The organism is Onishia niordana (genome assembly GCF_004798965.1).
Classification (GTDB): Bacteria; Pseudomonadota; Gammaproteobacteria; order Pseudomonadales; family Halomonadaceae; genus Onishia; species Onishia niordana.
The window spans coordinates 112247-167068 of record NZ_SDSD01000006.1; the positions used below are offsets into that span (position 1 = coordinate 112247).

The 54822-nt window shown below is 60.9% G+C and carries 59 protein-coding genes and 1 tRNA gene (2 of these 60 only partly in view); 33 read left to right on the forward strand and 27 right to left on the reverse strand.

Features of this window, described 5'->3' with window-relative positions; genetic code table 11:
• The 8 genes from ychF to ETC27_RS12375 form a co-directional block, all read right to left on the reverse strand.
• Nucleotides 1-851, reverse strand: partial view of a redox-regulated ATPase YchF gene (gene ychF, locus ETC27_RS12340; protein WP_136255307.1) — the 5' portion only. Its footprint begins 241 nt before the window's first position; only the first 851 of its 1092 coding nucleotides appear in the window; it begins with the start codon at nucleotides 849-851; its stop codon lies off the left edge, out of view.
• Nucleotides 852-992: 141 nt separating this feature from the next.
• Nucleotides 993-1577: an aminoacyl-tRNA hydrolase gene (gene pth, locus ETC27_RS12345; RefSeq protein WP_136255308.1), complete on the reverse strand. Its 585-nt coding sequence runs from the start codon at nucleotides 1575-1577 to the stop codon at nucleotides 993-995.
• Nucleotides 1578-1727: 150 nt separating this feature from the next.
• Nucleotides 1728-2420, reverse strand: coding sequence for a 50S ribosomal protein L25/general stress protein Ctc (locus ETC27_RS12350; RefSeq protein WP_136255309.1), 693 nt, complete (start codon nucleotides 2418-2420; stop codon nucleotides 1728-1730).
• Nucleotides 2421-2540: 120 nt separating this feature from the next.
• Nucleotides 2541-3482, reverse strand: a complete 942-nt coding sequence (locus ETC27_RS12355) for a ribose-phosphate pyrophosphokinase (RefSeq protein WP_205742737.1) — start codon at nucleotides 3480-3482, stop codon at nucleotides 2541-2543.
• Between the two features lie 69 nt (nucleotides 3483-3551).
• Nucleotides 3552-3626, reverse strand: a tRNA-Gln gene (locus ETC27_RS12360).
• Between the two features lie 97 nt (nucleotides 3627-3723).
• Nucleotides 3724-4560, reverse strand: coding sequence for a 4-(cytidine 5'-diphospho)-2-C-methyl-D-erythritol kinase (gene ispE / locus ETC27_RS12365; protein WP_276605700.1), 837 nt, complete (start codon nucleotides 4558-4560; stop codon nucleotides 3724-3726).
• A gap of 55 nt (nucleotides 4561-4615) precedes the next feature.
• Entirely contained in the window at nucleotides 4616-5221 is a 606-nt protein-coding gene (gene lolB / locus ETC27_RS12370) for a lipoprotein insertase outer membrane protein LolB (protein ID WP_136255310.1), read from the reverse strand.
• Nucleotides 5222-5282: 61 nt separating this feature from the next.
• Nucleotides 5283-7013 (reverse strand): tetratricopeptide repeat protein, encoded by a 1731-nt coding sequence (locus tag ETC27_RS12375; RefSeq protein WP_136255311.1) that lies wholly within the window; start codon nucleotides 7011-7013, stop codon nucleotides 5283-5285.
• Between the two features lie 234 nt (nucleotides 7014-7247).
• Between ETC27_RS12375 and hemA the strand changes: the two genes are divergently transcribed.
• From hemA to ETC27_RS12410, 7 genes are all read left to right on the forward strand, one after another.
• Nucleotides 7248-8552 (forward strand): glutamyl-tRNA reductase, encoded by a 1305-nt coding sequence (gene hemA, locus ETC27_RS12380; RefSeq protein ID WP_136255312.1) that lies wholly within the window; start codon nucleotides 7248-7250, stop codon nucleotides 8550-8552.
• Entirely contained in the window at nucleotides 8549-9637 is a 1089-nt protein-coding gene (gene prfA, locus ETC27_RS12385) for a peptide chain release factor 1 (RefSeq protein ID WP_136255313.1), read from the forward strand. Before hemA ends, prfA begins: the two co-directional genes overlap by 4 nt.
• A 19-nt stretch (nucleotides 9638-9656) precedes the next feature.
• Complete coding sequence (gene prmC / locus ETC27_RS12390; protein WP_136255314.1) at nucleotides 9657-10496, forward strand: peptide chain release factor N(5)-glutamine methyltransferase; 840 nt, start codon at nucleotides 9657-9659, stop codon at nucleotides 10494-10496.
• A 224-nt stretch (nucleotides 10497-10720) separates the two neighbouring features.
• On the forward strand, nucleotides 10721-11221 hold the full coding sequence (locus ETC27_RS12395; RefSeq protein WP_136255454.1) for an Lrp/AsnC ligand binding domain-containing protein: 501 nt from the start codon (nucleotides 10721-10723) through the stop codon (nucleotides 11219-11221).
• A gap of 173 nt (nucleotides 11222-11394) precedes the next feature.
• Complete coding sequence (locus ETC27_RS12400) at nucleotides 11395-12147, forward strand: HesA/MoeB/ThiF family protein (protein ID WP_136255455.1); 753 nt, start codon at nucleotides 11395-11397, stop codon at nucleotides 12145-12147.
• 288 nt (nucleotides 12148-12435) lie between these two features.
• Nucleotides 12436-13011, forward strand: a complete 576-nt coding sequence (locus ETC27_RS12405; RefSeq protein WP_136255315.1) for a glycine zipper 2TM domain-containing protein — start codon at nucleotides 12436-12438, stop codon at nucleotides 13009-13011.
• Between the two features lie 231 nt (nucleotides 13012-13242).
• Nucleotides 13243-13416: a DUF6435 family protein gene (locus ETC27_RS12410; protein WP_136255316.1), complete on the forward strand. Its 174-nt coding sequence runs from the start codon at nucleotides 13243-13245 to the stop codon at nucleotides 13414-13416.
• 118 nt (nucleotides 13417-13534) lie between these two features.
• Here the strand turns inward: ETC27_RS12410 and gatB are convergent, their stop codons facing one another.
• From gatB to gatC, 3 genes are read right to left on the reverse strand one after another with little or no spacing between them, the layout of a single operon-like run.
• Nucleotides 13535-14989, reverse strand: coding sequence for an Asp-tRNA(Asn)/Glu-tRNA(Gln) amidotransferase subunit GatB (gene gatB, locus ETC27_RS12415; RefSeq protein ID WP_136255317.1), 1455 nt, complete (start codon nucleotides 14987-14989; stop codon nucleotides 13535-13537).
• A complete protein-coding gene (gene gatA / locus ETC27_RS12420; RefSeq protein WP_136255318.1) occupies nucleotides 14989-16449 on the reverse strand; it encodes an Asp-tRNA(Asn)/Glu-tRNA(Gln) amidotransferase subunit GatA in 1461 nt (486 codons plus the stop codon). Before gatA ends, gatB begins: the two co-directional genes overlap by 1 nt.
• A 43-nt stretch (nucleotides 16450-16492) precedes the next feature.
• Nucleotides 16493-16780 carry an Asp-tRNA(Asn)/Glu-tRNA(Gln) amidotransferase subunit GatC gene (gene gatC, locus ETC27_RS12425; protein WP_136255319.1) on the reverse strand — a complete coding sequence of 96 codons (288 nt, stop codon included), beginning with the start codon at nucleotides 16778-16780 and terminating at the stop codon, nucleotides 16493-16495.
• A gap of 208 nt (nucleotides 16781-16988) precedes the next feature.
• Here gatC and ETC27_RS12430 point away from each other — a divergent pair, with 208 nt between their 5' ends.
• The 7 genes from ETC27_RS12430 (at nucleotide 16989) to tldD (ending at nucleotide 26957) form a co-directional block, all read left to right on the forward strand.
• Nucleotides 16989-18026: a rod shape-determining protein gene (locus ETC27_RS12430; RefSeq protein ID WP_136255320.1), complete on the forward strand. Its 1038-nt coding sequence runs from the start codon at nucleotides 16989-16991 to the stop codon at nucleotides 18024-18026.
• Nucleotides 18027-18102: 76 nt separating this feature from the next.
• Nucleotides 18103-18957, forward strand: a complete 855-nt coding sequence (gene mreC, locus ETC27_RS12435; protein WP_240724902.1) for a rod shape-determining protein MreC — start codon at nucleotides 18103-18105, stop codon at nucleotides 18955-18957.
• Nucleotides 18957-19445 carry a rod shape-determining protein MreD gene (mreD, locus tag ETC27_RS12440; RefSeq protein WP_439331809.1) on the forward strand — a complete coding sequence of 163 codons (489 nt, stop codon included), beginning with the start codon at nucleotides 18957-18959 and terminating at the stop codon, nucleotides 19443-19445. Before mreC ends, mreD begins: the two co-directional genes overlap by 1 nt.
• A gap of 27 nt (nucleotides 19446-19472) precedes the next feature.
• Complete coding sequence (locus tag ETC27_RS12445) at nucleotides 19473-20063, forward strand: Maf family protein (RefSeq protein WP_136255323.1); 591 nt, start codon at nucleotides 19473-19475, stop codon at nucleotides 20061-20063.
• A gap of 33 nt (nucleotides 20064-20096) precedes the next feature.
• A complete protein-coding gene (gene rng, locus ETC27_RS12450) occupies nucleotides 20097-21560 on the forward strand; it encodes a ribonuclease G (protein WP_136255324.1) in 1464 nt (487 codons plus the stop codon).
• Nucleotides 21561-21570: 10 nt separating this feature from the next.
• Nucleotides 21571-25494 carry a YhdP family phospholipid transporter gene (locus ETC27_RS12455; RefSeq protein WP_136255325.1) on the forward strand — a complete coding sequence of 1308 codons (3924 nt, stop codon included), beginning with the start codon at nucleotides 21571-21573 and terminating at the stop codon, nucleotides 25492-25494.
• Nucleotides 25494-26957, forward strand: coding sequence for a metalloprotease TldD (gene tldD, locus ETC27_RS12460; protein WP_205742741.1), 1464 nt, complete (start codon nucleotides 25494-25496; stop codon nucleotides 26955-26957). The genes ETC27_RS12455 and tldD overlap by 1 nt, the downstream gene beginning before the upstream one ends.
• Nucleotides 26958-27145: 188 nt before the next feature.
• Here tldD and yjgA read toward each other — a convergent pair whose 3' ends face one another.
• Entirely contained in the window at nucleotides 27146-27649 is a 504-nt protein-coding gene (gene yjgA, locus ETC27_RS12465; protein ID WP_136255326.1) for a ribosome biogenesis factor YjgA, read from the reverse strand.
• 66 nt (nucleotides 27650-27715) lie between these two features.
• On the opposite strand from yjgA, the gene pmbA reads away from it, so the two are divergent.
• Complete coding sequence (gene pmbA / locus ETC27_RS12470) at nucleotides 27716-29056, forward strand: metalloprotease PmbA (protein ID WP_136255327.1); 1341 nt, start codon at nucleotides 27716-27718, stop codon at nucleotides 29054-29056.
• A 121-nt stretch (nucleotides 29057-29177) separates the two neighbouring features.
• On the opposite strand, the gene ETC27_RS12475 is transcribed toward pmbA, so the two are convergent.
• The 11 genes from ETC27_RS12475 to ETC27_RS12525 all read right to left on the reverse strand — a co-directional run bounded on the left by ETC27_RS12475 (nucleotide 29178) and on the right by ETC27_RS12525 (nucleotide 37417).
• Complete coding sequence (locus ETC27_RS12475) at nucleotides 29178-29447, reverse strand: HPr family phosphocarrier protein (RefSeq protein WP_136255328.1); 270 nt, start codon at nucleotides 29445-29447, stop codon at nucleotides 29178-29180.
• Nucleotides 29434-30354, reverse strand: coding sequence for an RNase adapter RapZ (gene rapZ, locus ETC27_RS12480; protein ID WP_136255329.1), 921 nt, complete (start codon nucleotides 30352-30354; stop codon nucleotides 29434-29436). The genes ETC27_RS12475 and rapZ overlap by 14 nt, the downstream gene beginning before the upstream one ends.
• A gap of 93 nt (nucleotides 30355-30447) precedes the next feature.
• Complete coding sequence (gene ptsN, locus ETC27_RS12485; protein WP_136255330.1) at nucleotides 30448-30930, reverse strand: PTS IIA-like nitrogen regulatory protein PtsN; 483 nt, start codon at nucleotides 30928-30930, stop codon at nucleotides 30448-30450.
• A gap of 4 nt (nucleotides 30931-30934) precedes the next feature.
• Nucleotides 30935-31243 (reverse strand): ribosome hibernation-promoting factor, HPF/YfiA family, encoded by a 309-nt coding sequence (gene hpf / locus ETC27_RS12490; protein ID WP_136255331.1) that lies wholly within the window; start codon nucleotides 31241-31243, stop codon nucleotides 30935-30937.
• 157 nt (nucleotides 31244-31400) lie between these two features.
• Nucleotides 31401-32813 carry an RNA polymerase factor sigma-54 gene (locus ETC27_RS12495; protein ID WP_136255332.1) on the reverse strand — a complete coding sequence of 471 codons (1413 nt, stop codon included), beginning with the start codon at nucleotides 32811-32813 and terminating at the stop codon, nucleotides 31401-31403.
• 198 nt (nucleotides 32814-33011) lie between these two features.
• Nucleotides 33012-33737, reverse strand: coding sequence for an LPS export ABC transporter ATP-binding protein (gene lptB, locus ETC27_RS12500; protein ID WP_136255333.1), 726 nt, complete (start codon nucleotides 33735-33737; stop codon nucleotides 33012-33014).
• Between the two features lie 9 nt (nucleotides 33738-33746).
• Entirely contained in the window at nucleotides 33747-34274 is a 528-nt protein-coding gene (lptA, locus tag ETC27_RS12505; protein WP_136255334.1) for a lipopolysaccharide transport periplasmic protein LptA, read from the reverse strand.
• On the reverse strand, nucleotides 34271-34852 hold the full coding sequence (gene lptC, locus ETC27_RS12510; protein WP_136255335.1) for an LPS export ABC transporter periplasmic protein LptC: 582 nt from the start codon (nucleotides 34850-34852) through the stop codon (nucleotides 34271-34273). Before lptC ends, lptA begins: the two co-directional genes overlap by 4 nt.
• Complete coding sequence (locus tag ETC27_RS12515; protein ID WP_136255336.1) at nucleotides 34852-35436, reverse strand: KdsC family phosphatase; 585 nt, start codon at nucleotides 35434-35436, stop codon at nucleotides 34852-34854. The genes lptC and ETC27_RS12515 overlap by 1 nt, the downstream gene beginning before the upstream one ends.
• Nucleotides 35437-35445: 9 nt before the next feature.
• Nucleotides 35446-36426 (reverse strand): KpsF/GutQ family sugar-phosphate isomerase, encoded by a 981-nt coding sequence (locus tag ETC27_RS12520; protein ID WP_136255337.1) that lies wholly within the window; start codon nucleotides 36424-36426, stop codon nucleotides 35446-35448.
• Between the two features lie 31 nt (nucleotides 36427-36457).
• Complete coding sequence (locus tag ETC27_RS12525; protein ID WP_306462169.1) at nucleotides 36458-37417, reverse strand: calcium/sodium antiporter; 960 nt, start codon at nucleotides 37415-37417, stop codon at nucleotides 36458-36460.
• A gap of 159 nt (nucleotides 37418-37576) precedes the next feature.
• Between ETC27_RS12525 and ETC27_RS12530 the strand changes: the two genes are divergently transcribed.
• From ETC27_RS12530 to hisD, 9 genes are all read left to right on the forward strand, one after another.
• A complete protein-coding gene (locus ETC27_RS12530; protein WP_136255338.1) occupies nucleotides 37577-38389 on the forward strand; it encodes an ATP-binding cassette domain-containing protein in 813 nt (270 codons plus the stop codon).
• On the forward strand, nucleotides 38386-39168 hold the full coding sequence (mlaE, locus tag ETC27_RS12535; RefSeq protein ID WP_136255339.1) for a lipid asymmetry maintenance ABC transporter permease subunit MlaE: 783 nt from the start codon (nucleotides 38386-38388) through the stop codon (nucleotides 39166-39168). Before ETC27_RS12530 ends, mlaE begins: the two co-directional genes overlap by 4 nt.
• Nucleotides 39165-39629 carry an outer membrane lipid asymmetry maintenance protein MlaD gene (gene mlaD / locus ETC27_RS12540; protein ID WP_136255340.1) on the forward strand — a complete coding sequence of 155 codons (465 nt, stop codon included), beginning with the start codon at nucleotides 39165-39167 and terminating at the stop codon, nucleotides 39627-39629. The genes mlaE and mlaD overlap by 4 nt, the downstream gene beginning before the upstream one ends.
• A 26-nt stretch (nucleotides 39630-39655) precedes the next feature.
• Nucleotides 39656-40318, forward strand: coding sequence for an MlaC/ttg2D family ABC transporter substrate-binding protein (locus ETC27_RS12545; protein ID WP_136255341.1), 663 nt, complete (start codon nucleotides 39656-39658; stop codon nucleotides 40316-40318).
• Complete coding sequence (locus ETC27_RS12550; protein ID WP_136255342.1) at nucleotides 40315-40665, forward strand: STAS domain-containing protein; 351 nt, start codon at nucleotides 40315-40317, stop codon at nucleotides 40663-40665. The genes ETC27_RS12545 and ETC27_RS12550 overlap by 4 nt, the downstream gene beginning before the upstream one ends.
• A gap of 204 nt (nucleotides 40666-40869) precedes the next feature.
• A complete protein-coding gene (locus ETC27_RS12555) occupies nucleotides 40870-41124 on the forward strand; it encodes a BolA family protein (protein WP_136255343.1) in 255 nt (84 codons plus the stop codon).
• Nucleotides 41125-41137: 13 nt separating this feature from the next.
• Complete coding sequence (gene murA / locus ETC27_RS12560) at nucleotides 41138-42403, forward strand: UDP-N-acetylglucosamine 1-carboxyvinyltransferase (protein ID WP_136255344.1); 1266 nt, start codon at nucleotides 41138-41140, stop codon at nucleotides 42401-42403.
• Nucleotides 42404-42429: 26 nt separating this feature from the next.
• Nucleotides 42430-43071: an ATP phosphoribosyltransferase gene (gene hisG / locus ETC27_RS12565; RefSeq protein WP_136255345.1), complete on the forward strand. Its 642-nt coding sequence runs from the start codon at nucleotides 42430-42432 to the stop codon at nucleotides 43069-43071.
• Nucleotides 43072-43251: 180 nt separating this feature from the next.
• A complete protein-coding gene (gene hisD / locus ETC27_RS12570; protein WP_136255346.1) occupies nucleotides 43252-44574 on the forward strand; it encodes a histidinol dehydrogenase in 1323 nt (440 codons plus the stop codon).
• Nucleotides 44575-44765: 191 nt separating this feature from the next.
• Here the strand turns inward: hisD and ETC27_RS12575 are convergent, their stop codons facing one another.
• Nucleotides 44766-46004 (reverse strand): Do family serine endopeptidase, encoded by a 1239-nt coding sequence (locus ETC27_RS12575; RefSeq protein ID WP_136255347.1) that lies wholly within the window; start codon nucleotides 46002-46004, stop codon nucleotides 44766-44768.
• 99 nt (nucleotides 46005-46103) lie between these two features.
• Between ETC27_RS12575 and ETC27_RS12580 the strand changes: the two genes are divergently transcribed.
• Nucleotides 46104-46892 carry a Nif3-like dinuclear metal center hexameric protein gene (locus tag ETC27_RS12580; RefSeq protein WP_136255348.1) on the forward strand — a complete coding sequence of 263 codons (789 nt, stop codon included), beginning with the start codon at nucleotides 46104-46106 and terminating at the stop codon, nucleotides 46890-46892.
• Nucleotides 46893-46987: 95 nt separating this feature from the next.
• On the opposite strand, the gene ETC27_RS12585 is transcribed toward ETC27_RS12580, so the two are convergent.
• Nucleotides 46988-47428: a Z-ring associated ZapG family protein gene (locus ETC27_RS12585; RefSeq protein WP_136255349.1), complete on the reverse strand. Its 441-nt coding sequence runs from the start codon at nucleotides 47426-47428 to the stop codon at nucleotides 46988-46990.
• A gap of 224 nt (nucleotides 47429-47652) precedes the next feature.
• On the opposite strand from ETC27_RS12585, the gene zapE reads away from it, so the two are divergent.
• The 8 genes from zapE to ETC27_RS12625 all read left to right on the forward strand — a co-directional run bounded on the left by zapE (nucleotide 47653) and on the right by ETC27_RS12625 (nucleotide 54009).
• Complete coding sequence (gene zapE, locus ETC27_RS12590) at nucleotides 47653-48843, forward strand: cell division protein ZapE (protein ID WP_136255350.1); 1191 nt, start codon at nucleotides 47653-47655, stop codon at nucleotides 48841-48843.
• Nucleotides 48844-49019: 176 nt separating this feature from the next.
• Complete coding sequence (gene rplM, locus ETC27_RS12595; protein WP_136255351.1) at nucleotides 49020-49448, forward strand: 50S ribosomal protein L13; 429 nt, start codon at nucleotides 49020-49022, stop codon at nucleotides 49446-49448.
• A 13-nt stretch (nucleotides 49449-49461) separates the two neighbouring features.
• The gene (gene rpsI / locus ETC27_RS12600) at nucleotides 49462-49851 is read left to right on the forward strand and encodes a 30S ribosomal protein S9 (RefSeq protein ID WP_136255352.1); all 390 of its coding nucleotides are present in this window, start codon (nucleotides 49462-49464) and stop codon (nucleotides 49849-49851) included.
• 219 nt (nucleotides 49852-50070) lie between these two features.
• Nucleotides 50071-50667, forward strand: a complete 597-nt coding sequence (gene petA, locus ETC27_RS12605) for a ubiquinol-cytochrome c reductase iron-sulfur subunit (RefSeq protein ID WP_136255353.1) — start codon at nucleotides 50071-50073, stop codon at nucleotides 50665-50667.
• Nucleotides 50667-51926: a cytochrome b gene (locus ETC27_RS12610; RefSeq protein ID WP_136255354.1), complete on the forward strand. Its 1260-nt coding sequence runs from the start codon at nucleotides 50667-50669 to the stop codon at nucleotides 51924-51926. Before petA ends, ETC27_RS12610 begins: the two co-directional genes overlap by 1 nt.
• Nucleotides 51926-52696: a cytochrome c1 gene (locus ETC27_RS12615; RefSeq protein WP_136255355.1), complete on the forward strand. Its 771-nt coding sequence runs from the start codon at nucleotides 51926-51928 to the stop codon at nucleotides 52694-52696. Before ETC27_RS12610 ends, ETC27_RS12615 begins: the two co-directional genes overlap by 1 nt.
• A 143-nt stretch (nucleotides 52697-52839) precedes the next feature.
• The gene (gene sspA / locus ETC27_RS12620; protein ID WP_136255356.1) at nucleotides 52840-53466 is read left to right on the forward strand and encodes a stringent starvation protein SspA; all 627 of its coding nucleotides are present in this window, start codon (nucleotides 52840-52842) and stop codon (nucleotides 53464-53466) included.
• Nucleotides 53467-53517: 51 nt separating this feature from the next.
• Nucleotides 53518-54009 carry a ClpXP protease specificity-enhancing factor gene (locus ETC27_RS12625; RefSeq protein WP_136255357.1) on the forward strand — a complete coding sequence of 164 codons (492 nt, stop codon included), beginning with the start codon at nucleotides 53518-53520 and terminating at the stop codon, nucleotides 54007-54009.
• Nucleotides 54010-54133: 124 nt separating this feature from the next.
• Here ETC27_RS12625 and ETC27_RS12630 read toward each other — a convergent pair whose 3' ends face one another.
• Together ETC27_RS12630 and ETC27_RS12635 are read right to left on the reverse strand one after the other, a co-directional pair.
• Nucleotides 54134-54709 carry a BON domain-containing protein gene (locus tag ETC27_RS12630; RefSeq protein ID WP_136255358.1) on the reverse strand — a complete coding sequence of 192 codons (576 nt, stop codon included), beginning with the start codon at nucleotides 54707-54709 and terminating at the stop codon, nucleotides 54134-54136.
• Between the two features lie 5 nt (nucleotides 54710-54714).
• Nucleotides 54715-54822: the final stretch of a phosphoheptose isomerase gene (locus tag ETC27_RS12635; protein WP_136255359.1), read on the reverse strand. It continues 486 nt past the right edge of the window; the window shows 108 of its 594 coding nt (coding positions 487-594); its start codon lies off the right edge, out of view; the stop codon is at nucleotides 54715-54717.

Below are 54822 nucleotides of genomic sequence, written 5' to 3' on the forward strand. Positions count from 1 at the left end.
GTGAAGTAGGTCTGCAGACCCAAGAGCTCATAGCCGGCGCGAATCACGCGATCAAGCCCCGGCTCGTCCATGCCCAGCTCGTCGAGGAACATAGCGCGCTCCTCGTCCTCGAGTTCGGCGATCTCGGCTTCGATCTGGTTGCATACCGGCACCACCATGGCGCCTTCGGCGGCGGCGATCTCACGCACCTTGTCGAGGTAGGGGTTGTCCTCAAAACCATCATCGTTGACGTTGGCGATATACATGGTCGGCTTCAGGGTCAGAAAGCCGAAACTCTTGAGCTGCTGCTTGTCATCGTCATTGAGGCCGAAGCTGCGCAGGGGCTGACCCTCGGCCAGGTGCGGCTGGATACGTTCGAGTATCGCCTTGGTGGCGATGGCTTCCTTGTCGCCGCCCTTGGCGACGCGCACCAGGCGCTGGATGGCACGCTCGACGGTATCGAGATCCGCCAGTGCCAGTTCCATGTTGATGATCTCGATATCCGCTTCGGGATCGACCTGATTGGCGACGTGGATGACGTTGTCGTTATCGAAGCAGCGGACCACGTGGGCGATGGCCTCGGTTTCGCGGATATTGGCCAGGAACTTGTTGCCCAAGCCTTCCCCCTTGGAGGCGCCGGCGACGAGGCCCGCGATATCGACGAACTCCATGGTGGTAGGCAGTACCTTCTGGGGCTTGACGATCTCGGCCAGCTTGTCGAGGCGTGGATCCGGCATCGGCACGATGCCGACGTTGGGCTCGATGGTGCAGAAGGGGAAGTTTTCAGCGTCGATGCCCGACTTGGTCAGGGCATTGAAGAGGGTGGACTTGCCGACGTTGGGCAGGCCGACGATACCGCAGTTGAAACCCATGGTGTGTTCCTGGCATTCGGTGAAAAAACGATGGCGGGGATTCTACGCCACACGGCAGTCCTTCTCTAGCCGTTAGCCGTGCCGTGCCCAGCGCATCAGTGGGGGGATGACCGGGCTAGGCCAGTATTGCCTGGGCCGTCGTTACCCCTTGAAGCTATGTAGACGGTTCATGGCACGCGGCCAGTCACCGGCGACGGCGTCCGGCAGGGTGCGCTCTATCTCGTCCAGAGCGGCATCGATGGCCGCGCGCTCGGGTTTGCCCGGGCGCGAGAGCACATAATTGACGACCTTATGGGCCTCGCCCGGGTGGCCGATGCCGATACGCAGGCGGTGAAAATCCTTGGCGTTGCCCAAGGAGGCGATGATATCGCGCAGGCCATTGTGCCCGCCGTGACCACCGCCTTGCTTGTAGCGCGCGGTGCCGGGGGCAATGTCCAACTCGTCGTGCGCGATCAGCATGTCTTCTGGCGCAAGCTTGAAAAACTTGGCCAGTGCAGCCACAGAGCCACCGCTCTTGTTCATGAAGGTTTGGGGATAGAGGAGATGCAGGTCCTGGCCGGCCAGGGTGATCTTTGCATAGAGCCCCAGGAATTTGCGCTCGGAACGTAGGGGGACGTGATGATCGCGTGCCAGAGATTCCACCAGCCAGGCGCCGGCATTGTGCCGGGTGGCATCGTAGTCGGCACCAGGATTGCCTAGGCCGATGATCGCTTTCAGCTGACCCATACCGGTGACCTCGCGTAAGTGATGGGCGTGTGATCGAAACGCTACTGTCAGCGCTTGGGGCAGGCAAAAAAAATCAAGCGCCGGGGCGCTTGATTTTCAGAAGACAGCGCGGGCATGTCGGCTGGCCGGCATGCCCACAGGCATCGCCGATTACTCGGTATCGCCTTTGCTTTCGTCTTCGCCTTCGCTTTCGTCTTCGCTATCAGCCGCCTTTTCTTCAGGCGCTTCAGCTTCTTCTTCCTCATCAGTTGCCTCGGCCATGACCTTGGCCTTGGTGATGTTGAGGATAGCGTTGTCGTGATCTTCACCGTGGGTCAGCGCCACAATGGTCACGCCGGCCGGTACGGAGAGGTCGGACAGGTGCAGGGTGGTGCCCAGCTCAAGCTCGCTGATGTCCACTTCCAGATACTCGGGGAGATCCTTCGGCAGGCAGCTGATTTCGACGTCGGACGCCAGCTGGTGCAGCTCGCCGTCCTCATCCTTGATCGCCTTGCTGGCGTCTTCGCCGACGACGTGCAGCGGAACGTGCAGGGTCAGCTCGTGGGTCGCATCGACGCGCAGAAAGTCGGCGTGAGTGACCAGCGGCTTGTACGGGTGACGCTGCAGGTCACGAACCACGACTTGCTCCTGCTTGCCTTCCACGTTCAGCGTGATCACGGAGGCGAAGAAGGACTCATCTTCGATGGCCTTGTAGAACGGGGCCTTCTCGATGGCGATAGACTGGGGAGCCTTTTCACCGCCGTAGATGATTGCTGGGATGGAGAGGTCCGCACGACGCAGGCGGCGGCTCGCACCTTTCCCCAGGTCGTGGCGAACGCTGGCATTAAGATTGAAATCGGACATTGAATGAAACCTCAGTGGTTTGATGAGGAGAACGCCAAGCTCGCGACCAAACATTGGCGTTTCCATGGGCGCCTGACGGCGCACGTATCCTGCGCGATGTTAAAGCGACCTAGCGTGGCCTCAGTGGAACATCGCGCTGACGGATTCTTCGTTGCTGACGCGACGGATTGCCTCGGCGATCAGGCCGGCCACCGACAGCTGGCGGATCTTGCCGCTGCGGCGGGCTGCGTCTGACAGCGGGATGGTATCGGCCACCACGACTTCATCGAGCACCGACCCGGAAATATTGTCGACGGCCGGGCCGGACAGAATCGGATGGGTGGCGTAGGCGACGACGCGGCGTGCACCGCGCTCCTTGAGCGCCTCGCCGGCTTTGCACAGCGTGCCGGCGGTATCGATCATGTCATCGACTACCACGCAGGTCCGGTTTTCGATCTCACCGATGATGTGCATGACCTGGGCCTGATTGGCCTGGGGGCGACGCTTGTCGATGATGGCCAGGTCGGCATTGAGTTGCTTGGCGATGGCGCGAGCACGCACCACGCCGCCGACGTCCGGGGAGACTACGACCAGGTCGTCGTAGTTCTGGCGTTCGATGTCGTCGAGCAGGATCGGCGAACCGTAGACATTGTCGACAGGAACGTCGAAGAAGCCCTGAATCTGATCGGCATGCAGGTCCATGGTCATTACCCGGTCAACACCGGCCTTGACCATCATGTCGGCGACAATCTTGGCGGAGATCGGCACACGGGCCGAGCGGACGCGGCGGTCCTGGCGAGCGTAGCCGAAGTAAGGAACCACTGCCGTGATGCGGGCAGCGGAAGCGCGGCGCAACGCATCAATCATCAGGACCATTTCCATGATGTTGTCGTTGGTGGGCGCGCAGGTGGACTGCAGCACGAAAACATCCTTGCCGCGGACGTTTTCGTTGATTTCGACCGCGATTTCGCCGTCGCTGAACTGACCGACTGTGGCGTGGCCGAGGCGATTGTCGAGTCCTTCGGCAATCTTGCGGGCAAGTTCGGGATTGGCGTTCCCGGCGAAAACCATCAATTTAGACACGCGCAGCCACCTTTGGAGTCTTGGGAATCTCTATGAGGGATGTTGACGGCCAGCCGACGCGGGAGGAAATGGCTGGGGTAGCAGGACTCGAACCTGCGAATGCCGGTATCAGAAACCGGTGCCTTACCACTTGGCGATACCCCAGCAACCTTGCCTGTCGACTCCGCTTATGCTCTCGTCCGGTTACTATGACCGTGTATCAAGAGCCGCCTTACAAGCAATCCACCTCAAGCAGATTGCTTCACCCCAGAGCCTTGTGCAGTGGGGAGACGTTCAAGCCTTGCGCCGTGAAGGCGTGCCAGCGTGGGTCGACTTGGCGCGCAATGCTAGCGGCCTCTTCGACGTTAGTCAAACGCCCGAACAGGCAAGCGCCGGTACCCGTCAGCATGGTCGGTGCCCGCTGGGCCAGCCATTCGATGGCTTCATCGACCTGCGGATATAGCCTGCGCACCGTCGCTTCGCAGTCGTTTCGCCAACGCGTTGCGCCCCCCTCAAGTGCGCGCGAAAGTCTAATGGCCGGGGTGTCGCGTGTCAATTCTGGCGCTTGGAAGACCCTGGCGGTGGCGACCGAAACACCTGGATGGATGACCACGAAATAGGGGGTATCGAGCGTGACGGATGTCAGCTGTTCGCCGACCCCTTCGGCCCAGGCGGCGCGCCCACGCACGAAAACGGGAACATCGGCACCCAGCGACAGGCCAAGCGCGGCCAGGCGCTCCTCGTCAAGGTTGAGATGCCATAGCCGGTTCAAGGCAAGCAGGGTGGTAGCCGCGTTGGAACTGCCGCCGCCCAGGCCGCCTCCCATTGGCAGGCGTTTGTCGAGTTGGATGTCGACGCCGCGGCGTGAACCGGTCTGTGCTTGCAGCAGATGGGCCGCACGGACAACCAGGTTATCCTCGGCGGTTACGCCCTCGAGGGCGGGGGTCAGTCGGATGGCATCATCATCGCGGAGCGTGAAGTGCAGCGTGTCACCAACGTCCAGAAACTGGAACAGGGTTTGCAGTTCATGATAGCCATCATCGCGACGTCCGGTGATATGCAGCATGCGGTTCAGCTTGGCCGGCGCCGGCAGGCTCAGCGTCGGTCGATGAGTGTCTCGAGATAGCGGGGCCTGGTGGTAATGAAGCGCTCTTTCAGTCACGAGAGGGCTCCGGCTGCCAGGAATTGATCAGCAGGGTGGCCTCGATGCCCGTGCGTTGCATGTCCAGGCGGCGCGGTAGCCACAGATCGCCGGCCGGCATCCAGCCACTGTAGTCGATAGTCCAGCCGGATTGGATCAGGCGAGTAGGGTAGCCCAGGGCGTCGGTCTCGCGTTCAACGTCGCCGCCCGGTGCGGGCAGGCCACGGATCCAGTGATCAAGCGATGACACCGGCAATGACCAGCCCAGTTCCTTGTCGAGCAGTGCCTCGGCGCTTTCGGCGCTGACGCGTCCTTCGCTTGTGGTCAACGCCACCTCCTGGGCGGTGCCCTCGAGGGTGCTGCGCCCGGCCCCGAAGGGACCGCTGATCAGCAGCCGGTAGTAATTGGGTGTCTGGCGCCAGTCCAGATTGGCGCTGGTGCTTTCCTTAGGTGTGCGTAGTCCCACCTTGCCGGCCAGGGTCCAGCTGGTCATGGCCTGTACGCGGGGGAGTTGATCCTGCCAGGGGCCGCGTTCGGCGCTGTCGGTGGGGGCCGGGGTGCGGGCGGCGCAACCGGCCAGTAGGGCCAGGGCGATCAAAAGGACGAAGCGTCGGGTCATCGGGCTCTCTCGTTCTCGGGTGTCGGCCAGCAGTGGGCGGGCGGCGATGCCGCCAGCGCCCTCATGGTGCCATGGCGGGAATTCGCTGGATCAATTCATCGAGCTTGGGATGGTCCTCGAAGCGGGCGAGGCCGCGTTCGACCAAGCGGCGTGCGTCTTCAGTGCGACCAAGCGACCACAGTACCTCGGCGAGGTGAGCGGCGATTTCCTGATCCGGCATCAGGGCGAACGCCCGCTCAAGGTAAGGCAGGGCGCGAGCATTCTTGCCCTGCTTGTGCAGCACCCAGCCGAGGCTGTCGAGAATGGCGGGGCTATCGGGTGCCAGGTCATGGGCACGCTCGATCAGCTCGCGCGCCTCTTCGTAACGCGTGGTCATGTCGGCCAAGGTGTAGCCGAGCGCATTCATGGCCATGGCGTTGTCTGGCCGGCGCTCGATCAGCTCACGCAGGTCGGTCTCCATGCCGTCCAGGTTACCAGCATTGAATTTGCGCATGGCCTGCATATATAGAAGGCCCTCGTTATCAGGATGGCGGTCGCGGGCCTCGGCGAGGACTTCATCGGCGGTGCTACGCTCATCCACCTGGTCGAGTAATTCAACCTCCAGGGCGGCGATATCTGCGGCCTGAGCTTCATGGCGGAGCCGTTCAATGCGCAGGAATTCCAGCGCATCCGGTAGGCGGTCTGCGTCAATCAGCATGCGTGCGGCTTGAAGACGTGCGTTAAGGAACTGCTCGCCTTCTGGGACCTGCCGGTAATAGAGGAGGGCGTTGTCGATTTCACCTTGATGTTCGGCGATGTTGCCAAGCAGCAGGAAGGCCTGCGGTGGCGTCGTGTCTTCGTCAATCAGCGGCAGCAGAAGCCGGCGGGCCGGAGAGGGCTCTTGTGCTTCGAGGAACAGGCGGGCCAATGCCAGGCGCAGTTCCGGCTGCTCGCCGTGCTGGGCCAGCAGTTGGTCGGTTTGGCGCTCTGCGGCGGTGACCCGCCCCAGGGCCAGCTGGCTGCGGGCCATGAGTAGCAGGAAGCGGGAGTCGCCGGGTGATGTTTCCAGACCGCGCTTGGCGGCTCTCAGGGTGGCGGCTGGATCATCTTCTTCGATGGCAATGCGAGCACGGGTCAGCCACAGAGCGGGAAGCTCGGGATGTGTACGTGCAAGCGTCGAGAGGCGTTTCTTGGCGCGCTCGACATCTCCCCCGGCTGCTTCGAGCAAGGCAGTGGCCAAAATAGCGTCGTAGGCATAGGGAGCGTCACCATCGGCGACTACCAGGTGGCGGCGCAGCCGGGCGGCCAAGGGGGCCGGGTCAGCCCCTTGCGTTAGCGCCTGGTCGGCGAAGCTGGCCAACTCCCCTGGCTTGCCCTGTTCGATCAGCGAAAGGCGTGCATCGAGGGCGGTCAGCCAGTCCCCGCGCTGCTGGGCGAGGCTAGATAGCATGCGAAGCGCAGGCTCGGCACCCGGCGAGCGCTCAAGCCATTGACGTGCTGAGGTTTCCATCAGCGCGGGCTTGTCACTGAAACGCGCCGCCAGGTTGGCGCGCTCGCTCAGCGCCGCTGAATCGTAGCGTTCGGCGGCTTCCAGGTAGCCCTTTGTGGCGCGTTCGTACTGACCGCGCCGACCGGCGAGTTCTGCCAATAGCAGTGTTTGCAGGCCCTTTGCATCGAGGCCCTTTGTAATCGGTGGCGCTCCCCGCATGGGGTCGGTGGTACCGGCATCATGGGACTTGGGCATGCCCTGGCAAGCCGTAACCAGCGCGAGGGTCGCCGTGATGAGGGCTGTCTTGAGCAGGCGTGCGCGCATGATCGTCTCGTCAAGGAAGTCAGCGTTTAGCATAACGGCTTGATGGGCAGGGGCAAAGCCATGGGGGCGTGTGCGAGGGGGCGGCTGTGATAGAATGCACGGCTTCGGACGATCCGGTGACCACTATCACATCTGTTGGCGCGTGTTTCAGGCAGTCTTGCCTAGTGTCGCGCTGCATCTAGTGGTTTTCGCCGTGACTCGCACCACTCCCCCTTGAGCGAAGACTCTGATTGCATGACGCTTTTGGCCCTTGGCATCAATCATAAGACGGCTGCGGTCGAGGTGCGCGAGCAAGTCGCCTTTACCCCGTTGCAGCTGGAAGCGGCGCTGACCGAGCTACGTGCTCTGCCCGAGGTGGAAGAAGCGGCGCTACTCTCGACCTGCAACCGCACCGAGCTCTATTGCGTGATGGAACGCGATGGAGAAGCGGCGATTCTTGACTGGTTGAGTCGCTTTCATACCCTTAGCGTCGAACAGTTATCGGCGGCGGCCTACCATTATCTGGACGGCGATGCGGCACGTCACCTGATGCGCGTCGCTGTCGGGCTCGATTCCATGGTGCTCGGTGAGCCGCAGATCCTTGGCCAACTCAAGGACGCCTACCAGGCGGCGCGCAGCCACAAAGGCTTGGGCGGTGAGCTTGAGCGGCTATTCCAGCATACCTTTGCAATTGCCAAGCAGGTCCGCACCGAGACCGGCATCGGCGAGAATCCGGTGTCGGTGGCCTATGCCGCGGTGAGCATGGCCAGTCGTATCTTCGATAACTTTCGGCGTTCCACGGCACTGCTGATCGGCGCCGGAGAAACGATCGAACTCGTCGCCCGTCATCTGCAGGAGGCCGGCATCCGAAAGCTGATCGTCGCCAATCGCACCCGTGAACGGGCCGCACAGTTGGCCGACCGCATCGGCGGTGAAGCGATCTCTCTCAACGAGATCCCCGATGCGCTGGCACGCGCCGATATCGTGATTTCCTCGACGGCGGCACCCTTGCCGATTCTCGGCAAGGGCATGGTCGAGCGGGCGATCAAGCTACGCCGTCACCGACCTGTTTTCATGGTCGACATCGCCGTGCCCCGGGACATCGAGCCGCAGGTCGGCGAACTGGATGATGTCTTTCTTTATACCGTCGATGATCTGCACGAAGTCATTGAAGAAAACCGCCGACATCGCAAGGTGGCCGCCGACAAGGCCGAGGTGCTGATCGAACACGGCGTCACGAGCTGGCAGCACGAGCGCCGGGTGCGCGGCGCCGGCGACCTCATTCGCCGCTACCGACACCAGGGCGAGCAGATGCGCGCCGAGTCCGAAGAGCAGGCACTTGCACAGCTGGCCCGTGGTGAAGACCCGGAGAAGGTGGTCGCCCGTCTCGCTCGTCAGCTGACCAACAAGCTCATGCATGCCCCGACCCTTGGTCTGCGCGAAGCCTCCGGGGCCGAGCGTCAGGACCTGATCGAGGCTGCCGAAGCCTTGCTCTTCGATTCTGACAGCGACCCCGAGGCCCCCCAGATGACCGGCATCAGACAACAGGACCCTTCATGAAAGCTACACTGCGTCAGCGCCTAGATACCTTTGCCGAGCGTTTCGAGGAGCTCTCGGCTCTGCTGGCTGAGCCCGATGTCATCGCCGATCAGCCCCGCTTTCGCGACTATTCTCGGGAGTATGCCGAGCTCGAAGAACTGGTCGCGACCTGGCAGGCGTTTTGCGATACCGAGAACAACATCGAGGCTGCCCAGGCGCTGCTCGAAGACAGCGACGCCGAGATGCGCGAGCTGGCAGAGCTTGAACAGGCTGAAGGGCAGGAGCGGCTGGCTGCGCTCGAGGAGGCGCTCAAGCGCCTGCTGGTGCCGAAGGATCCGGACGATGGCCGTAGCGTGTATCTCGAGGTGCGTGCCGGTACGGGCGGCGATGAGGCGGCACTGTTCGCCGGGGATCTGTTTCGCATGTATTCGCGCTACGCCGAGAAGCACGGCTGGAAGGTCGAAGTGGTCAGCGCCAGTCATGGCGAGCAGGGCGGTTACAAGGAACTGATTTCGCGGATCAAGGGCGAGGGTGTCTATGCCCGGCTCAAGTTCGAGTCCGGCGCCCATCGGGTGCAGCGGGTTCCCGCTACCGAGTCTCAGGGCCGCATCCATACCTCGGCCTGCACCGTGGCGGTGATGCCTGAGGCCGATCAGGTCGGTGATATCGATATCAATAGCAATGACCTGCGCATCGATACCTTTCGCTCCAGCGGGGCCGGTGGCCAGCACGTCAACACCACCGATTCCGCGATTCGTATTACTCACCTGCCCAGTGGCGTGGTGGTCGAGTGCCAGGAAGAGCGCAGCCAGCACAAGAACCGTGCCAAGGCCATGTCGCTGTTGGCCGCGCGCCTCAAGCAGAGCGCTCTGGAGAGCCAGCGCCAGCAGCAGGCCGACGAGCGTCGCTCGCTGGTCGGTTCCGGCGATCGAAGCGAGCGCATCCGTACCTATAATTTCCCGCAAGGGCGGGTCACCGATCACCGCATCAACCTGACGCTCTACAAGCTCAACGAGGTCATGACCGGGGAGCTTGGCGAGATCATCGAGCCGCTGCTCCACGAGTATCAGGCCGAGCAGCTTGCGGCCCTGCAGCAGGAAGCCTGATGCGTAAGGAAATCACCTGATGCGTCTCGATGTGCTGCTGGCTCGCGCCGCCAAGCGGTTGCAGGCGTCGGGGTCGCCAAGCCCCAGGCTTGATGCCGAGGTGCTGCTGTGCCATGTGCTCGAAGTCGATCGCACCTGGCTCTATACCTGGGGCGATCGCGAGGCCGACTCTTTATCGCGTGCGCGCTTCGACGCGCTCATTGCCGCCAGAGGGCAGGGCGCTCCGGTGGCTTATCTGACCGGAGAGCGCGAGTTCTGGGGGCTCTCGCTCAGGACCCACGATGCCACGCTTATCCCGCGTCCTGACACCGAGAGCCTGGTCGAAGCGGCGCTCGCGCGAGGCGACGCCGAAGAAGGGGCGTTTCTTGACCTGGGTGCCGGCACCGGCGCCATTGCGCTTGCGTTTGCCAGCGAGCGCCCCGGTTGGCAGGTGACGGGTGTCGATCTGTCACCGCAGGCGGTGGCGCTGGCCCGGGACAATGCCTCGCGGCTGGGGCTTTCTCGGGTTCGCTTCCTCGAGAGTGACTGGTTTGCCTCGCTTGAGGGCGAGCGCTTTGCGCTGGTTGTCGCGAACCCGCCCTACCTTGCCGATGACGATCCTCACCTCGCACAGGGCGACGTGCGCTTCGAGCCGCGTTCGGCGCTGGTGGCAGGCGACGATGGACTGGCCGATCTTTACGCACTGGTTCACGAGGCGCGCCGCCATTTATTGGCGGGTGGCTGGCTGTTGCTCGAGCATGGCCTCGAGCAGGGGGCGGCGGTGCGTCAGGCGTTCGAGCAGGCGGGTTATGATCAGGTAGCGACGCTTCAGGATTTGGGTGCGCGGGATAGGGTCAGTCTCGGTCGCTGGAAAGCCTGACGTGAGCGATGGGACTCGCGCCGTCCAGAGCGTATATGGTAATTGTTAGGATGACATGGGCGAGAATGGCGAACCTCACTGATACGGTCCCATGTGACCAGACCAATCACTGAGGTTTTCGTCGTTCACCCCTTCCAATAACTATGGAAGCCATGATGCTCAGTCGATCCGGCGGTGATGCCTCTGCCGTTCGACCGCGTATTGAGCTTGGACTCTGGATGACCATGAAAGCCAAGAACCGCTCGCTTGACCGTATCGATCTCAATATCCTGCGTGCCCTCCAGGATAATGCCCGTATTTCCTACGTTGACCTGGCCGCTCAGGTCGGGCTTTCCACCACCCCTTGTCTGGAGCGGGTCAAACGCCTGGAGCGCTCGGGCATTATTCGTGGCTACAAGGCGATACTCGACCCCAAGGCACTCAAGGCCAATCTGTTGGTGTTTGTCGAGATCAGTCTCGAGACCCAGTCCCCCGCCGTGTTCGACGAGTTTCGACGCGCCGTGAGCCAGCTGCCGCAAATTCAGGAGTGTCACCTGGTCTCTGGGCAGTTCGACTATATCCTCAAGTGCCGGATTCCCGAGATGTCGGCGTACCGTCAGCTTCTTGGTGAGGTGGTGTTGACCCTGCCCGGGGTCAAGGAGTCGAAGAGCTATGTGGTCATGGAAGAGGTCAAGGAAGAATTTACCCTGCATGTGCCAGACGTCGAGCAGCTCGAAGAGCACTAACAAGGGTGCTGATGAGAGCAACGCCAAGCGCGCAGCGAGCCATGAACCAGAAGCTGCCTGATGGACGGGAAGCGAGCACCCGGGAAAGATCGCCCCAGTCGCGATAAGCCCGGACACGATAAGCCCCGACATCGATCAGTCCGACAATCGAGAGCCAAGAGAGATACGTGACGATGAACGACCAGGCGCTGTTGCGCTATAGCCGCCAGATCATGCTCGAGTCGATCGAGATCGAAGGCCAGGAGCGCCTTCTTGCGAGTCATGCGCTGGTGATTGGCGCTGGCGGGCTTGGTTCGCCCGTCGCGCTCTACCTGGCGGCGGCAGGCGTCGGCCGGTTGACGCTCGTCGACGACGACACGGTCGAGCTTTCCAACCTTCAGCGCCAGATCGCTCACGGCGAGGCGGATATCGGTCGTGACAAGGCGGAGTCGGCTCGAGAGGCCGCCTTGGCGCTCAATCCTCACTGTCAGGTTACAAGCCTAAGTGAGCGCCTGGACGGCGTATCTCTTGAGCGCGCCGTTCAGGCGGCAGACGTGGTGCTCGACTGTACCGACCGCTTCGCCTCGCGCTATGCCATCAATGCGGCCTGCCAGTCGGCGGGACGGCCGCTGGTCTCCGGGGCGGCTATCCGCTTTGGCGGTCAGCTCGCTGTTTTCGATCCTCGAGACGCCAAGAGCCCCTGTTATGCCTGTCTCTATCCTCCCGGTGACCCCGGAGAAGATGAGCAGTTGAGCTGCGCCGAAAACGGGGTGGTGGCACCACTGGTTGGGCTGATTGGCTGCTTTCAGGCGTTGGAAGCGGTCAAGATGCTCAGCGGCGCCGGCAGTACGCATCAAGGGCTTTCCACCTTCGACGGGCTTTCCGGTGAGTGGCGACGCTTTAGCGTGCCTCGTGACCCGGCATGTCCTGTGTGCGGGTCGCGTTGATCGCTCCGGGCGTCGGCGGTTGGCGACAGCTCGATGCCAAGTGTGGAAAGACCGCACAGCTAGCCTAACGGGCGTATATAGGCCACGCTCCCTGGGGTATACTCGCCTCGTCTCCGACTTGCCCGCGGCAGGACGCCGCCCGAGTCCCTCGCTTCATCCTTCCTGTTACCTCGCCTGGCGCTGGCGCGTGCCCAGGGGTGTGCGTCCGGTTCCCGGATTCCCCCGAGCCGGCCCTATGTTGTCGACGCCCCTGTCGTCGACCCCGATGTCGTGTGTGAGGAGCGAGTCATGAACAAGTCCATTGTGATCGGTACCACCCTGTCAGTCTTCGGTCTGGGCGGCCTTGCGGTCGGTGCCTATCAGGTCAGCAGTTATTCCCAGCCGCCTGAGCCGGTCTATGCCGATATCCTGCAGGTCGAGGCAGCGACCCGGACCATCGAGACCCCGCGAGAGGTTTGCGAGAATGTCGTGGTCAACCAGCAGGCGCCAAGCCGGGATCCGAACCGCATCATCGGCACTGCCGCGGGCGCTATCGTCGGTGGCTTGCTCGGCAATCAGGTCGGTGGCGGTAGCGGCAAGAAAATCGCCACCGTGGCAGGCGCCGTGGGCGGTGGCCTGGCGGGGCGCGAGGTGCAGGGTCGTATCGAGTCCGGCCAGACCACCACGTCCACCCGGCGTGAATGTCACACCGTGACCGATACCCGCCAGGAACAGCTGGGCTATGACGTCGAGTATCGGGTTGATGGTCAGGTTTACAGCGCTCGGCTTGATGAGGCGCCTCAGGGCAACCGGGTGCTGATGCAGAACGGCCAGCCCCAGTGGCACGCCGGCCAGTCGACGCCCCAGACCGAGCCCCAAGGCTAAGCTGTCTGAGTAGCATGTCACCACCGCGCTATCGCTGCCTGGTAGCGAGGTTTTGTTAGTAGCCCGTCTTCACGGGACTGCACTCCTGCGTGCAACCGAATCCCCGTTTCTCCAGGTGGGGGGCGAAGCGCTGCATGATTCAGCATCTTAACAATGCCGTGTATAGCTTTTGTCTAGTATTCGTATAGGGCGTCGCGTAGTCTGAGATCACTTACCCAAGGAGAGACTCCCATGTTCGGTATCTTCAAAAGCGATCCCACCAAGAAGTTACAGAAGGCCTATGAGCGCAAGCTCGAGCAGGCGATGGAGGCCGCCCGCAATGGTGATATGCATGCCAATGCCACCTTGACCACTGAAGCCGAGGCATTGCGCGAAGAAATCGAGTCACATAAGCATGCCGGATAGGGCCTGATGGGCAGGAGAGTGGGGTCGCCTCATCTTCCAGGCGTTAGATACGACGACGCCCCCTGAAAAGGGGGCGTCTTTCGTGTCAGCACTAGGTGCGGTGCCTCTCATCGATGCCTCAACACAGGGCGTCGAGCTTTTCCTTGAGCAGGCCATTGACCTGCTGGGGATTCGCGGTACCGCGAGAGGCCTTCATGACCTGGCCGACGAAGTAGCCGATCATCTTGCCACGCTTGTCCGGCTCGGCGTCGCGATACTGGGCGACCTGAACCGGGCTGTCAGCGATCACCTGATCGATCATCGCCTCGATGGCGCCGGTGTCGGTGACCTGCTTGAGGCCGCGGGCCTCGATGATGTCATCGGCACTATCACCTTCACCGGCCCACAGCGCGGCGAAGACCTGCTTGGCGGCCTTGCCGTTGATGGTCTCGTCCTTGACGCGGGCCACCAGCTCACCGAGCTGAAGGGCCGAGACCGGGCTCGAGGCGATAGTCAGGCCTTCCTTGTTGAGGTGGCCGGCAAACTCGCCTTGCACCCAGTTGGCCGCCAGCTTGGCGTCGCCGCAAACCTCCTTCACACCTTCGAAGAAATCGGCCATGGCGCGAGTCGCCGACAGCACGCCGGCATCGTAGGCCGAGAGGCCAAGCTCGTTCTGGAAGCGTGCCCGTTTCTCGGCCGGCAGTTCCGGCAACGAGCTGCGCAGATGATCCACGTAGGCCGCATCGAGCACTACCGGCAAGAGGTCAGGGCAGGGAAAGTAACGGTAGTCGTTGGCCTCTTCCTTGGTGCGCATGCTGCGGGTTTCATCGGCTTCAGGATCGTATAGGCGCGTTTCCTGAACCACCTTGCCGCCATCCTCGATCAGCTCGATCTGGCGCTCGACCTCGAAGGCGATAGCGCGTTCCACGAAGCGGAAGGAGTTGACGTTCTTGATCTCGGCGCGGGTGCCAAAGGCTTCCTGGCCCTTGGGGCGAACCGAGACGTTGACGTCACAGCGCATCGAGCCCTCGGCCATGTTGCCGTCCGAGATGCCAAGGTAAGTGACGATGGAGTGCATCGCCTTCAGGTAGGCCACGGCTTCCTTGGCGGAGCGCATGTCCGGTTCGGAGACGATCTCCAAGAGCGGGGTGCCGGCGCGGTTCAGGTCGACCCCGGTCATGCTGTGGAAGTCCTCGTGGAGGGACTTGCCGGCGTCTTCCTCGAGGTGGGCGTGATGGACCCGTATGCGCTTGGTCTCGCCATCCTCGAGGGTGATCTCGACCTCACCTTGCCCGACGATCGGATGATACATCTGGCTGGTCTGGTAGCCCTTGGGCAGGTCCGGATAGAAGTAGTTCTTGCGATCGAAGATCGAGACCTCGGGAATCTCGGCATTGATGCCCAGGCCGAACTGCACCGCCATGGCCACGGCGGACTCGTTGAGTACCGGCAGCACCCCCGGCAGACCCAGATCTACGGCACACGCCTGGCTATTGGGCTCGGCGCCGAAGGCCGTGGAGGCACCGGAGAAGATCTTGGATTGGGTGGCCAGCTGGACGTGGACCTCAAGGCCGATCACGGTTTCCCATTGCATTATGCGTTCTCCTTGCCGAAGGCCGGGCGTTGCTGGTGCCAGTCGGTGACCTGCTGGAACTGGTGGGCGACATTGAGCAGCTGGGTTTCGGCGAAGTGCGGGCCGAGGATCTGCAGACCCACCGGGCGGCCATTGACGGTGCCGGCCGGCACGCTAATGCCGGGAATGCCCGCCAGGTTGATGGCAATGGTGTAAATGTCCTGCAGGTACATCGAGACCGGGTCCTTGTTGGCCCCCAGATCAAACGCCGGGGTTGGCGTCGACGGGCCCATCAGCACGTCGACTTCCTCGAAGGCATCCATGAAGTCCTGGCGGATCAACCGGCGGACCTGCTGAGCCTTCTTGTAGTAGGCATCAAAGAAGCCTTCGGAGAGGGTGTGAGTGCCGATCAGGATGCGACGCTTGACCTCGTCGCCGAAGCCTTCGGCCCGCGAGCGTTTGTAGAGATCCTCGAGATCCGCCGGTGCGTTGCAACGGTGGCCGAAGCGCACCCCGTCATAGCGCGACAGGTTGGAAGACGCCTCGGCCGGGGCGATGACGTAATAGGCCGGGATGGCGTGATGGGTGTGCGGTAGACTGACTTCCTGCACGGTCGCGCCAAGGGATTCGTAGACCTTGACCGCTTCGCGAATAGCCGTTTCCACCTCCGGGTCCAGGCCGTCGCCGAAATATTCCTTGGGCAGGCCGATCCTGAGGCCAGAAAGCGAGGCGCCGAGTTCGGCACGATAGTCGGGTACGCCACGGGCCACGCTGGTGGAGTCGCGCAGGTCGTGGCCGGCGATGGCGCTCAACAGCAGTGCGCAATCCTCGGCCGTACGGGCCATGGGGCCAGCCTGATCGAGGCTCGACGCGTAAGCCACCATGCCGTAGCGAGAGACACGACCATAGGTGGGCTTCAGGCCGGTGATGCCGCAGAAAGCGGCCGGCTGACGAATCGAGCCACCGGTGTCGGTGCCAAGCGCTGCCGGCACCAGGCCAGCGGCCACGGCGGCGGCGCTGCCACCGGAGCTGCCACCGGGCACAGCGGTGAGATCCCAGGGGTTCTTCACCGGGCCATAGTGGCTGTTCTCGTTGGAGGAGCCCATGGCGAACTCGTCCATGTTGGTCTTGCCCAGGCTCACGGTCCCGGCATGCTTGAGCTTTTCGACCACATGCGCGTCATAGGGCGCAATGAAATTGTCGAGCATCTTCGAGCCGCAACTGGTCTTCACGTCCTGGGTGCAGAAGATGTCTTTCAGGGCCAAGGGCAGGCCGGTGAGTGGTCCTGCTTCGCCGCGGGCGCGGGCGGCATCGGCGGCATCGGCGGCGGCCAGTGCCTGCTCGGCGGTCACGCTGATGAAGCTGTTGAGCTCACCGTCGAAGCGCTCGATACGCGCGAGCAGCGATTCGGTCAATTGGCGGCTGGTGAACTCGCCGGCCTCGAGGGCGCGGGCAAGCTCGGTCAGGGTCATGTCATGCATTGAGGCTTGGCTCCAGATGAGGCATTCGGTCAGCGATCAGGGCTCACTCGACGACGCGGGGCACCAGATAAAGGCCATTTTCCACCGCGGGGGCGTTGCGCTGGAATCGCTCGCGCTGGTCGGTCTCGGTGACCTCGTCGGCGCGTAGGCGCTGAGTAGCATCCAGCGGGTGTGCCAAGGGGGCCACGCCGTCGGTATTGACCGTCTGCAGGTGATCGGCCATCTCGAGGATCCGTGTCAGGTCGTCGACATAGCGGTCGGCGTCGGTCTCATCGAGGCCCAAGCGGGCCAGATGTGCTGCGCGCCGCACATCTTTAGGTTCAAGCGCCATGGTGAATATCCCTTGAGCGTGGATCGTGGCGGCGGCGCCAGGCAGGCGTCATCCGCAGTAAATAACCGTAAAATGTACCATATCCTGGGGCGACTGGCAGGACTTGACTCACGGGGCCGCCCCCCCAATGTTGCTTGCTGCATCAAGGCCGCGATGGTACCGTTTGCCTCCGCACAGGGTTCCGGTCTGCACTAGGTGAAAGACTTCCATGTTTAAACGTTTACGTGGGCTGTTCTCCAGCGATCTCTCGATCGATCTGGGTACGGCCAACACGCTGATCTATGTTCGCGGACGGGGTATCGTGCTCGACGAGCCTTCCGTGGTGGCCATTCGCCAATCGGGTAACATGCGCAGCGTGGCTGCCGTGGGTATCGACGCCAAGCGCATGCTGGGTCGGACGCCGGGCAATATCACCGCCATCCGGCCGATGAAGGACGGCGTCATCGCCGATTTCACCGTGACCGAGCAGATGCTTCAGCACTTCATTCGCAAGGTGCATCAGAGCACTTTCCTGACGCCGAGTCCGCGGGTGCTGGTCTGTGTGCCCTGCATGTCGACTCAGGTCGAGCGACGTGCGATCAAGGAATCTGCCGAGGGCGCTGGCGCCCGCGAGGTGTTCCTGATCGAGGAGCCGATGGCCGCGGCCATCGGGGCTGGCCTGCCAGTCGAAGAGGCGCAGGGCTCGATGGTCGTCGATATCGGCGGCGGCACCAGCGAAATTGCGATCATCTCGCTCAACGGTGTTGTCTACTCGGAGTCGATCCGGGTCGGTGGTGATCGTTTCGACGAGGCCATCACCGCCTATGTGCGCCGCCACTATGGCAGCCTGATCGGTGAAGCCACTGCCGAGCGTATCAAGGAAGAGATTGGCTGTGCCTATCCGGGTGGTGAGCTGCGCGAGATCGATGTGCGCGGCCGCAATCTCGCCGAGGGCATTCCCCGCAGCTTTACGCTGAACTCACACGAGATTCTTGATGCGCTGCAGGAAACTCTGGCCGCTATCGTGACGGCGGTGAAGAGTGCGCTTGAGCAATCGCCACCCGAGCTCGCTTCAGACATCGCTGAGCGCGGCCTTGTGATCACGGGCGGCGGCGCCTTGTTGCGAGATCTGGACAAGCTCATTTCCGAAGAAACCGGCCTGCCGGTGATCGTTGCCGAGGATCCGCTGACCTGCGTGGCTCGCGGTGGCGGCAAAGCGCTGGAAATGATCGATCAGCATACCTTCGAGCTACTCTCCAGCGACTGACCTGTTCGCTAGACCGTGACCCGGGGGACTGCTTATTAAACCGCTGTTCACGCACGCGTCAGTGCCCGGTTACCGCATGCTGCTGTGTGCAATACTGGCACTGACGTTGATGTTCGCGGAACATCAATTGACGCGGGTCGAAAACCTGCGCGCGCAGCTGTCGACCGTGGTCGCCCCCATCCAGTGGTTGGTCAGCCTGCCCAGTGATGCCCTTACATGGGGCTCGCTTGTCGTCTCTGACCAGAGCGCTCTGGTCGACGAAAACCGCAAGCTTCGCCAGCAACTGCTGACCCTGTCTCACCGCGTGCAGCGCATGGCCAGCCTGACGGCCGAAAATGTGCGCTTGCGCGAACTCCTGAATGCCACCCGGCGCGATGAGATGCCTTTTCTCACCGCTGAACTTCTGTCGCTGGATTCCGACCCCTTCACCCATCAGATGGTCATCGACCGTGGGCGTCGCAATGGTGTCTATGTGGGGCAACCGGTGATGGATGCATCAGGGTTGGTGGGGCAGGTCACGTCCGTCTCGGCCTATTCCAGTCGGGTGTTGATGGTGGCGGATGCCAACCATGCCATGCCCGTGCAGGTGAATCGTAACGGGCTGCGTTTCATCGTTCAGGGAACGGGACGCTTTAATGCCATGAGCGTACTCCATGTGGCCGATACCGCTGATATCCGAGAAGGGGATCTACTGGTGTCCTCGGGTCTCGCCGGTCGTTTTCCTGTTGGCTACCCGGTAGCACGCGTCAGCGAGGTAACCCATGACCCGGGCGAACCCTTCGCCACGGTGATGGCGGAGCCGGTCGCCAAGCTGCAGCGTGCGCGACACTTCCTGTTGCTGTTTCCACCGGATGTCGATGTCGCGGCCGGTGATGCGCTGTGGACGGATGACTTTGCTCTTGATCCTCTGCCCAAGGAGCTGATGCCCTGATGGTTGCCATGGGACTTCGTGGATACCTGCTGGTATGGTCGACCCTGCTGCTGGCGCTATGCCTGCAGGTCATGCCGCTGGCCGACAAATGGCTGATGTGGCGTCCCGACTGGTTAGGACTGATGCTGATTTACTGGTGCATGGTCATGCCTCAGCGTGTCGGGGTCTTTTACGGCTTTATACTGGGGATCCTGCTCGACCTGATCGAGGGCTCACCGCTCGGGTTGAATGCGTTGGCTCTGTCGCTGCTGGCCTTTCTGATCGCCTTGGTCTATCAGCGCATGCGCGCCTATTCACTGGTTCAGCAAGCGGTGCTGATCGTTGTGCTGCTGGGCATCGTGCAATTGGTCGAACAATGGTTGATGACCCTCTTTGGCCCCTTCTCTATTCACCTGGCCTTCCTGTTGCCGTCATTGATCGGCGCCCTCCTGTGGCCCTGGCTGTTCACCATGCTGCAGGCCTTGCGCCGTCGCTTTGCCGTATCCTGACCAAGGCCTTACTCAAAGGAGGCGTGCATGCCTCATCTGTGCCTGGCGTCGGCATCCCCGCGCCGCCTGGAACTCTTGACCTCGATCGACGTCGACTGTGACGTGCGCCCCGTCGATATCGACGAGACACCGCAACCGGGGGAAAATCCTCGTGACTACGTTTGCCGGCTGGCGCGAGAGAAGGCGCTTGCTGGTGCGGCTTTTTCTGATCTTCCTGTCCTTGGGTCGGACACGGCGGTCGTGCTGGATGGCGAGATCCTGGGTAAGCCCCGTGATCGCGCCCATGCGCTCGAGATGCTGTCGGCCCTGTCTGATACCACCCATGAGGTGCTGACCGGCGTGGCGGTGAGCGGCCCTCAGGGGCTTTTAGATGTCTGCGTGACGACGCGGGTCGGGTTGCGCGCGATCAGTCCCCGTGAGGCAGCCGCCTACTGGGAGACGGGCGAGCCTTGTGACAAGGCCGGCGGCTACGGCATTCAGGGCCGGGCAGCGGTGTTCGTGTCGCATATCGAGGGCAGTCATAGCGCGGTGGTTGGCTTGCCGCTATACGAGACCGCCGAGCTGCTCGAACGCCAGGGTGTGGCGCTGTGGATGAGTGATCGGGCAGCTGTGTCATAATATTCGTAAGAGCAAATGATTAAGGAAGCCCGCATGAGCGGTGAAGTACTGATCAATCTGACGCCCATGGAAACGCGTGTGGCGGTGGTCGAGAACGGCGTCCTGCAGGAGGCTTTCATCGAGCGCAGCGGGCGAAGGGGTATTGTCGGCAATATCTACCGCGGCAAGGTGGTGAGGGTGTTGCCCGGCATGCAGGCCGCTTTCGTCGATATCGGCATCGAGCGGGCCGCCTTCATTCATGCTCATGAAGTCATGGCGCCCAATACACCGCCTGACGAGCAGGCGTCGATCAGTCAATTGCTTCAGGAAGGGCAGCCGCTGGTCGTCCAGGCCACCAAGGACCCGATCGGTTCCAAGGGGGCTCGGCTTACTACGCATCTTTCCGTGCCCTCGCGCTACCTGGTCTACATGCCGGACTCACCGCATAACGGCGTTTCCCAGCGTATTGAAGACGAGGCCGAACGGGAGCGCCTGCGTCAGCTGACACTGGCCTGTCAGGCGGAGCAGGATATCGAGATCACCGGCGGTTTCATCATTCGAACCGCTGCCGAAGGCGTGACGCGCGAAGAGCTCTATGCCGATATGAACTTTCTGCTGCGCCTATGGCGCAGGGTCAGCGAGCGGAAGCATACGGCCGGCATCCCTAGCGTGATCTACGACGATCTGCCGCTGTTCATCCGCACACTGCGCGATGTGATGCGAGACGAGATCGAACGGGTGCGCATCGACTCCCGTGAAAATTTCCAGAAGCTGATCGAGTTTGCCCGGGAATTCATGCCCGGCACCGAGTCACGCATCGAGTACTATCCAGGTGAGCGGCCGATCTTCGATCTCTACAGCGTCGAGGACGAGATCCAGAAAGCCCTGGGACGCAAGGTGCAGCTCAAATCCGGGGGATATCTCGTGATTGACCCCACCGAAGCGATGACCACCATCGACGTCAACACCGGGGGCTATGTCGGTCACCGCAACCTCGAGGAGACGATCTTCAAGACCAACCTCGAGGCCGCCACGGCGATCGTCCGCCAGCTCAGGCTGCGCAATCTCGGTGGCATCGTCATCATCGACTTCATCGATATGGACGACCCCGAGCACCAGCGCCAGGTACTGCGCATGCTCGAGAAGTTGCTGGAGCGTGATCATGCCAAGACCAAGTGTACCGGGGTCACCGAGCTTGGTCTTGTTCAGTTGACGCGCAAACGGACGCGGGAGAGCCTCGAGCAGACCCTCTGTGAGGCCTGCTCGGTGTGTCATGGTCGTGGCACCCTCAAGACACCGGAATCGGTATGCTATGAGATATTTCGCGAGATTCTTCGCGAGGATCGCGCCTATAGCGCCGAGACCTATATGGTGCTGGCTGCGCAGGCAGTGGTCGATCGCCTGCTCGATGAGGAATCGTCCTCCGTTGCCGACCTGGAAGCCTTTATCGGCAAGACCATACGCTTCCAGGTGGAAGCCCACTATTCCCAAGAGCAGTACGATATCGTACTGATGTAGGAGGCGTGACATGAGCCTGTTTCGCCTCCTGCTGCGCTGGGCACTGACGATTTTTGCGATTCTGCTGGCCCTGCTCGCCGTCCTGGTACTTACCTTGCGGCTGGCTGCCGGCGAGCTGGATCGCTTTCGCCCCGAACTCGAGTCTCTGCTGTCAGCGCGGTTTAATGCCGAGCTCACTATGGAGAAGATTTCAGGTAGCTTTCACGGCCTTGACCCTGCGCTGACCCTTGAAGATCTTACGCTCGTCTCACGTACCGAGTCTTCGCATCCGCTGATTGAAATTGACAGGGCCGGATTGCGTGTCGATAGCATGGCGAGCCTTTGGGGTGGCATGCCCGAAATCGATGACGCCAGCATTCGTGGCGTTACCGTGCATCTTTATCAGAAGCCTGATCTCAGCTGGCAATGGCCGCAACCTGCCGAGCTACCCCCGGAAATCATCCCCGATGGCCGCTTTACACTTGACCGACTCGATTACTGGGTCGGCGTTCTGTTGCGTCAGCGTCTTGCGGTCGAAAACGTGCGGGTGGTGCTGCATGGACTCGATCGACAGCTGGCATTTGAGGCGCCACGCCTGCTCATGGCCGGCGATGCCGGGCGCGCCCATATCGAGGGTCAGCTGCATGTGGCAGGGAATCCTGACGCGACCCTGACGGCGGTGCTTGAGGTATTGCCGGGAGAGCATGGGCTTGCCGATTTCAACGCCGCGCTTCAGGCGCGAATGAAGCTTGAGCATCTGGTCGAACTGACGGAGGTGCTCAGTCGCAACGACCCGTTGAAAGTCGAGGAAGCGCGTGGTGAAGCAAAGCTCTGGGGGCGCTGGCGGCATGCTGCGCTGGAAGATGTGCGCCTGGATGTCAACGTACCCCAGTTGCAACTGAGCCATGATCGGCAGCCGCTGGATCTTAAGGACATCCGGCTCACCGGGCAGTGGTTGCGAGACGAGGATGGATGGCAAGCCTGGCTTGGCACTCAAGGTGATGCCAAGCGGACTGCGACACCCACAGAGGCAGCAGTCAATGCCCCGGAAGTAACCGACGGGCCCGATGGGCAGTCGATTAAGCTCGACGAAGAACAGGCGCGCGAAGAGGGGGCTGATGAAAGCACTGTCGGCCGACCGCTGCCCAGGCACTGGCAGGCCAGCGGGGATGATGATGGCTGGTGGATGACGACGAGTGAATTCGATTTGGCCGCCTTGGCGGCCTGGCGTGAACGGGCCCCCTTGCCCGAAGGGCTTCAGCGTGTGTTGGGAAGGCTTGCGCCCAGGGGGCAGGTCGGTGGTCTCAAGGTGGGGCATCGCGACGGCCATTGGCTCGCTTTCGCCGAGCTTTATGATGTGGCTGTCGATCCTTGGCAGGGAGCGCCTGGGGGCGGCCCCCTGGACGCCTGGGTTGAAGCCAAGGACCTGGCAGGCAAGATTGTGTTCACCGACAGTGAGAACGAGACCACTAGCCTCGATTTCCCCCAGCTTTTTGCGGCGCCGATGGCACTGTCTTCCGCGTCCGGTGAAGTGAGTTGGAACTACCACAACAAAGGTGCCACCGTGACCGGCCAAGACCTCGCGGTAACCTGGCGTGGTGCATCGGTGGCGGGTGGCTTCGATCTCGATGTGGGAAGCGGCACGCCTGGCAAGCTGGGGCTCGACCTTTCCTTTGCGGATGTGGATGCCGCCGATGTCGATCTTCTCGACTGGCTGCCGATCAAGACGCTTCCCCCTGCGCTCAGCGAGTGGTTGGGGCGAGGGGTGGCAGGCTATGTCGATGATGGGCAGCTGTCGCTCGATCTTCCGCTACGCGAGAATATCCGCATGGAGGATGTAGGGCTCTCGCTGGCACTGGATATCCGCGATGCTACCCTGCCTTTTGCGCCCGATTGGCCGGTACTCGAGGGTGTCAAAGGTCAGCTGCGTTTCGACAATCAGCAGCTGTCGGCCGATGTCGAGTCGGCCAGTCTGGTCGGTTTGCAGGCAAAGGACGCGACGGTCAGCTTGATCGATCAGCGTCTCGAGGTGAAAGGCCAGGCCGAGGGCAGCACAGACGAACTGCTGGATTTGCTGGCTGCCATCCCTGACTTGGAGATCGGTCGAGACGACATCAGCAGCCAGGGAGCGGTCGCCGGAAGCGTAGACCTGGCCATGAACCTTGATGCGCCCGACGCGATGGCGCTTGATGTCGACGCTCGCGTCGACGCGCCACGTTTGAGCCTTGAGGGGGCGGCGCTAAATGCCTACGACGTAAATGGTAGCCTGCAGTATCGTCGTCGCGACGGCCAAGGCGGACTCTCTGGTGAGCTGGGTGCCCGAGTCTTCGATGGGCCTATGCTGGCGCGTTTCGAGGGCGATGAACAGACCATAACCGTGAACGGTCGAGCCTTGGCGCGAGGGTTGATTGATTGGGTGGATCACCCGGGACTGGCCCCGCTGGTCGATGGCTATCTGCCCTATACGCTGCGCATCCCGCTCAAGGATCAAACCTCGCCCGTGACGCTAGATAGCCGGCTCCAAGGGCTGGCGCTTAACCTGCCAGCTCCCTTTGGCAAGATGGCCAATGAGGTGGTGCCGCTGAGACTTACCGTCGACCGGGCGGGTGAGCGGGGCGAGATAACCCTGCGGGATCGAGCGAAAATGCGCTGGCGTAATACATCGGTGGGTCGTCAGGGCCAGCTGTGGTTGGAGAACTGGCCGCTGGAGCCGACGTGGCCGCAACGTGCTGGGTGGTCGCTGCAGTGGCGGACCAATCGCCTGGCGGTATCTCCCTGGGCAAAAGCGCTTGCTGATTTGTCCTTGCAGGGTCTTGCCGCCGAGAATCAGCAAGGAAATGCGAAAGACAGTCCGCTGGATACCATTGAGCTGTCTGTGGCCTGCCTGTCATTTCGCGATCATTGCCAAGGCACCGTGCAGGCAAACGCCGATTCGCTTGCCGGCGGCAATTGGCGTGTGGCGTTGGATGGCAGTATCGCCAAGGGTCAGGCTGACTACCGTCCCGGCGACACTAGGCCGATTACCATCGATCTGTCGCGGCTGTCTCTCGATGGACTATGGCCGGCACCCGAGCCTCCCTCTCAAGTACTCGAAGAGGTGGATACCGCCCAGGCGGCATTACCGTTGCCGAACTGGCTAACATCGGTGCCCGATGGACGGCTGCGAGTGGCAAAGATGACCCGTCTGGGCAGTACCCTGGGGCCCTTGAACCTGGGTTGGCAGGCCTCGCCTTCTCAGCTTGTGCTTGCTCCGTTGGGCCTGACACTGGGCCAGGTGAGCGCACGTGGCGAGCTGATCTGGGAGGCCGCGGGATCTGGCTCGAGTTTGACGCGCTCTCGGTTGCGCCTGGATGGTGGTGATCTGGGAACGGCGCTTGCCACGCTCGCTCAGGACGTGCCGATCCGTAATTCAGAGACCCATGTCGCGTCCCAGCTGGCCTGGCCGGGGGCCCCCTGGCAGTTTGCGTTGGCGCGTTCCCGTGGCAGCCTCGATGTCAGCCTTCGCGACGGGCGATTCCTCAATTTGCAGTCGGGTTCGGCCAAGCTGGTGGGCCTGCTCAATTTCGATAATCTGTTGCGCCGCCTGCGACTCGATTTCTCCGATGTCACCGGGCAGGGAACCGCCTTTGATCGTGTCAACGGGAGTGCGACGCTGTATGGTGGGATCCTCGAGACTCACGGCCCTGTGCAGATCGACGCGCCGGCGACCCAATTCAGTCTCGAGGGGCAGGTCGATCTGGTGCAGCGTGAACTCGATCAGCGTTTAGCGATCACAGTTCCTGTGACACAGGCGTTACCGGTCGCGGCGTTGTTGGCCGGCGGACCGGTCGTTGGCGGAGCGGTTTTCCTCGCTCAGCGCCTGTTCGGTCGTGCTATCGACCGTGTGACCCGAATCCACTACCGCGTACAAGGTCCTTGGACCGATCCGCGGATTTCTCTGGAAAGTGCCGAATGATGCTCAAGTCCTCCGAACTCTCTTCCCAGGACATGCTGGACACTGCCGTCAGCACCCTGCTGGCCCCGGGCGGCCTCGATTTGGCGTCGCTCGACACTGGGCTAGGTCATGCCCTGGGGTCGGGCGTCGACTTTGCCGACCTCTACTTTCAGCGCAGCTGGCAGGAAAGCTGGGTGCTGGAAGATGGCGAGGTCAAGGACGCCAGTTACAACATCGATGGCGGCGTCGGTGTTCGTGCCATGGCCGGCGAAAAGACGGGCTTTGCCTATTCCAATCAGATCAGTGCCGATGCGCTCAAAGAGACCGGCCGTACCGCGTCCGGCATCTCGCGCAGTGGCTCACGGTTGACGCAGTCTGCCATTCAGCTGACAACGGCGTCTCAGCGCTATGCGGGCATCGACCCGCTGTCCGGCCTCTCGGCCGAAGACAAGGTCGCGATGCTCAAGGAAGCCGACCGGGTCGCCCGTGCGGCAGACCCGGCGGTCAGCCAGGTCAGTGCGTCATTGACCGGTGTTCACGAAGTCGTATTGGTGCGCGCCAGTGACGGTACGCTGGGTGCGGACATCCGTCCGCTGGTGCGCATGAACGTCAATGTGATTGCCGTGCGCGACGGGCGGCGTGAGCGCGGCAGCGCCGGGGGCGGTGGTCGCTACCCGATGGCACGTTTACGTGAAGAAGGCGCGCCCAAGCGTTTCGCCAAGGAAGCCGTGCGCCAGGCGCTGGTCAACCTTGAGGCCGTCGACGCGCCGGCCGGCCAGATGCCGGTGGTGCTTGGCGCTGGTTGGCCCGGCATCCTGCTCCACGAAGCGGTGGGTCACGGCCTCGAGGGCGATTTCAACCGCAAGGGCAGCTCAGCCTTTGCCGGCCGCATGGGCGAGCGTGTCGCTTCACCCGGTGTGACCGTCGTTGACGATGCCACCTTGAGCGACCGTCGCGGCTCCATGAGCATCGACGACGAAGGCACCCCGGGGCAATACACGCCGTTGATCGAGGATGGCGTGCTCACCGGCTACATGCAGGACAAGCTCAATGCGCGGCTGATGGGCATGGCGCCTACCGGTAACGCGCGTCGCGAATCCTATGCGCATATGCCGATGCCGCGTATGACCAACACCTACATGCTGGCCGGACAGGACGAACCTGCCGATATCATCAAGAGCGTCAAACGGGGTATTTACGCCGTCAGCTTTGGCGGTGGCCAGGTGGATATTACCTCGGGCAAGTTCGTGTTCTCGGCGAGTGAGGCCTATCTGATTGAAGACGGCAAGATCACCGCGCCGGTCAAGGGGGCGACCCTGATCGGCAATGGACCCGAGGCCATGAGTCGTGTGTCGATGATTGGCCATGACCTTGAGCTCGACACCGGTGTCGGTGTCTGTGGCAAGGAAGGGCAGGGAGTGCCGGTAGGGGTCGGGCAGCCGACGCTGAAGCTTGATGAGCTGACGGTCGGTGGTACCGATTAGTGAGTGATTAGTGAGTGAAAAGCCTGGTGCCGGGGCCGCACTGGCCAGCGGCTCGGCTTGACGGTATAGGATTGCCGCGATAGCCGAGCCGGCGGGAGCGCTGAGCGGCCTCAGCCAGGCGCTAAAATGCGCTCGACGACAAATCCTTGAGATGTCGCCGGTATACGTCTGGCGAGGCTAGTTTATCGTTAAAGGCCTGCTGTATCGCGGATCAGTTTGAATAGCTTGCGTGCGCTGGTCGGCGGTTTCTGCTGATCTCGCTCGCGGCGCGCGTTGCGAATCAATTGGCGCAGCGCTTGGCGGTCGACATCGGGATGTTCGACGATAAAGGGTTCAAGGGCGTCATCATCCTCGATCAGACGGTCGCGTTGGCCTTCGAGCCGGTGGAAGGCGTGGTCACGGCGCAGCGTTTCCTGTTCGAACTCGTCGAACACCGCCTGGATGCCGGCGACATCCTCGCGGCGCATCAGCTTGCCGACATACTGCATGTGCCGGCGACGCCCCTCGTGGGAACGGATGCGGGCCGTCTCTTCGACGGCCGCCAGCATCTCGTCGGACAGCGGCAGCCGAGCGCGCCACGCGTCGGAGAGGGCGATAATCTTTTCGCCCAGCGCCTGCAGGGATTGCATTTCCTGTTTGCGCTGGGTCTTGCTTTGCCGACCGTCGTGGTCGGCGGGCGATTCAATTGACATGCCATTACCATCAGCATTGGGAGGTTGGTGCAGTATACCAGCCAGCCTCGCTACAAGGAGACCAAGATGACTCAGGCTTTTGATGCCGCCGCCCAGCAGGCATTGCTGGAGTCCCGGGCCCAGGCCGCACTTGACCAGGCGCGTTCTCTGGGTGCCGATGCCTGTGAAGTGGGAGCCAGTGTCGATCAGGGGCTTGGCGTAAGCGTACGCCTGGGGGAGGTGGAAACCGTCGAGCTGTCCCGTGATCAAGGAATCGCCGTGACGGTCTACGTGGGCAAGCGCAAGGGCACGGCGTCTTCATCGGATGCAGGCGAAGCCTCTATTCGTTCAGCCGTTGACCAGGCCATGGCCATCGCACGCTATACCGGTGAAGACGATTTTGCCGGCCTGGCACCTGCCGAACTGATGGCCCGCGAGCTGCCGGATCTTGATGTCCACCACCCTTGGGCGCTTACCACCGATGAAGCCATCGAGCGTGCACTGGCCTGCGAAGCGGCTGGTCGCGCGGTAGCGGGAATCAGCAAGTCCGAGGGGGCGGAAATCTCCAGTGGGGAAGGCGTGCGCGTCTATGCCAATAGTCACGGTTTCCTGGGTAGCCAGCGCGGCAGCCAGCATTCGTTGTCCTGCATGCTGATTGCCGAGGATGAGAATGGCATGCAGCGTGACTATGACTACACCAGCGAGCGCGATCCCCGCAAGCTCGCCAGTGCCGAGGCGATCGGTGCTTCCGCTGCCGAGCGCACCCTGCGGCGCCTGGGTGCTCAGCGCCCGGTCACGGGCCGTTTCCCGGTCATGTTCGATCCAAGCCTCGCCAGTGGTTTGATCAGCCATCTGATGGGAGCGCTTGCCGGCGGTGCCCTGTATCGCGAGTCTTCCTTTCTCTGCGACCGGCTCGGCGACAGCCTGTTCCCTGAGTGGTTCAGTCTTTACGAGCGGCCTCGGGAACCGGGTGCCATGGCCAGCACTCCCTTCGATGGTGACGGCGTCTACACGCGGGACAATGTCTTTATCGACCAGGGCCGCCTGGCAAGCTACATGCTGTCGGCCTATAGCGCCCGTCGCCTTGGCATGACGACCACCGGCAATGCCGGCGGCGCACGCAACCTGCGCCTGGATGCACCGCTAGAGAGTCGTGATGCGCTGCTTGCGAAGATGGATCGCGGTGTTCTGGTCACTGAGCTGATGGGGCAGGGGGTCAACGGGGTGACCGGCGACTATTCTCGCGGTGCCGCTGGTTTCTGGGTCGAGAATGGCCGCATTCAGTACCCCGTCGAGGAGTTCACCATCGCCGGCAGCTTGCAGAAGATGTTCGCAGGCCTGGTGGGTGTCGGTGACGATATCGATACCCGCGGTAGCGTGCATAGCGGCAGCTGGTTAATCGATGAGATGACCATCGCTGGCGGTTAGCGCCTTGACGTGCCGTGTTGGGTGGTCACCGCTCCCAATAAAAACGCCACCCTTCAAGGGTGGCGTTTTTTGTTTGAACTGGGAGCGATGGGAGGAACAGCCGACCAAGGGGGGCTGAAGATCAGGCGTCCTCGTCGAAGCGGGCCTCGATCAGCGCTGTGACAGCCGACAGTGCGGCCTCGGCGTCATCGCCCTCGGCCTGGATCTCTAGCTCACTGCCGCAGGGCGCAGCAAGCATCAGCAGCGCCATGACGTTGGCCGCATCGGCAGATCGTCCCTGATGGTGAACGGTGATGCTCGCCGTAAAGCCCTGGCAGCATTGCACCAGCTTGGTCGCTGCACGCGCGTGCAGGCCACGCTTGTTAATGAGGGTCAGTTCACGTCTGGGCATGGAGGTCAGCGTCCTTGCTGTCCTTTGGGGTCTCGAGCATGGCGGTATGGATGCCGAGTTCGCGGTGGCGAAGCCTGACGCCTGAGTGCTTGGCCGCGAAATGGCGTGCCAGCCGCTCAGCGAGATAGACCGAGCGATGCTGGCCACCGGTGCAGCCGATGGCCACTGTCATATAGCTGCGGTGGCTGGCCTGATAGGCCGGCAGCCAGCGGGTCAGCCAGTCGATGATGTCGGTGGCTAGTTGATCGACGTCATCGTATCCCTCGAGAAACTCGATGATCTCCGGGTCGCGGCCAGTGGACTGACGAAGCCTGGGATCCCAGTAAGGGTTGGGCAGACAGCGCGCGTCGAACACCGTGTCGGCATCCAGGGGGACGCCGCTCTTGAAACCGAAGGACTCGAACGTCAGCGTCATGTCCTGTTCGCGATGCTGAGCCACCTGCTCGGCGATGCGGCCCCGCAGCTCGTGTACCGATAGGCGAGTGGTGTCGATGATCAGGTCGGCGAGATCCAGAATCTCGGCAAGCGCCGTTTCTTCGCTGTCGATAGCCTCGGCCAAGGTCATTTGACTGTCGCGCGTCAATGGATGGCGACGGCGAGTGGCCGAGTAGCGCTCAAGGAGGATCTTGGAGTCGGCGGTCAGGTAGACCACCTGGCACTGGATACCCCTGGCTTGCAAATCGGCCAGTAGGCTTGGGAAACGTTCCAGGGCATGCGGCAAGTTGCGAGCATCAATGCTGACGGCGCTCGACGAGCGACGCGTCGAGTCACGCTGCAGCTCGTCGACCAGCGTACCGAGCAGCATGGCTGGCAGATTATCGATCGCATAGTAGCCCAGGTCCTCCAGGGCTTGCAGGGCAATCGACTTGCCGGAGCCAGAACGGCCGCTGATGATCACGAGCTGCATGAGGCCTCCTGTTTTCCAGGTCAATGAACGTTGGTGATCATGAAGGAGCTATCAAGGATAGGTTGTACGAGTGCGCAAGGCGTTTGTGCACACTTAGCCGGCGCGCCCATCGCTTGTATGGTGGCGTATGGCGTCCAGCAGAATGTCATATAGCTGACGCTGGGTCTCACTCTTGCGCAGTTGCTGGCGAGTCTCGGCGTCATTCATGATCGATGCTACCTGGCCAAGAAGCGCCAGGTGAGCGTCATCAGCCTGCTCAGGAACTAGCAGCACGAAAACCAGATCAACGGGGTCACCATCAATGGCATCGAAGTCTACCGGTTCGCTCAGTTTGAGGAAACTGGCTAGTGGTGCTTTACAGTGAGGGTTACGGGCATGCGGAATGGCTACGCCATGTCCGATGCCCGTGCTGCCTAGTCGCTCTCTGCCCACGAGGCGGCTGAACACCTCTTGGCTATCGAGGCTAGGTGTGTTCTGGGCGATGAAGGTGCTGAAAAACTCCAGCACTCGCTTCTTGCTTCCCCCGGGCACACCGAAAAGGGCGCGCTCGGGGGGCAGGATGGATTCCAACGTCATAATGTCAGCGAACGCTGGCGCCTTGGGCGCGCGCCTGTGCTTTTTCCTTGTGCTTGACAAGCTGGCGGTCAAGCTTGTCGGCGAGGGCGTCAATCGCGGCGTACATGTCGGTGTTCTCAGCGTCGGCATGCAATTCTGCACCGGCTGCATGCAGGGTGCAGGCGGCCTGTTGGCGTTCTTTCTCGATGGAAAGGGTGACCTGGACTGTAGTGATGTTGTCGTAGTGACGCTCCAAGCGGGTGAGCTTCTCGTTCACATAGTCGCGCAGTGCATCGGTCAGTTCAACGTGATGGCCGGTGATATTAACTTGCATGGCACGCTCCTTATCCTGCGGTTGGCTAATCGATTGTAACCCTTTTTGGCGCTCTGCATACCCCTTGGCAAGGCGCTTTTCCAATACATCCACTTTCGATGTTTTTTTCTCTTCTAGTCAATAGGTTATGCTGCGCAAGAGCAATTATTTTGCCGCATCAGGTAAGACGCTTGCGCTCGCTGGATGGCGGGATGCCCATGGCTTCACGGTACTTGGCAACAGTGCGCCGTGCGACCTGGATGCCGCTATCGGCCAGCAGGTCGACCAGTTTGCTATCGGAAAGGGGTTTGCGAGCAGGCTCGCCGCCGATCAGTTTTTTCAGGCGGGCGCGAATCGCGGTGCTGGAGTGGGCATCTCCGCCTTCACCGCCGACCTGGCTTGAGAAGAAGTACTTCAGTTCGAACACGCCGCGTGGGGTGTGGATGAACTTCTGGGTGGTGACGCGGGAAATCGTCGATTCATGCATGTCGACTTGTGCGGCGATATCGGCAAGGATCAGAGGCTTCATGGATTCTTCGCCCTTGTCGAGGAAGTCGATTTGACGCGCCATGATTTCGCGACCCACGCGCAGTAGCGTGTCATTGCGACTGGACAGGCTCTTGATCAACCAGCGGGCTTCCTGCAAGTGCTCCTTCATGAAGGTGTTGTCTTCGCTCTTGTCGGCACGCCGGATAAGCGCAGCATAATCCGGCTGGATACGCATCTTCGGCAGTGCCTCGGGATTGAGTTCGATCTGCCAGCCGTCCTGGCTGTGACGGGCGATCAGGTCGGGGATTACGTAGTCGCTTCCGACGCTGTCGAAGGCTTGGCCGGGCCGGGGATCAAGCGTGCGGATCAACGCAATGACCTGGTCCAGCTGTCCGTCATCCAGCCGCAGCCGCCGTTTGAGCAGCTTGCGATCATCGCTCGCCAGCGCTTCAAGAAATTGCCGCACCAGGCGTTTGGCCTGGGTGAGCAATGGCAAGTCGGGCGGGAGGGCGCCAAGCTGGAGCAGTAGGCACTCACGCAGGTCGCGGGCAAATATGCCGGTCGGCTCAAACTGCTGGAGTCGCAGCAGGACCCGTTCAACCTCGCTCGTCTTGAGGTTATCGAGTCCTTGGGCACGTAATCCTTGAGCCAGTTCGTCAAGATTGCTCTCAAGGTAGCCACTCGTCGCCACCGCGTCGATCAGGCTCTCGGCAATCTGTCGCTCGGTGTCACTGACGTCAGCCATGGCCAGCTGCCAGGCAAGGTGATCGTGAAGATTGAGCCCCGCTGCGTTGCGATCGAGGTCGGGAGCCTCGCCGGATCCGCCGGATGAGGCCATGTCCTGATAAGTGTCCGACCAGTCACTGTCAGTCGTCAGTTCGCTTGGAATCTCGGTGGACCAATCGTCCTCTTGAGGGTCGGCGACGTCTTGTTCGCCATAGGCCTCATCGAGTTCCAGCATGGGGTTGGATTCCAGTGCCTGCTGGATTTCCTGGCGTAAATCGACGGTCGAGAGTTGCAGCAGGGCGATAGCCTGCTGCAGCTGAGGCGTCATGGTCAGCTGGGTGCCGACGCGGAGTTGCAACGAGGGTTTCATGACCATGGCTTATCGCGTGTCAGGCTGAACGGGAGTGAATAACTTAGCCCCTGGCCGGAAGCCATGCAAGCCGCTAAGAGAAAATTATTAGCAATAAGCATGCCATTGGTGAGATTTTTGTCGCATATTTGGGACTTCCCCATTGCCAGTAGGTGTGGCAGGGATGAATTTACTAACTGATGATGCCGGTACCCTAGGGCGAGTCTACAGCCTGAAATCCTCGCCAAGATAGACATCTCTGACTTTCTGATTGGCGAGGATGGTGTTGGCATCACCTTCGGCAATGATTTCACCGTCGCCGACGATATAGGCGCCGTCGCAGATATCGAGCGTCTCGCGCACATTATGGTCGGTGATCAGTACGCCAATGCCTCGTTCGCGCAACGCCCGGATGATGGCCTTGATATCAGACACCGAGATCGGGTCGACACCAGCGAAGGGTTCATCCAGCAGGATGAAGGCGGGTTCAGTGGCCAGGGCGCGGGCGATCTCGACGCGGCGCCGTTCGCCGCCGGATAGGCTCATGCCGGTGTTGTCGCGGATGTGGGTGATATGGAATTCGGCCAGCAGCTCTTCGGCCCGCGCCTCGCGACCGCGCCGGTCCAGGTCGCGGCGCGTTTCGAGGATGGCCATGATGTTGTCGATGACCGACAGCTTGCGAAAGATCGATGCTTCCTGGGGCAGATAGCCGATACCGGCCAGTGCGCGCTCATGCATCGCGGCCCGGCTCAGGTCCTGATCATCGATGTGCACCGTGCCGGCGTCGGCGCGAACCAGCCCGACGATCATGTAAAACGAGGTCGTCTTACCGGCGCCGTTGGGGCCCAGCAGGCCGATAATTTGGCCTTGGCCAATGGACAGGCTTATGTCCTTGACCACTCGGCGGCGCTTGTAGCTCTTGGCCAGATGGCGAACACTCAGGGTCTTCATGGATAGGCCTTATTGCTGAGGAGTCAGTGTCATGCGCACACGCTGACTTTGTTCATCACCACCATCGGCTCCGCTGTTGGCTTCGACCACGCGGCGATCAAGATAGTAATCGACCCTGGCGCCTGTGAAGGTGTCCTGGCCCCGGTGAAGCTCTGCCTGTCCGATCAGTTCCACCCACCTATCCTGAACGTGGTAGATGATGGTGCGTCCCCAGCCCTTTGCCAGGGAGGCCTCTGGGCTTGGCTGCTGCTCGATGTAGGCCCGGTCGCCGGTGGCCTCGATGCGCGAGACCTCACCCTCGTCGGTGCGGCTGATTGTGACTTTCTGTCCGGTCAGCTGCATGCTGCCTTGGCGCATATCGACATCACCGGTATAGACGGCGGTGCCTGCCTGATCATCCAGCTCCAGGCGGTCGGCGACGATCTCGATAGGCGCGTTGGCGTCTCCCTCGAGCGCAAGTGTTGGCAATGACGCAAGGCTCAGCAGGGTCATGAGCAGCAGGCCAAGGGCTCGGCGATTCAGGTCACGTCGCATCATGGGGCTTGATCCTTTGTGGGGTGGAAGCCGTGTACGTTGCCGGTCAGGCGCATCAGATCATCATCAAACCATGCGTCCAATCTGTCGCCTCGCATGCGTTGGGGGGGCTGGGTAATGCGCGCCTCGCTATCGCTCCAGGCATGATTGGTGACGGTATTAACATGCAGGATCTCGGTATCCAGTTGCCAGCCTTCGCCGGGTGATTCGAGGTGAGCATCGCCTCGCAGCACCAGGCGATTGCCTCCAGCGCCCAGCGTACCCTCCTTCCCATTGGCTAGCCACAGGTCGCCATCGCTGTCGAGCAGGCGTGCCTTGGGCGTCTCGGCGCGCGTTGAATCGTCGTCCGGAATGTGTACCAGTCTTGGGGTCACGAGGCGCTGGTGGGGGCGTCCCTTTTCATCGAAACGTGTCAGGGTGACACCTTCGAGGTAGAAGTCAGGCTCGCCCGCGCTATCTCGTGGTATCGGCCCGGGGGTGCGGGTGTCACGTTGCTCGATGAAGGTCAGCACGGCACCCAGTATGACCAGCAACAGCGCTAGCCAGATGCGGGGCGAGGGTCGGGAGAGGCGAATGGCCATCAGTTCGGGCCGCGATCCGCGCCGTCCTGCATGGCGCTGTTGGCGGTGTACTTGTCGAACACGCCAGGCCAGTGACCCTGAATGTCGAGCAGCGTGTCGCAAATTTCGCGAACGGCGCCATGGCCACCCCAGCGCTCGGTAACCCAGTCGGCCTGGCGGCGGATATAGGACGGGGCGTTGGGGACCGTGATGCCGAGGCCGGCGCTCTGAATGGCTGCCAGGTCCTGCAGGTCATCGCCGCAGTAGGCGGCCTGGGACAGCTCAAGATGGAGACTTGCAGTCAGTTCACGCAGGGCAATGAGCTTGTCGTCGCGATGCTGGAAGACGTGCGCTATCCCCAAGGCGGCGGCGCGCTGGGAGACCATCGGAGATTCCCGGCCGGTGATCAGCGCGACCTCCACGCCGGCTTGGCGCAACAGCTTGATGCCGTTGCCGTCCTGGGTGTGAAAGGCCTTGATTTCTATGCCATCGGTCTGGAAATAGAGCCGACCGTCGGTAAGAATACCGTCAACATCCAGGGCCAGCAGACGAATCTGGCAGCCGCGATCGTTAAGTTCTGGCGCAAGCGTGGAATCAGGGGTCATGACCTCTCCTTATATGACGCCGCTTCTCATTAGATCATGCATATGCAGTGCGCCAATGGGGTGGCCTTGTTCGTCAACCACGGCGAGGGCGCTAATGCGGCTGGCTTCCATGATACGCACGGCCTCGGCTGCAAGCACGTCCGCGGTGATGCGCTTGCCGGGCGTGGTCATGACATCATCGACGTTCAGGGCGTGTAAGTTGCTGTGTTGATCGAGTGTGCGACGCAGGTCACCATCGGTATAGACACCGGCCAGCAGGCCATCCGGAGCGACCACGCAGGTGAAACCGAGGCCTTGCCGGGTGATCTCGATCAGGGCATCGCGAAGCGGGCTGCCCGAGGGGACCTGAGGGAGGCGGTCGTCCTGATGCATCAGGTCACCCACTTTGAGAAGCAAGCGCCTGCCCAGGCTGCCACCGGGGTGAGACAACGCAAAGTCTTCGGCAGTGAAGCCGCGGGCCTCAAGCAGCGCCACGGCGAGGGCGTCGCCAAGCACCAGTGCGGCAGTGGTCGATGCGGTCGGCGCCAGATCCAGCGGGCAGGCTTCACGCTCGACGCCGGCATCCAGGTGTGCCTCGGCGTGGTGAGCCAGGGTCGAGCCGGGCCGGCCCGTCATGCTGATCAAAGGGACGCCCATTCGCTTGAGCAGCGGCAGCAGGGCGGTGACCTCGGCGGTCTCACCTGAGTTGGAAAGGGCGACGACGACATCTCCCGGGGTAATCATGCCGAGATCACCGTGGCTGGCTTCGCCCGGGTGAACGAAGAAGGCTGGCGTGCCGGTGCTTGCGAGTGTCGCGGCGATCTTGCCACCGATATGGCCGGACTTGCCCATGCCGGTCACCACGACACGCCCTTGGCAACCGAGCAAGAGTTCGCAGGCGCGATCGAAGTCACCGTCGATGCGTGCCGCGACTGCCTCGATGGCGTCGCGCTCGACGCCCAGGGTGCGAAGGGCGCTGGCCCGATAAACCGAATCATTGCTGTCAGTCATGGTGAAATTGTTGCCCGTTGTCAGGTTTCACTCAAGCGCCAGCCACGCTGGATTGCACCAGCAGGCCAAGATAGCCGGCATAGATCAATGTCAGCAGGGCGCCCGGGATACGGCCTAGACTGCCGCGACGCTGCCACAGCAGCCAGCAGCCCAGCAGCAGCGTTAAAACCAGCATGGTGGGGTAATCGCGGCTGATGGCCTGAGCATCGACTAGCCCCGGTGCGATCAAGCCTGGCATCGGCAATACCGCTAGCATGTTAAAGAGATTGGAGCCGATGACATTGCCGATGGCGATGTCGTGGTGGCGCTTGAGGGCGCTGGCCACGCAGGCGGCGAGTTCGGGCAGGCTGGTGCCGATAGCCACCACTGTCAGGCCGATCACCAGTTCGCTAACACCAAAGGCGCTGGCAATTTCGCTGGCGCCCCATACCAATAGCCGCGAACTTGCCACCAGCAACACAAGCGTGGCCATCAGCCAGGCTAGTGCCTTGGGGAGTGCCATGTCGGGGATCTCGCCATCCTGTGTTTCATCGCTGCCACTGCTGGCGTCGGCGCGAAATAGCCACCACAGGCTGAAAACCAGCAGTGCAGCAAGCAGCAAGGCGTCAGTGAGGCCGAGCTCGCCATCTGCCAGTGCGTAGCCGGCAATGCCGGTGGCGCCAAGCAATAACGGAAGCTCCCGGCGTACGATCGAGAAGCGCACGGGTATCGGGGCGATCAGGGCGGTAATACCAAGCACAAGGCCAATATTGGCGATGTTGGAGCCCAGCGCATTGCCGGTGGCAAGGTCGGGGGTGCCGTCTAACGAGGCCATGATGGCGACAATGATTTCGGGAGCCGAGGTGCCCAGCGCGACGATGGTCATGCCGATCAGCAACTTGCTCATTCCCGCGCGATACGCGGTGGCAGCCGCGGCTCCCACGAAGCGGTCGGCACTCCACAAAAGGCCTACGAAGCCAAGTGCGACGGCAAGCAGGGGTAGCAGCATCATCAAAATGAGTCCGTGTCTGATCAGTTAAGAGCGGCCAATTAAACGCGTTGGGACGCTGCGAATCAAGGTGGGGCCGACAAGCACCAGCCTGGGTGCTGGCAGTGTCCGTGATGGTTAATGTACGATGTTCGATAATTTTCGTGTGGAGGTTACAACGCCATGGACGATTCGCCCTTGGTGGTGGTCGAAGGGCTGCGCTTTTCACGTGGTGACAGGGAGATCTTCCGGGGCGTGGATATGACGATCCCCCGCGGCAAGATTACCGCGATCATGGGGCCCAGCGGTTCCGGCAAGACGACCTTGCTCAAGCTCATCGGTGGCCAGTTAACACCGGATGCCGGTCGGGTGATGATCGATGGCGAGGATATCCACGCGCAATCGCGCAAGAAGCTTTTCACACTGCGGCGCAGGATGGGCATGCTCTTCCAGAGTGGCGCGCTGTTCTCGGATCTTAGTGTCTTCGAGAACGTGGCGTTTCCACTGCGCGTTCACACGGACTTGCCCGAGGCAATGATCCGTGACGTGGTATTGATGAAGCTCGAGGCCGTGGGGCTGCGCGGTGCTCGCGAGCTGATGCCCGCTGAGTTATCCGGTGGTATGGCGCGCCGTGTGGCGCTGGCGCGTGCCTTGGCATTGGACCCGGAGCTGATCTTCTACGATGAGCCTTTCGTTGGTCAGGACCCGATTTCCATGGGGGTGCTGGTCCAGCTGATTCGGCGCGTCAATGATGCCTTGGGGCTCACTGCCGTGGTGGTGTCCCACGATATCAAGGAGACCTTGTCGATCGCCGATTACGTCTACGTCATTGCCGATGGCAAGGTGATGGCTCACGGCACGCCCGAGAGCTTGAATGTCGACCAGGATCCTCGCGTCAGCCAGTTCATGCACGGCGAGCCCGATGGTCCGGTGCCATTTCATTACCCGGCCGACGATTTCCACAAAGACATGCTCAACGCGGGAGTGAAGCGATGATCACGCGTATTACTCGCCTCGGGCGCCGCGGCTGCGATCTGGTCGAGGCGCTGGGTCGTGCCGGCATGTTTCTGGGGCAATCGCTGGTCGGTCGCCCCTCCGGAGAAGGGGTCAAGCTGTGGCTTCGTCAGATGCACTTCATTGGTGTGCTGTCGCTTGCCATTATCCTGGTGTCGGGGCTTTTCATCGGCATGGTGCTTGCGCTGCAGGGCTATACCATTCTGGTGGATTTCGGTGCCGAGGATGCGCTGGGTCAAATGGTGTCACTGTCGCTGCTGCGTGAGCTGGCCCCGGTAGTGGCAGCCTTGCTGTTTGCTGGGCGTGCAGGCTCGGCACTGACCGCAGAAATCGGCCTGATGAAGGCCACTGAGCAGTTGAGCAGCATGGAAATGATCGGTGTCGACCCGCTCAAGCGAGTCGTGGCACCGCGTCTTTGGGCTGGCTTCGTTTCGCTGCCATTGTTGACTGTCGGATTCAGTGTCATCGGTATTTGGGGGGGGCATCTGGTGGGCGTTGAGTGGCTTGGCGTCTACGAAGGATCCTATTGGGGCAACATGCAGGCCAGCGTCGATTTCGTCGATGATATCGGCAATGGCATGCTCAAGAGCCTGGTCTTTGCCTTGGTCGTGACCTGGATTGCCGTGTTCCAGGGGTATGACCTGGTGCCTACTTCGGAAGGCATATCACGCGCTACCACAAGAACGGTGGTGTATTCCTCGCTGGCGGTATTGGGACTGGATTTCGTGCTGACCGCGCTGATGTTTGGAGAAATGGGATGAAGCGCAGCAAGATGATGGAGTTTGGCGTCGGGCTGTTCATGCTGGCAGGAATCCTCGGGGTCATCTTCCTGGGGTTGAGCGTGAGCGGGATGGCCTTCAACGGGGGTAAGGAGACCTATACGCTCCAGGCTAATTTCGCCAATATCGGCGGCCTGAAGCCACGTGCAAGGGTCACGATGGCGGGGGTGACCGTGGGTCGGGTAGAAGACGTCGAACTGGATACAGAATGGTTCGATGCCCGAGTGACCTTGGCCCTGGACAGTCGCCTCGAGGGGCAATTGTCACGTGATACCACAGCGGCGATCCTGACGTCCGGGTTGCTCGGTGAGCAGTATATCGGCCTGTCGGTGGGCGGTGATCCCGAGACGCTGGCTGATGGAGATACCATCAGCGATACCCAGTCGGCGCTGGTGCTTGAGGAGCTTATCCAGCAATTCGTTGCCAATATGGCCCAAGATTAATCATGACCTGCCTTGAGAGACGATCCATGCGAGCACATTCGACGTTTTCCTTCCATTGGCTGTTGGCTCTGCTGCTATGGGCCTTGATTCTCCCGGCTCAGGCCCAGGCCCAGGCTGATACGCCTCGCCAATCCCCCGAGGAGTTGATCCGCGAGAGCATCGACGATCTGATGGGGCAGATAGAAGGCCGTCGCGGCTATTTCTCCGAGAATATCGATGAACTAAAGACCCTCGTCGATAACAGCCTCGATGATGTCGCCGACTTTCGCTATATCGGCGCCAGCGTCATGGGACGGTATTTCCGCAACGCAAGCCCGGCGCAGCGGTCTCGTTTCGCCGATACCTTCCGCCAGACGTTGATCGATACCTACGTCAAAGGGTTGGTGACTTTCGATTACCAAGAGGTGCGGGTGCTTGATCAACAGCAGGATTCGCGTCAGCCCGATCAGGCGAGTGTTGACATGGAAGTGGTCGCGGAGGATGGCACCGTCTACCCCGTCAGCTATTCGTTGCGCCTGAGTGACGATCAGTGGAAAGTCGTTAACGTGATCGTCAATGGGATCAATCTGGGGCTGACCTTCCGTAATCAATTCGATCAGGCGATGCGTGACAACGACCGTGATTACGATGCGACTATCAGTGGCTGGTCGCCTGATGTTGACGTTAGCGATCAAGGACAGGGGGCGTGATCCGTCTATTCGACGAGCAGGGTGTGAGCCTTAGCGCCTTTGAGGGTGAGCTCCAGGTCAGTGGCGACGTGGATTTCGATGTTGCCGCGTCCCTGGCGGCTGCTGGCGTCAAGTGGCTTGCACAGCAGTCCGCAGCGACTGAGTTGCACCTTGATCTGCGCGGCATCGACCAGGTCAGTAGCGCCGCTCTGAGCGTGATGCTTGAATGGTTGAGAAGTGCGGATAACGCAGGTCTCGAAGTGAAACAAGTGCAGCTTTCTCCGGCGCTTGCCAGGCTTACCGCCCTTGCCGGGTTGGATTCGCTACTGCCTCAGGGTGACGCCCGCGAGGCTGCCTCATCCACGTGATCACCTCGTCCAGACCGTGAGTCTGTGCCGTGGCCAAGGTTTCTGATCAGCATCCTGATCGGGTTTCTTGGCCATGGTGAGCTTGCTCGCCTTATCCGCCATCGCCATTGGCGTTGCTTTTGATTACCATGTGCCCTTTCTTAGTCTCGTGATGCGGTGATGTTTCAGCACCGCACCCTTCCCGTGTTCCCAAGGAGGCATCCCATGCAACCCCAAGACGTCAAGGCGTTGCTCGAGACGCGTATTGCCGATTGTGATTTCCATATCCAGGGTGAAGGCTGCAATTTCCAGGTCATCGCCGTGGGCGAGGTTTTCACTGGTCTGACGCCCGTCAAGCGCCAGCAGCTGATTTACGGTGCGCTCTCCGATGAGATCGCAAGCGGTGCCCTGCATGCCGTCAGCATCAAGACCTACACCCCAGCTCAGTGGCAGACCGCCGCCGAAAATGCCAGCGCCTGATTAACGGACTTTCATGGATAAGCTGATCATTACCGGCAATGGCCCCCTCGATGGTGAGGTGTGGGCCAGTGGAGCCAAAAATTCGGCTCTGCCGATCCTGTGTTCGTCGTTACTTGCCGAAGGGCCGGTGACGCTCGGCAATTTGCCGCATCTACAGGACATCACGACCTCCCTTGAGTTACTCGGGCGTATGGGTGTCGAACTGGTGATGGGTGACAAGATGGCCATCCAGCTTGATGCATCCAAGGTGACCGAGTGTCATGCGCCCTATGATCTGGTCAAGAAGATGCGCGCCTCGATTCTGGTGCTTGGGCCACTGTTGGCGCGATTCGGCAAGGCCGATGTGTCGCTGCCGGGCGGTTGTGCCATCGGTTCGCGCCCGGTCGACCTGCATATACGTGGTCTGGAGGCGATGGGGGCCGACATCAATGTCGAGAATGGCTATATCCGCGCTACCGCTCCGGGGGGGCGTCTCAAGGGTGCAACCATCTTCTTCGATGTGGTGACGGTAACCGGTACCGAGAACCTCCTGATGGCGGCGGCCCTTGCTGACGGCACCACCGTGCTCGAGAATGCGGCCAAGGAGCCCGAGATCGTCGATCTGGCCGAATGCCTGATCAAGATGGGGGCGCAAATCCGTGGTCACGGCACAGATACCATCACCATTGAAGGCGTCGAACACCTTCATGGTTGCTATCACGACATCATGCCCGACCGCATCGAGACGGGGACCTTCCTGATCGCGGCAGCCCTGACGCGTGGCCGCGTGAAGGTACGCCGCACGCGTGCCGATATTCTCGAGGCCGTGCTTGCCAAGCTCGAAGAGGCCGGTGGTCACTTAACGACCGGCGAAGACTGGATCGAGCTCGACATGAAGGGCCAGCGGCCGAAGGCGGTCAACGTGCGCACCGCGCCGTACCCGGCCTTTCCCACTGACATGCAGGCGCAGTTCGTGGCCATGAATGCGGTGGCCGAAGGTACCGGGCGCGTGGTCGAGACGATCTTCGAGAATCGCTTTATGCACGTCCAAGAGCTAAACCGCATGGGCGCCAATATTGCCCTTGAAGGTAATACGGCGGTAGTAACCGGTGTCGAAAAGCTTTCCGGTGCGCCGGTTATGGCCACGGATTTGCGGGCCTCGGCTTCGCTGGTGGTCGCGGCGATGATCGCCGAGGGTGAGACCCTGGTCGATCGCATCTATCACATCGATCGCGGTTACGAGTGCATCGAGGAAAAGCTGCAGCTGCTGGGCGGCAAGATTCGTCGCGTACCCGGCTAGTCATCCATGGAATTGTGAATCCCATCATGTCCAAGCAACTGATCCTGGCCCTTTCGAAGGGCCGTATTCTTGACGAGACGCTGCCGCTGCTGGCGGATGCCGGCATCTGGCCCGCCGAAGATCTGAGCAAGAGCCGTAAGCTGCTGTTTGACACCAACTTGCCAGACGTGAAGCTGGTGGTTATCCGCGCGACCGACGTGCCTACCTATGTTCAGCTAGGCGCTGCTGACTTAGGCGTTGCGGGCAAGGACGTGCTGCTTGAGCACGGTGCCGAGGGGCTTTACGAGCCATTGGATCTCGAGATTGCCCGCTGCAAGCTGATGACCGCGGGCATTACCGGGGCCGAGCCGGCGCGCGCGCGCCGTCGCGTGGCCACCAAGTTTGTCTCGGTGGCGCGCCAGTACTATGCCGAGCAGGGTATTCAGGCCGAGGTCATCAAGCTCTATGGCGCCATGGAGCTGGCCCCGTTGATGAACCTGGCCGACGAAATTGTCGATATCGTTGATACCGGCAACACCTTGCGCGCGAATGGTATGGAGCCCCGCGAGAAGATCGCCGATATCAGCACGCGACTGGTCGTCAATCAGGCCGCCATGACCATGAAGCATGATCGTCTGAAACCGTTGCTCAGTCGTTTGCGTGAGGCCGTGGCGAGTCGTCGCGGCTAAGCCTGGTCGCTCGTGAAATGCTGCCCCTAACGTTAACGCCTTACATGCCTGTGCCCGTGCCGGCATCGCGCGATAGCGTGAGTATCTCGGCACCATAGGGGCGTGCTGCTTGTCAGCCACTCTCTGGCGACACATGCTAATCGCCTGTCTTCTTATTTCATCGTCTGTGTAGAGAGCACCATGACCGATTCCGTTGCCGCCTCCCTCGACATCTCCCGGCTGTCCACTCAGGCAGCCGACTTCGATGCCCGCCTCGATGCGCTGCTGGCTTGGGAGGGTGTGTCCGACGCCGACGTGCAATCGCGGGTGGAAGAGATCCTGCGCGGTGTTCGCGAGCGTGGCGATCAAGCCCTCGTCGAGTATACCAATCGATTCGATCGTCTATCGGCGACAGGTATGGGAGAGCTGACTATCGGCGCCGAGCGTCTGCGCCAGGCCTTCGAGGGCCTGCCGGCCGAGCAGCGAGATGCCCTGGCGGCGGCTGCCGAGCGGGTCCGGCTCTACCACGAGCACCAGAAGCCCGAATCCTGGCAGTATACCGAGGCCGATGGCACGGTGCTTGGTCAGCAGGTCATGCCGCTGGATCGGGCCGGCATCTATGTGCCCGGCGGCAAGGCGGCCTATCCGTCTTCGGTATTGATGAACGCCATTCCGGCCCATGTTGCCGGCGTCAATGAGATTGTCATGGTGGTGCCGACCCCGGATGGCATTCTCAACGAACTGGTGCTAGCAGCGGCGCACCTGGCTGGCGTCGATTGGGTCTTCACACTGGGCGGCGCACAGGCGGTGGCGGCGCTCGCTTATGGTACCGAGACAGTACCACGGGTCGACAAGATCGTGGGGCCAGGCAATATCTATGTCGCCACCGCCAAGCGGGCCGTGTTTGGCCAGGTGGGTATCGACATGATCGCTGGGCCCTCAGAGATACTGGTGATCTCCGATGGTGTGACCGATCCCGATTGGCTGGCCATGGATCTCTTTTCCCAGGCCGAGCACGACGAAGATGCTCAGGCGATTTTCATCAGCTGGGACGCAGAGCATGTGGCGGCGGTCGAGGAAGCCATGGCCCGCCTGCTGGCGGGCATGGAGCGTGCGCCGATCATTCGTGACTCACTGGCTGCCCGAGGAGCGCTGATCACCTGTCGCGATCGCGACGAGGCCGTTGCCCTAATCAATCGCATCGCACCTGAACACCTGGAGCTGTCGCTCGAGGAGCCTGAGGCGCTGCTGCCCGAGATTCGTCATGCCGGGGCCATCTTCATGGGGCGCTACACCGCCGAGGCTCTGGGGGATTACTGCGCCGGGCCCAATCACGTGTTGCCGACGTCTGGCACGGCGCGTTTTTCTTCGCCGCTGGGTGTCTATGATTTCCAGAAACGTTCCTCGATCATTCACTGTTCGGCGGATGGGGCTTCGACGCTTGGGCGCACCGCTTCGGTATTGGCTCGAGGGGAGTCGCTGACCGCTCATGCGCGCTCTGCCGAGTATCGCATCAAGGACTGAGCTTGCTCCCGTGCTGAAGCGCAGGCGTAGGCTTGCGGGCTCGCTGCGCTTGGGCTAGCCCGTTGATTGATGCGGGCTCGGACGCTTACTACGAGCTGAATGCCATGTTAAAAGGTCCCGCCAATGGCGGGACCTTTTTTATTGCGCCTTTCTGGGCCGTTAGTGACTGCCTGGACCATCATGCTGAGGCTCTACTCACTAGGTGAGGCATCTGGCGGTGGCGGGCTCACCTCTGCGGTGGGGCGCTCGCCTACTTCGAGATTTACCTCCAGGCGTTCGCCGTTGCGCACTAGGCTTAGCGGCAGCGTGGTGCCTGGGGCGATGGCCGCGATGTCGGTCATCACTGCCCTTGCGTCTCGAATGGTGCGGTCTTTGACTTCAAGCAACACATCGCCGGGTTGGATGCCTGCCGCATCGGCAGGGCCGTCGGGGACGACGCCCGAGATCACGATCCCGACGACAGAGTCCAGACCAAAGGAGGCGGCAAGCTCAGGTGTCATCTCCTGGGCCTCGATGCCGAGCCAGCCACGAATGACGCGGCCCTTGGTGACCAGTTCGTCGAGAATTTCTCGGGCCAGGTTGGCAGGAATGGCGAAGCCGATGCCCTGAGACCCGCCGGAGCGAGAAAAGATGGCGGTGTTGATGCCTACCAGCGCGCCTTCGGGATTGATCAGCGCTCCGCCGGAATTGCCTGGATTGATGGCGGCATCGGTCTGGATGAAATCTTCATAGGCATTCAAGCCCAGATGGCTGCGGCCGGTGGCGCTGACAATCCCCATGGTGACGGTCTGGCCTACCCCGAAAGGGTTGCCGATGGCGAGTGCCACATCGCCTACCGCGGCCTGTGATGAATTGGAAAGGGCGATGACAGGCAGGTCGTCAAGGTCGATGCGCAGGACAGCTAGATCGCTCTCGGGGTCGGTGCCGATGACCTGGGCGAGCGTCTCGCGGCCATCGCGCAGCGCGACCTGAATCTGATCGGCGCCACTGATGACATGATGGTTGGTTAACACATAGCCCTCATCGCTTACGATGACGCCAGACCCCAGACTCGAGAGCATGCGTTGGCGACTGGGCATGTCTTTATCGGAAAACTGCCGAAAGAAGGGGTCCGACATCAGGGGGTGCTGTTCACTCTCGACGATGCGTGAGGAATAAATGTTGACGACGGCAGGTGCCGCTCGCTCCACTGCCTCTGAGTAGCTGACCGGGCCGGCATTTCGAGATAGCGCGGGGGCATCACGCACCTCGGGGGCTGGGCGATTGATCTCTGGCGTATCGGTTACCTGTAGTTCGGGCTCAGGACTGTTGGATGGCAGCGGGAGGTCGGGCGACTGCTCACCAAGCTGGGGGAAGGCAATCAGCAGTAAAACGGCAAGCAGAATGCCGGCCACGGACGGCCAGACGAGGGGCAGGAGAAAACGACGCATGTGAAATCCTTGTCATCGCTGGCGGTCGATGGGGGTCGACGCAGCCGGTACAATCGCTGAATTGTACCATTGCTCATTTATCGATGCCCGGAGGACCGAATGATATCTCGCGATACCCTGGTCGCCGCTTGTGACAAACACTTGCAGGCGGCGCGTTTCAAGGATTACACCGTCAACGGGCTGCAGGTTGAGGGGCGTGATCGCGTAGCACGCGTGATGACAGGGGTGACTGCCTGTCAGGCGCTGGTCGATGAGGCGATCGCTTGGCAAGCGGATCTGCTGCTCGTCCATCACGGCTACTTCTGGAAGAACGAGCCAGTGGAAGTGACCGGCATGAAACGCCGCCGGCTGGCTGCCTTGCTGGCCAATGACATCAACCTGCTGGCGTATCATCTTCCCTTAGATGCGCACCCCTCACTGGGAAACAATGCCTGTCTGGCCGAACGGTTGGGCCTGGTAGTCGATGGTTGTGCCGACGGCGAACTCGGGGAGGGACTTCTATGGTTGGGTCATCCTGGCCAGGCTCTTGCCGCTGAGGCTGACAACGATCAGGGCCTGGACGAGCGCGCACTGGCGAAGCATGTCAGTAAAAAGCTTGGTCGGGAGCCGCTGCTGATTGAAGGGCATCAGGGGCCGATCAAGCGTGTTGCATGGTGCACAGGTGGCGCTCAGGACATGATTACCGCCGCTCATGCGGCAGGCGCGGATGTCTTTATCTCGGGCGAAATCTCCGAGCGTACTACCCACTTGGCTCGCGAGTTGGGAATCGGCTATCTGGCAGCGGGCCATCACGCGACCGAGCGGTACGGTGTTCAGGCCTTGGGGGAGTGGTTGGCCGCCGAGTATGGGGTTACCCACCGGTTCGTGGATATCGATAACCCGGCCTGAAAAGGGCGTTTCATTGTCTGAAACTAACAGTGCCGGCGTAGATGGCCGGCACTGTTAGTCATGGTTGTTGGTTCAAACGCCAGAGGCGAGTGTGATCAATAGCGCGGCGGCTGGGCGTCAGGCTGTTCTTCGCCGCGGCGAAGGCCGAAGTCCTCTGACAAGGTGCCACGTCCGCCATCGGCGTAGTCGCGCGGCATGTCGGGTGACTCGCCGGATTCTGCCTCTTCGCTTTCCGGTTGTAAGCGGCGCTTGACCTGCAAGTCTTCACAGAGCTGCTCGGCGCCTTGTGAGAGTTGTTGCTCTAGTTCGCGGCTTTGGCGTTGAATGCTGGAAACGAGGTCGTGCGCACGCACGAAATGATCGTTGAGCGAATCCTTGACCTGGTGAAGTTCAAGTTCCTTCTCGGCCAGGCGTTGACGCACTTTTTGATTGCGGGCCACGTTGGCATTGAGAAGGTGGTAGCCCAACGCGCCGATGCCAATGCCTGCAAGGCCGCAGGCCAGCGCCAGGATCCAATCGATATTGCTCTCGTACACGTCGTTCCCCTTAAAATTCTGTCTACCCGGCACTGGAGCTTTAGCGCCGGGGTGGCGCGTTGTCGAGGTCGCGACTGGCGCCTCCCTAGGGCCCATTATATGGGGGAGAGCGAGACTCAGGTCAATGCGCGGTCGCGGTGATAATGGCTGCTCTGTGCGCTAGACCTCCCAATACGTATAATATTCGCTTTCGATCACCAACGTCCGAGGTAGGCAAGACGCTGATGTGTGCGACAACGACTTCTGCTGGAACTCCAGCGTCCGCTGCGGCGGGAACGCCCCTGGCTCGTTACCAGGCCGATCTCAAGCGCGAGGGATTCGCGTACGATGAGGCTCAGGAGCAGGCAGTTCGTCACCTGCAGCGGCTCTATGATGACTTGCTGACTATTCCGCAGCGTGCGCCGCGTCTACCTGCCAAAGAGCGTGCGGGGCTCAAGTCTCGAGTCGCTGGCCTGTTCGGCGCTAAACAAACGGCATCGCCCTTCGAGGCGGCGCCTGCGGTGAAAGGGCTGTACTTCTGGGGCGGTGTGGGTCGCGGTAAGACCTATCTGGTCGATACCTTCTATGAGGCGCTGCCTTTCTCCGAGAAGATGCGCACGCATTTTCATCGCTTCATGCAGCGGGTCCACAATGAGCTTGAGCACTACAAGGGTGAAAAAGATCCGCTGAAGCTGATTGCTGCCAAGTTCGCTCGCGAGGCGCGAGTGATCTGTTTCGACGAGTTTTTCGTCAAAGACATCACGGATGCCATGATTCTCGCTACTTTGTTGGAGTCCCTGTTCGAACATGGCGTGGTGTTGGTCACGACCTCCAATATCGTGCCCACGGAGCTCTACAAGGATGGCCTGCAGCGGGCCCGCTTCCTCCCAGCCATCGATCTTCTCGAGCGCCATTGTGAGGTCGTCAACGTCGACTCCGGCATTGATTATCGCCTGCGTGCCTTGGAGCGTGCCGAAATCTTTCACTCTCCGCTGGATGACGAGGCCGATGCAGAGCTATCGCGCAGCTTTCGCGAGATTGCAGGCCATGACGGCGAGCAAGATGAGCGTATTGAGATCAATCATCGAGTGCTGCGTGCACGCCGCTTGCATGACGATGTGGTGTGGTTCGATTTCGCTGAGCTCTGCGATGGCCCCCGCAGCCAGAATGACTATATTGAGCTGGCTCGCGAGTTTCATACCGTGCTGGTTTCCGGTGTTCCGCGAATGGGGCGGGGGAGCGATGACCAGGCCCGACGCTTTATCAACATGGTTGATGAGTTTTATGACCGCGCGGTGAAGCTGCTGATGTCGGCCGAGGTGCCAGCCGAGTCGCTATATACCGAAGGTAGTCTTGGTTTCGAGTTCGATCGCACGCTTTCAAGGCTGCAGGAGATGCAGTCCCACGAGTATTTAGCGCTGCCTCATAAGCCCTGAAATTCTGCCCGAACGCTTAACCTAGTGGTGTGAGTCGTGTACACTGCGCTCTCGCTCGAACGTTGTCGGTCGATTTGCCTCTATAGCAGACGCTCGACAACCAAGAAAAATAGGGATGGTAGGCAGCGTCATCAGACGTTTAGTCCTGCCCCATGCGACAATTGGTGATTCAACCCATGAAGACGTTTTCTGCTAAGCCGCAGTCCGTCGAGCGCGACTGGTATGTCGTCGACGCTACGGACAAGACCCTCGGTCGCCTGGCCACCGAGATTGCTCGCCGCCTGCGTGGCAAGCACAAGCCGGAATACACCCCGCACGTTGACACTGGCGATTACATCGTCGTGGTCAACGCTGAAAAGGTGAAGGTCACCGGCAATAAGGCACAGGCCAAGACCTACTATCGTCACACGGGTTACCCGGGTGGCCTGCGCTCCATGAACTTCGAGAAGATGATTGGCCACGCCCCTGAGCGCGTCATCGAGTTTGCCGTCAAGGGCATGCTGCCGAAGGGCCCGCTGGGCCGTGCCATGTACTCGAAACTCAAGGTCTATGCCGGTACCGAGCATCCGCATGCCGCCCAGCAGCCGCAAGAACTGAACATCTAAGGGGTAGATTGCCATGACTCAACAGTATTACGGTACCGGTCGCCGCAAGACGTCCACCGCGCGCGTCTTCCTCAAGCCGGGCACCGGCAAAATTACCGTCAACAGCCGTGAACTCAACGAGTTCTTCGGTCGTGTAACCGGTCGCATGGTTGTCCGTCAGCCGCTCGAGCTGACCGATACGCTGGAACAATTCGACGTCTACGTGACGGTCAAGGGCGGTGGCGGCTCGGCTCAAGCTGGCGCCATTCGTCACGGCATCACTCGTGCGCTGATGCAGTACAATGAAGACTTCCGCAAGCCGCTGCGTGAAGCCGGTTACGTCACTCGTGACGCCCGCGAAGTTGAGCGTAAGAAAGTCGGCCTGCGCAAAGCGCGCCGCAGCCCGCAGTTCTCCAAGCGTTAAACGCTTCGAGGCCGCGTCAGAACGCCCAGTCCCTTCGGGGGGCTGGGCGTTTTTTTATAAGCGTTCAATGATTTGAGTCATGTATGCTGTGCCATGAAGGCGGTACTGCTGCTTGTTTTCGTGCAGGCGTTTTCCTAACATGAAGTCCATCTTGCCCGCAGGTCGCGGCCGTTTTCATCGCGGGCAAACAGCGGGTGATGAGATAGAGGGCGTGACAAGATGTCAGACAACGGCGTGAATAAGGGGCGGCGCCGCTTCCTAGTCGGTGCCACCACCGTCGTAGGGGCGGTAGGCGCCGTGGGAATTGCGGTGCCTTTCGTTTCGTCGTGGCAGCCTAGTGCCAAGGCGCGTGCGGCGGGAGCTCCTGTGGAAGCAGATGCATCCAAGCTTGAGGTCGGTCAGCAGATGACGGTCGAATGGCGAGGCAAGCCCGTTTGGGTGCTGCGTCGTGAGGATGCCATGATCGAACAGATCAAGAGCATTGATCCAGCTAGCCTGCGTGATCCCGAGTCTTCGGCGCCACAGCAGCCAAGTTATGTCGACCCAGAATTACGCTCTATCAAGCCCGAAATTCTTGTGCTGGTGGGGATCTGTACGCATCTCGGTTGCTCGCCTACGTATAGGCCCGAGCCTGGGGCCGCCGATCTCGGTGGTGACTGGCCTGGTGGGTATTTCTGCCCCTGCCATGGTTCGCGTTTCGACCTGGCTGGGCGTGTGTTTACGGGTGTGCCGGCACCCTTGAACCTGGAAGTGCCACCGCATCGTTATGCGAATGACAACATCATTGTTGTCGGCGAAGACAAGGGAGCGGCCTGATGGGGAATCCGAATCGCGCCAAGGCGGAGAAGGGTGTCATGCGCTGGATTGATGACCGCTTTCCTGCCACTCAGATGTGGGAAGACCACCTGGCCAAGTACTACGCGCCCAAGAATTTCAATTTTTGGTACTTCTTCGGGTCTCTCGCACTGCTGGTGCTGGTCAATCAGATCCTGACAGGGGTGTGGCTGACCATGAGCTACAACCCTTCCGCAGAGGGGGCCTTTGCGTCGGTCGAGTACATCATGCGAGATGTCGAATTCGGCTGGCTGATTCGCTACATGCACTCGACCGGGGCCACGGCCTTTTTCGTGGTGATCTACCTGCACATGTTCCGGGCGTTGCTCTATGGCTCCTATAAAGCGCCACGCGAGCTTGTGTGGATATTCGGTATGACCATTTATCTGGCCTTGATGGCAGAAGCCTTCATGGGCTATCTGCTGCCTTGGGGGCAGATGTCCTACTGGGGTGCCCAGGTCATCATCTCGCTGTTCTCGGCCATTCCTGTCGTGGGCGCCGATTTGACCCAGTGGATTCGCGGCGATTTCCTGATTTCAGGCATCACCCTGAATCGCTTCTTTGCCCTGCACGTGGTCGCGCTTCCGATCGTGATCCTCGGGCTGGTCGTGCTGCATATCCTGGCGCTTCATGAGGTCGGTTCCAACAATCCTGATGGTGTCGATATCAAGGCCAAGAAGGATGAGACCGGCAAGCCACTGGATGGCATACCGTTCCACCCTTATTACACAGTCAAGGACATTGTCGGCGTCGCTGTATTCTTGTTCGTGTTCTGCGTGGTGATCTTCTACTTCCCGGAAGGGGGTGGGTATTTCATCGAAAAGCCCAATTTTGAACCCTCTGATCCGCTGAAGACGCCCGATCATATCGCGCCGGTCTGGTACTTCACGCCGTTCTACGCGATGCTGCGAGCCATTACCTTCTCGCTGTTTGGGCTGGATTCCAAGTTCCTCGGTGTGATGGTGATGGGGGCGGCGATTGCGATCCTCTTCGTGCTGCCCTGGCTCGACAAGAGTCCGGTACTTTCCATGCGCTACAAGGGGTGGATGTCAAAGGTCATGCTTGCGCTCTTTGCAGTCAGCTTCGTGGTGCTTGGGGTGCTCGGTGTATTGCCGTCCACGCCAGGGAGAACAGTGGTGGCCCAAGTCTCCACAGCGGTATATTTCGCGTTCTTCTTGCTGATGCCGATCTACACGCGGCTCGAGAAGACTAAACCCGTTCCAGAGAGGGTGACCGGCTAATGAAAAAGCGATTGTTCATATGGCTTGTTGCGCTGCTTCCGGTGACAGGGTTTGCCGCGGGTGGGGCGGCGGTACATCTCGACGAGATGACACCGGATCTGTCAGATAAAGCATCGCTGCAGAATGGCATGAAACTGTTTACCAACTACTGCATGGGGTGCCATTCGCTGGAGTATCAGCGTTATTCCCGGGCGGCCGAGGACCTGGGAATCCCTCAGGACTTGGTCGAGGACAACCTGATCTTCTCCGAGGATCTGGCGTTCAACGACCAGATGCGCATCGCCATGCAGGAAGGTGATGCTGAAACCTGGTTTGGTGCCGCGCCGCCGGACCTGACCCTCGAAGCGCGCCTGCGTGGTACGGACTGGATCTATACCTATCTGCGCACCTTCTACAAGGACCCGGAGCGTCCTTTGGGGGTGAACAATAAGGTGTTCCCACTGGTAGGCATGCCGAATGCGTTGGAACCCTTACAGGGTGTGCAGGAACAGGTCTGTTCCGAGACGGACAAGCCGGTGCCGGGGCATGAGCCAGATCCGCTGACGGGCAAGTATCAGTCCTGTGATGTCCTGCAGGTGACTCAGCCCGGGGAGTTGGAGCCGGAAGAATTCGATCAGGCGGTTTATGATCTGACCAACTTCCTTGCTTATGTCGGCGAGCCGTCCAAGCTGCAGGCGCAGTCTCTGGGGCCCAAAGTGTTGATCTTCATCTTCATCTTCGGCGTCATCGCCTATCTGCTCAAGCGTGAGTACTGGCGCGACATTCACTGAGGTAGCTCAGTGGCGGTATGAGGGCGCATGGCCTATGGTCATGCGCCCTGTCTATTTTCCATGACCCGCGTCGCGGGTCTCGACGCCTGGAAGCACGGTCAACGTGTTATCATGCAGGCTCGAACTGTTGCGAGGAATGTTACATGGGTGTTGTGGCCAAGCGGTCGTCGATGACCTTCTACTCTGGTAGCGATGATCACTTCAGTCATCGCGTGCGGATCGTGTTGGCAGAAAAAGGGGTTGCCGTCGATATCCTGGAGGTCAAGGAAGACAGTCATCCCGAAGAACTCGCGGATCTCAATCCGTACAATAGCGTGCCGACGTTGTTGGATCGCGATCTAGTGCTTTATGAGTCCAAAGTGATGATGGAGTACTTGGATGAGCGTTTCCCGCATCCGCCGTTGTTGCCGGTTTACCCGGTGGCACGTGCGCAGAGTCGCCTGTGGATGCATCGCATCGAGCGGGAATGGTGCCCGTTGATCGAGCAGATCCAGCAGGGCAGCAAGAAAGAGGCTGAAAAAGCACGCAAGGAACTTCGAGAAAGTCTGATTGGTATCTCGCCGATCTTCGAGGATATGCCGTTCTTCATGAGTGAGGAATTCTCGCTGGTGGATTGCTGTCTTGCGCCATTGCTCTGGCGCCTTCCGGCCTTGGGTATTGAGCTTCCGGAAAAACAGGTCAAGCCACTGATGAATTACATGGAACGCACCTTCGAACGCGAATCCTTCAAGGCCTCGCTGTCGGAAGCCGAGCGCGAGATGCGTACCTAATACCCCCGGCCCGGGCCGCGAGGTTCGGACCACAGCCAATGGAGGCCCGAGATGCTATCGAGTCGCCCCTATCTCGCCAGGGCCCTGTATCAATGGCTCCTGGATAATGACCAAACACCTCATATCGTTGTTGATGCCAATCAGCCTGGTGTGGAGGTGCCCGAACAGTTTGTGCAGAACGGTCAGATAGTACTGAACGTCGCGCCACAGGCTGTTGAAGACTTGAGTCTTGAAAATGATGCCGTCAGCTTCAGCGCTCGCTTTGGCGGTAAGCCGATGCGGGTGATGGTGCCGATGGATGCCTTGATCGCCCTCTACGCGCGTGAGAATGGGGTCGGCATGGTCTTCGGTCACGAGCCTGTCATGCCGGGGCATGAAGGCGAAGAGACTGCCCCCGAGGATGCTGAGACCGAGGAGGGTGTACCCGACGAGCGCCCATCACTGTCGAGCGTTGAGGATACTGGTGACGAGACCAGCTCAGACGATGAAGATGCGCCTAAGGCGCCACCCAAGGGGCGTCCTTCACTGCGCGTCATCAAGTAAGATACCGGATGACGCATGCGTTGAGCGTTATGTGAAAGTAAAACGGCAGGCCGATGGCCTGCCGTTTTTCGTTTGAGAGACGTTGCTAACCACCGTTGCTCACCACCAGGCGTGGCGGTGATGGCTAGTCGAGGTATTCAAATACCTTGACGATGCGCTGTACGCCCCCGGTTGATGACACCGCGGAGACGATGCGATCACTTTCGGCACGGGTGACAAGGCCCATCAGGTAGACGCTGCCATTCTCTACCACGATCTGCACACGGCTTGCGTCGATGCTTTCGTTGGTTGATAGGCTGGTCTTGAGGCGGGTCGCCAGCCAGCCGTCAGAGAGGCGCTGGCTTGTGGGTAGATTGGCGGCGACGGTCAGCTGGTTTTGAACCTGGCGGACGTTGCGTACTTGCTCGGCGACGTTGTTGGCCATGGTCTTGAGCTCTTCGCTTGGCACTTGTCCCGTTAACAGCACCACGCCATTGAAGACATCGATATTGACGCGGGCGTCAGCCAAGCGAGCGTCGGTCTTGCCCAGATTGACGCTGACCTTGGTCTGAATGCTCTCGTCCTCGACTTTGCTGCCAAGGGTGCGCTCACCGTAGTTCTCGCCAATCGGGCCATCGTTGGCGACATTGGCAATGGTGGTGCAGCCGCCAAGGCTGAGCGTGAGGGCAAGGAGGAGGATGGAGACGGTACCGTTACGCATGGTGTTCACTCACTTGGGCCGAAGAGTTGTTCGTCGATCAAATCACACAGACAGTGGATAACCAACAGATGGACTTCCTGGATTCGGGCAGTTGATGTTGCCGGTACACGGAT

Coding starts and splice junctions, on each gene's coding strand:
- pth (WP_136255308.1), bottom strand. CDS start 1,577: ATGGGTCAGCTGAAAGCGATCATCGGCCTAGGCAATCCTGGTGCCGAC.
- ETC27_RS12350 (WP_136255309.1), bottom strand. CDS start 2,420: ATGTCCGATTTCAATCTTAATGCCAGCGTTCGCCACGACCTGGGGAAA.
- lolB (WP_136255310.1), bottom strand. CDS start 5,221: ATGACCCGACGCTTCGTCCTTTTGATCGCCCTGGCCCTACTGGCCGGT.
- ETC27_RS12375 (WP_136255311.1), bottom strand. CDS start 7,013: ATGCGCGCACGCCTGCTCAAGACAGCCCTCATCACGGCGACCCTCGCG.
- hemA (WP_136255312.1), top strand. CDS start 7,248: ATGACGCTTTTGGCCCTTGGCATCAATCATAAGACGGCTGCGGTCGAG.
- prfA (WP_136255313.1), top strand. CDS start 8,549: ATGAAAGCTACACTGCGTCAGCGCCTAGATACCTTTGCCGAGCGTTTC.
- prmC (WP_136255314.1), top strand. CDS start 9,657: ATGCGTCTCGATGTGCTGCTGGCTCGCGCCGCCAAGCGGTTGCAGGCG.
- ETC27_RS12395 (WP_136255454.1), top strand. CDS start 10,721: ATGAAAGCCAAGAACCGCTCGCTTGACCGTATCGATCTCAATATCCTG.
- ETC27_RS12400 (WP_136255455.1), top strand. CDS start 11,395: ATGAACGACCAGGCGCTGTTGCGCTATAGCCGCCAGATCATGCTCGAG.
- ETC27_RS12405 (WP_136255315.1), top strand. CDS start 12,436: ATGAACAAGTCCATTGTGATCGGTACCACCCTGTCAGTCTTCGGTCTG.
- ETC27_RS12410 (WP_136255316.1), top strand. CDS start 13,243: ATGTTCGGTATCTTCAAAAGCGATCCCACCAAGAAGTTACAGAAGGCC.
- gatB (WP_136255317.1), bottom strand. CDS start 14,989: ATGCAATGGGAAACCGTGATCGGCCTTGAGGTCCACGTCCAGCTGGCC.
- gatA (WP_136255318.1), bottom strand. CDS start 16,449: ATGCATGACATGACCCTGACCGAGCTTGCCCGCGCCCTCGAGGCCGGC.
- gatC (WP_136255319.1), bottom strand. CDS start 16,780: ATGGCGCTTGAACCTAAAGATGTGCGGCGCGCAGCACATCTGGCCCGC.
- ETC27_RS12430 (WP_136255320.1), top strand. CDS start 16,989: ATGTTTAAACGTTTACGTGGGCTGTTCTCCAGCGATCTCTCGATCGAT.
- mreC (WP_240724902.1), top strand. CDS start 18,103: ATGCTGCTGTGTGCAATACTGGCACTGACGTTGATGTTCGCGGAACAT.
- mreD (WP_439331809.1), top strand. CDS start 18,957: ATGGTTGCCATGGGACTTCGTGGATACCTGCTGGTATGGTCGACCCTG.
- ETC27_RS12445 (WP_136255323.1), top strand. CDS start 19,473: ATGCCTCATCTGTGCCTGGCGTCGGCATCCCCGCGCCGCCTGGAACTC.
- rng (WP_136255324.1), top strand. CDS start 20,097: ATGAGCGGTGAAGTACTGATCAATCTGACGCCCATGGAAACGCGTGTG.
- ETC27_RS12455 (WP_136255325.1), top strand. CDS start 21,571: ATGAGCCTGTTTCGCCTCCTGCTGCGCTGGGCACTGACGATTTTTGCG.
- tldD (WP_205742741.1), top strand. CDS start 25,494: ATGCTCAAGTCCTCCGAACTCTCTTCCCAGGACATGCTGGACACTGCC.
- yjgA (WP_136255326.1), bottom strand. CDS start 27,649: ATGTCAATTGAATCGCCCGCCGACCACGACGGTCGGCAAAGCAAGACC.
- pmbA (WP_136255327.1), top strand. CDS start 27,716: ATGACTCAGGCTTTTGATGCCGCCGCCCAGCAGGCATTGCTGGAGTCC.
- ETC27_RS12475 (WP_136255328.1), bottom strand. CDS start 29,447: ATGCCCAGACGTGAACTGACCCTCATTAACAAGCGTGGCCTGCACGCG.
- rapZ (WP_136255329.1), bottom strand. CDS start 30,354: ATGCAGCTCGTGATCATCAGCGGCCGTTCTGGCTCCGGCAAGTCGATT.
- ptsN (WP_136255330.1), bottom strand. CDS start 30,930: ATGACGTTGGAATCCATCCTGCCCCCCGAGCGCGCCCTTTTCGGTGTG.
- hpf (WP_136255331.1), bottom strand. CDS start 31,243: ATGCAAGTTAATATCACCGGCCATCACGTTGAACTGACCGATGCACTG.
- ETC27_RS12495 (WP_136255332.1), bottom strand. CDS start 32,813: ATGGTCATGAAACCCTCGTTGCAACTCCGCGTCGGCACCCAGCTGACC.
- lptB (WP_136255333.1), bottom strand. CDS start 33,737: ATGAAGACCCTGAGTGTTCGCCATCTGGCCAAGAGCTACAAGCGCCGC.
- lptA (WP_136255334.1), bottom strand. CDS start 34,274: ATGATGCGACGTGACCTGAATCGCCGAGCCCTTGGCCTGCTGCTCATG.
- lptC (WP_136255335.1), bottom strand. CDS start 34,852: ATGGCCATTCGCCTCTCCCGACCCTCGCCCCGCATCTGGCTAGCGCTG.
- ETC27_RS12515 (WP_136255336.1), bottom strand. CDS start 35,436: ATGACCCCTGATTCCACGCTTGCGCCAGAACTTAACGATCGCGGCTGC.
- ETC27_RS12520 (WP_136255337.1), bottom strand. CDS start 36,426: ATGACTGACAGCAATGATTCGGTTTATCGGGCCAGCGCCCTTCGCACC.
- ETC27_RS12525 (WP_306462169.1), bottom strand. CDS start 37,417: ATGATGCTGCTACCCCTGCTTGCCGTCGCACTTGGCTTCGTAGGCCTT.
- ETC27_RS12530 (WP_136255338.1), top strand. CDS start 37,577: ATGGACGATTCGCCCTTGGTGGTGGTCGAAGGGCTGCGCTTTTCACGT.
- mlaE (WP_136255339.1), top strand. CDS start 38,386: ATGATCACGCGTATTACTCGCCTCGGGCGCCGCGGCTGCGATCTGGTC.
- mlaD (WP_136255340.1), top strand. CDS start 39,165: ATGAAGCGCAGCAAGATGATGGAGTTTGGCGTCGGGCTGTTCATGCTG.
- ETC27_RS12545 (WP_136255341.1), top strand. CDS start 39,656: ATGCGAGCACATTCGACGTTTTCCTTCCATTGGCTGTTGGCTCTGCTG.
- ETC27_RS12555 (WP_136255343.1), top strand. CDS start 40,870: ATGCAACCCCAAGACGTCAAGGCGTTGCTCGAGACGCGTATTGCCGAT.
- murA (WP_136255344.1), top strand. CDS start 41,138: ATGGATAAGCTGATCATTACCGGCAATGGCCCCCTCGATGGTGAGGTG.
- hisG (WP_136255345.1), top strand. CDS start 42,430: ATGTCCAAGCAACTGATCCTGGCCCTTTCGAAGGGCCGTATTCTTGAC.
- hisD (WP_136255346.1), top strand. CDS start 43,252: ATGACCGATTCCGTTGCCGCCTCCCTCGACATCTCCCGGCTGTCCACT.
- ETC27_RS12575 (WP_136255347.1), bottom strand. CDS start 46,004: ATGCGTCGTTTTCTCCTGCCCCTCGTCTGGCCGTCCGTGGCCGGCATT.
- ETC27_RS12580 (WP_136255348.1), top strand. CDS start 46,104: ATGATATCTCGCGATACCCTGGTCGCCGCTTGTGACAAACACTTGCAG.
- zapE (WP_136255350.1), top strand. CDS start 47,653: ATGTGTGCGACAACGACTTCTGCTGGAACTCCAGCGTCCGCTGCGGCG.
- rplM (WP_136255351.1), top strand. CDS start 49,020: ATGAAGACGTTTTCTGCTAAGCCGCAGTCCGTCGAGCGCGACTGGTAT.
- rpsI (WP_136255352.1), top strand. CDS start 49,462: ATGACTCAACAGTATTACGGTACCGGTCGCCGCAAGACGTCCACCGCG.
- petA (WP_136255353.1), top strand. CDS start 50,071: ATGTCAGACAACGGCGTGAATAAGGGGCGGCGCCGCTTCCTAGTCGGT.
- ETC27_RS12610 (WP_136255354.1), top strand. CDS start 50,667: ATGGGGAATCCGAATCGCGCCAAGGCGGAGAAGGGTGTCATGCGCTGG.
- ETC27_RS12615 (WP_136255355.1), top strand. CDS start 51,926: ATGAAAAAGCGATTGTTCATATGGCTTGTTGCGCTGCTTCCGGTGACA.
- sspA (WP_136255356.1), top strand. CDS start 52,840: ATGGGTGTTGTGGCCAAGCGGTCGTCGATGACCTTCTACTCTGGTAGC.
- ETC27_RS12625 (WP_136255357.1), top strand. CDS start 53,518: ATGCTATCGAGTCGCCCCTATCTCGCCAGGGCCCTGTATCAATGGCTC.
- ETC27_RS12630 (WP_136255358.1), bottom strand. CDS start 54,709: ATGCGTAACGGTACCGTCTCCATCCTCCTCCTTGCCCTCACGCTCAGC.